Source organism: Nocardioides marmoraquaticus, from assembly GCF_054777915.1.
On sequence record NZ_BAAHAA010000013.1, the window covers coordinates 1 to 55678 of the forward strand.

The 55678-nt window shown below is 73.6% G+C and carries 55 protein-coding genes (1 of these 55 cut by a window edge); 31 read left to right on the forward strand and 24 right to left on the reverse strand.

The annotated features are described in order from the left end of the window. The 7 genes from ACYU8I_RS11115 to ACYU8I_RS11145 all read right to left on the reverse strand — a co-directional run. Positions 1–973, reverse strand: a 973-nt coding sequence (locus tag ACYU8I_RS11115; protein WP_460840641.1) for an AAA family ATPase, incomplete at its 3' end; no start/stop codon positions are given. Next, positions 973–2157, reverse strand: a complete 1185-nt coding sequence (locus ACYU8I_RS11120; protein WP_460840644.1) for an exonuclease SbcCD subunit D — start codon at positions 2155–2157, stop codon at positions 973–975. The genes ACYU8I_RS11120 and ACYU8I_RS11115, both read right to left, overlap by 1 nt. A 55-nt stretch (positions 2158–2212) precedes the next feature. After that, positions 2213–3043: a formate dehydrogenase accessory sulfurtransferase FdhD gene (locus ACYU8I_RS11125; RefSeq protein WP_460840646.1), complete on the reverse strand. Its 831-nt coding sequence runs from the start codon at positions 3041–3043 to the stop codon at positions 2213–2215. A 34-nt stretch (positions 3044–3077) separates the two neighbouring features. Further along, on the reverse strand, positions 3078–3767 hold the full coding sequence (locus ACYU8I_RS11130; protein ID WP_460840648.1) for an NADPH-dependent F420 reductase: 690 nt from the start codon (positions 3765–3767) through the stop codon (positions 3078–3080). Between the two features lie 99 nt (positions 3768–3866). Beyond that, on the reverse strand, positions 3867–4880 hold the full coding sequence (locus ACYU8I_RS11135; RefSeq protein ID WP_460840652.1) for an aldo/keto reductase family protein: 1014 nt from the start codon (positions 4878–4880) through the stop codon (positions 3867–3869). A 30-nt stretch (positions 4881–4910) separates the two neighbouring features. Then, positions 4911–5636, reverse strand: a complete 726-nt coding sequence (locus ACYU8I_RS11140) for a peptidylprolyl isomerase (RefSeq protein ID WP_460840655.1) — start codon at positions 5634–5636, stop codon at positions 4911–4913. A gap of 31 nt (positions 5637–5667) precedes the next feature. Next, positions 5668–6504, reverse strand: a complete 837-nt coding sequence (locus ACYU8I_RS11145; RefSeq protein ID WP_460840657.1) for an SDR family oxidoreductase — start codon at positions 6502–6504, stop codon at positions 5668–5670. Between the two features lie 308 nt (positions 6505–6812). Between ACYU8I_RS11145 and ACYU8I_RS11150 the strand changes: the two genes are divergently transcribed. After that, positions 6813–7457: an ANTAR domain-containing protein gene (locus ACYU8I_RS11150; RefSeq protein WP_460840660.1), complete on the forward strand. Its 645-nt coding sequence runs from the start codon at positions 6813–6815 to the stop codon at positions 7455–7457. Between the two features lie 9 nt (positions 7458–7466). Here the strand turns inward: ACYU8I_RS11150 and ACYU8I_RS11155 are convergent, their stop codons facing one another. Beyond that, the gene (locus tag ACYU8I_RS11155; protein ID WP_460840662.1) at positions 7467–7967 is read right to left on the reverse strand and encodes an MOSC domain-containing protein; all 501 of its coding nucleotides are present in this window, start codon (positions 7965–7967) and stop codon (positions 7467–7469) included. Here ACYU8I_RS11155 and ACYU8I_RS11160 point away from each other — a divergent pair, their 5' ends adjacent. Genes ACYU8I_RS11160 through ACYU8I_RS11170 form a run of 3 tightly spaced genes read left to right on the forward strand, consistent with a single transcriptional unit; the run spans position 7968 to position 9891 of the window. After that, the gene (locus ACYU8I_RS11160) at positions 7968–8519 is read left to right on the forward strand and encodes an isochorismatase family protein (RefSeq protein ID WP_460840663.1); all 552 of its coding nucleotides are present in this window, start codon (positions 7968–7970) and stop codon (positions 8517–8519) included. Positions 8520–8548: 29 nt separating this feature from the next. Then, a complete protein-coding gene (gene rraA, locus ACYU8I_RS11165) occupies positions 8549–9037 on the forward strand; it encodes a ribonuclease E activity regulator RraA (protein ID WP_460840665.1) in 489 nt (162 codons plus the stop codon). Positions 9038–9069: 32 nt separating this feature from the next. Beyond that, positions 9070–9891 (forward strand): methyltransferase domain-containing protein, encoded by an 822-nt coding sequence (locus tag ACYU8I_RS11170; protein WP_460840667.1) that lies wholly within the window; start codon positions 9070–9072, stop codon positions 9889–9891. A 7-nt stretch (positions 9892–9898) separates the two neighbouring features. Here ACYU8I_RS11170 and ACYU8I_RS11175 read toward each other — a convergent pair whose 3' ends face one another. Next, the gene (locus tag ACYU8I_RS11175; protein WP_460840668.1) at positions 9899–10636 is read right to left on the reverse strand and encodes an SGNH/GDSL hydrolase family protein; all 738 of its coding nucleotides are present in this window, start codon (positions 10634–10636) and stop codon (positions 9899–9901) included. A gap of 97 nt (positions 10637–10733) precedes the next feature. Between ACYU8I_RS11175 and ACYU8I_RS11180 the strand changes: the two genes are divergently transcribed. The 8 genes from ACYU8I_RS11180 (at position 10734) to ACYU8I_RS11215 (ending at position 19838) form a co-directional block, all read left to right on the forward strand. Further along, complete coding sequence (locus tag ACYU8I_RS11180) at positions 10734–11432, forward strand: hypothetical protein (protein ID WP_460840671.1); 699 nt, start codon at positions 10734–10736, stop codon at positions 11430–11432. Beyond that, the gene (locus tag ACYU8I_RS11185; RefSeq protein WP_460840674.1) at positions 11429–12997 is read left to right on the forward strand and encodes a DNA polymerase Y family protein; all 1569 of its coding nucleotides are present in this window, start codon (positions 11429–11431) and stop codon (positions 12995–12997) included. Before ACYU8I_RS11180 ends, ACYU8I_RS11185 begins: the two co-directional genes overlap by 4 nt. Positions 12998–13007: 10 nt before the next feature. Beyond that, a complete protein-coding gene (locus ACYU8I_RS11190) occupies positions 13008–16415 on the forward strand; it encodes an error-prone DNA polymerase (RefSeq protein WP_460840678.1) in 3408 nt (1135 codons plus the stop codon). Between the two features lie 22 nt (positions 16416–16437). Further along, complete coding sequence (locus tag ACYU8I_RS11195; RefSeq protein ID WP_460840680.1) at positions 16438–17340, forward strand: DMT family transporter; 903 nt, start codon at positions 16438–16440, stop codon at positions 17338–17340. After that, the gene (locus ACYU8I_RS11200; RefSeq protein ID WP_460840682.1) at positions 17321–17992 is read left to right on the forward strand and encodes a GntR family transcriptional regulator; all 672 of its coding nucleotides are present in this window, start codon (positions 17321–17323) and stop codon (positions 17990–17992) included. The genes ACYU8I_RS11195 and ACYU8I_RS11200 overlap by 20 nt, the downstream gene beginning before the upstream one ends. Beyond that, entirely contained in the window at positions 17989–18357 is a 369-nt protein-coding gene (locus tag ACYU8I_RS11205; protein WP_460840684.1) for a hypothetical protein, read from the forward strand. The genes ACYU8I_RS11200 and ACYU8I_RS11205 overlap by 4 nt, the downstream gene beginning before the upstream one ends. Then, positions 18350–18568, forward strand: a complete 219-nt coding sequence (locus ACYU8I_RS11210) for a hypothetical protein (RefSeq protein WP_460840687.1) — start codon at positions 18350–18352, stop codon at positions 18566–18568. The genes ACYU8I_RS11205 and ACYU8I_RS11210 overlap by 8 nt, the downstream gene beginning before the upstream one ends. Positions 18569–18869: 301 nt before the next feature. Next, positions 18870–19838 carry a CAP domain-containing protein gene (locus ACYU8I_RS11215; RefSeq protein WP_460840690.1) on the forward strand — a complete coding sequence of 323 codons (969 nt, stop codon included), beginning with the start codon at positions 18870–18872 and terminating at the stop codon, positions 19836–19838. Here ACYU8I_RS11215 and ACYU8I_RS11220 read toward each other — a convergent pair. From ACYU8I_RS11220 to ACYU8I_RS11230, 3 genes are read right to left on the reverse strand one after another with little or no spacing between them, the layout of a single operon-like run. After that, positions 19808–20710 carry an alpha/beta fold hydrolase gene (locus tag ACYU8I_RS11220; protein ID WP_460840692.1) on the reverse strand — a complete coding sequence of 301 codons (903 nt, stop codon included), beginning with the start codon at positions 20708–20710 and terminating at the stop codon, positions 19808–19810. The two genes, ACYU8I_RS11215 and ACYU8I_RS11220, sit on opposite strands and share 31 nt — an antisense overlap. Further along, the gene (locus ACYU8I_RS11225; protein WP_460840693.1) at positions 20707–23112 is read right to left on the reverse strand and encodes an ATP-binding cassette domain-containing protein; all 2406 of its coding nucleotides are present in this window, start codon (positions 23110–23112) and stop codon (positions 20707–20709) included. The genes ACYU8I_RS11220 and ACYU8I_RS11225 overlap by 4 nt, the downstream gene beginning before the upstream one ends. Before the next feature lie 40 nt (positions 23113–23152). Next, positions 23153–23977 carry an alpha/beta fold hydrolase gene (locus ACYU8I_RS11230; RefSeq protein WP_460840696.1) on the reverse strand — a complete coding sequence of 275 codons (825 nt, stop codon included), beginning with the start codon at positions 23975–23977 and terminating at the stop codon, positions 23153–23155. A gap of 53 nt (positions 23978–24030) precedes the next feature. On the opposite strand from ACYU8I_RS11230, the gene ACYU8I_RS11235 reads away from it, so the two are divergent. The 4 genes from ACYU8I_RS11235 to ACYU8I_RS11250 all read left to right on the forward strand — a co-directional run bounded on the left by ACYU8I_RS11235 (position 24031) and on the right by ACYU8I_RS11250 (position 26754). Next, positions 24031–24504, forward strand: coding sequence for a PaaI family thioesterase (locus tag ACYU8I_RS11235; RefSeq protein WP_460840698.1), 474 nt, complete (start codon positions 24031–24033; stop codon positions 24502–24504). Between the two features lie 233 nt (positions 24505–24737). Then, positions 24738–25817, forward strand: a complete 1080-nt coding sequence (locus tag ACYU8I_RS11240; protein WP_460840700.1) for an alpha/beta fold hydrolase — start codon at positions 24738–24740, stop codon at positions 25815–25817. 59 nt (positions 25818–25876) lie between these two features. Further along, a complete protein-coding gene (locus ACYU8I_RS11245) occupies positions 25877–26206 on the forward strand; it encodes a hypothetical protein (RefSeq protein WP_460840701.1) in 330 nt (109 codons plus the stop codon). Next, on the forward strand, positions 26203–26754 hold the full coding sequence (locus ACYU8I_RS11250) for a hypothetical protein (protein ID WP_460840703.1): 552 nt from the start codon (positions 26203–26205) through the stop codon (positions 26752–26754). The genes ACYU8I_RS11245 and ACYU8I_RS11250 overlap by 4 nt, the downstream gene beginning before the upstream one ends. A gap of 4 nt (positions 26755–26758) precedes the next feature. Here ACYU8I_RS11250 and ACYU8I_RS11255 read toward each other — a convergent pair whose 3' ends face one another. The 3 genes from ACYU8I_RS11255 to ACYU8I_RS11265 form a co-directional block, all read right to left on the reverse strand. Beyond that, on the reverse strand, positions 26759–27640 hold the full coding sequence (locus ACYU8I_RS11255) for an aldo/keto reductase (protein ID WP_460840705.1): 882 nt from the start codon (positions 27638–27640) through the stop codon (positions 26759–26761). 15 nt (positions 27641–27655) lie between these two features. Then, complete coding sequence (locus tag ACYU8I_RS11260) at positions 27656–27955, reverse strand: YiaA/YiaB family inner membrane protein (RefSeq protein ID WP_460840707.1); 300 nt, start codon at positions 27953–27955, stop codon at positions 27656–27658. A gap of 71 nt (positions 27956–28026) precedes the next feature. Continuing rightward, positions 28027–28422, reverse strand: coding sequence for a DUF5709 domain-containing protein (locus ACYU8I_RS11265; RefSeq protein WP_460840709.1), 396 nt, complete (start codon positions 28420–28422; stop codon positions 28027–28029). Between the two features lie 44 nt (positions 28423–28466). Between ACYU8I_RS11265 and ACYU8I_RS11270 the strand changes: the two genes are divergently transcribed. After that, positions 28467–28973: a GNAT family N-acetyltransferase gene (locus ACYU8I_RS11270; protein WP_460840711.1), complete on the forward strand. Its 507-nt coding sequence runs from the start codon at positions 28467–28469 to the stop codon at positions 28971–28973. On the opposite strand, the gene ACYU8I_RS11275 is transcribed toward ACYU8I_RS11270, so the two are convergent. The 3 genes from ACYU8I_RS11275 to ACYU8I_RS11285 all read right to left on the reverse strand — a co-directional run bounded on the left by ACYU8I_RS11275 (position 28960) and on the right by ACYU8I_RS11285 (position 33152). After that, positions 28960–30726: an alkaline phosphatase D family protein gene (locus ACYU8I_RS11275; RefSeq protein ID WP_460840713.1), complete on the reverse strand. Its 1767-nt coding sequence runs from the start codon at positions 30724–30726 to the stop codon at positions 28960–28962. The two genes, ACYU8I_RS11270 and ACYU8I_RS11275, sit on opposite strands and share 14 nt — an antisense overlap. A gap of 91 nt (positions 30727–30817) precedes the next feature. Beyond that, entirely contained in the window at positions 30818–31873 is a 1056-nt protein-coding gene (locus ACYU8I_RS11280; protein ID WP_460840714.1) for a TerC family protein, read from the reverse strand. Between the two features lie 262 nt (positions 31874–32135). Further along, positions 32136–33152, reverse strand: a complete 1017-nt coding sequence (locus ACYU8I_RS11285) for a zinc-binding dehydrogenase (protein WP_460840716.1) — start codon at positions 33150–33152, stop codon at positions 32136–32138. Positions 33153–33207: 55 nt separating this feature from the next. Here ACYU8I_RS11285 and ACYU8I_RS11290 point away from each other — a divergent pair, with 55 nt between their 5' ends. The 6 genes from ACYU8I_RS11290 (at position 33208) to ACYU8I_RS11315 (ending at position 39048) form a co-directional block, all read left to right on the forward strand. Continuing rightward, positions 33208–34734 (forward strand): helix-turn-helix domain-containing protein, encoded by a 1527-nt coding sequence (locus ACYU8I_RS11290; RefSeq protein WP_460840718.1) that lies wholly within the window; start codon positions 33208–33210, stop codon positions 34732–34734. A 31-nt stretch (positions 34735–34765) separates the two neighbouring features. Then, a complete protein-coding gene (locus tag ACYU8I_RS11295; RefSeq protein WP_460840720.1) occupies positions 34766–35263 on the forward strand; it encodes a thioesterase family protein in 498 nt (165 codons plus the stop codon). Between the two features lie 19 nt (positions 35264–35282). Beyond that, positions 35283–36098 (forward strand): hypothetical protein, encoded by an 816-nt coding sequence (locus ACYU8I_RS11300; RefSeq protein WP_460840721.1) that lies wholly within the window; start codon positions 35283–35285, stop codon positions 36096–36098. A gap of 44 nt (positions 36099–36142) precedes the next feature. Next, a complete protein-coding gene (locus ACYU8I_RS11305; RefSeq protein WP_460840723.1) occupies positions 36143–37048 on the forward strand; it encodes a glycerophosphodiester phosphodiesterase family protein in 906 nt (301 codons plus the stop codon). Beyond that, complete coding sequence (locus ACYU8I_RS11310) at positions 37045–38427, forward strand: MFS transporter (protein WP_460840725.1); 1383 nt, start codon at positions 37045–37047, stop codon at positions 38425–38427. The genes ACYU8I_RS11305 and ACYU8I_RS11310 overlap by 4 nt, the downstream gene beginning before the upstream one ends. A 234-nt stretch (positions 38428–38661) precedes the next feature. Continuing rightward, entirely contained in the window at positions 38662–39048 is a 387-nt protein-coding gene (locus ACYU8I_RS11315; RefSeq protein ID WP_460840727.1) for an RNA polymerase-binding protein RbpA, read from the forward strand. Between the two features lie 72 nt (positions 39049–39120). On the opposite strand, the gene ACYU8I_RS11320 is transcribed toward ACYU8I_RS11315, so the two are convergent. Both ACYU8I_RS11320 and ACYU8I_RS11325 read right to left on the reverse strand, forming a co-directional pair. Then, positions 39121–39678 carry an FxsA family protein gene (locus ACYU8I_RS11320; protein WP_460840730.1) on the reverse strand — a complete coding sequence of 186 codons (558 nt, stop codon included), beginning with the start codon at positions 39676–39678 and terminating at the stop codon, positions 39121–39123. Between the two features lie 6 nt (positions 39679–39684). Then, positions 39685–40500: a polyprenol monophosphomannose synthase gene (locus ACYU8I_RS11325; protein ID WP_460840733.1), complete on the reverse strand. Its 816-nt coding sequence runs from the start codon at positions 40498–40500 to the stop codon at positions 39685–39687. A 799-nt stretch (positions 40501–41299) separates the two neighbouring features. Here ACYU8I_RS11325 and ACYU8I_RS11330 point away from each other — a divergent pair. The 3 genes from ACYU8I_RS11330 to ACYU8I_RS11340 all read left to right on the forward strand — a co-directional run bounded on the left by ACYU8I_RS11330 (position 41300) and on the right by ACYU8I_RS11340 (position 44678). Next, positions 41300–42703 (forward strand): KamA family radical SAM protein, encoded by a 1404-nt coding sequence (locus ACYU8I_RS11330; protein WP_460840734.1) that lies wholly within the window; start codon positions 41300–41302, stop codon positions 42701–42703. A gap of 38 nt (positions 42704–42741) precedes the next feature. Further along, on the forward strand, positions 42742–43776 hold the full coding sequence (locus ACYU8I_RS11335; protein WP_460840737.1) for a DNA topoisomerase IB: 1035 nt from the start codon (positions 42742–42744) through the stop codon (positions 43774–43776). A 170-nt stretch (positions 43777–43946) separates the two neighbouring features. Further along, a complete protein-coding gene (locus ACYU8I_RS11340; protein ID WP_460840739.1) occupies positions 43947–44678 on the forward strand; it encodes a CDP-alcohol phosphatidyltransferase family protein in 732 nt (243 codons plus the stop codon). 200 nt (positions 44679–44878) lie between these two features. Here the strand turns inward: ACYU8I_RS11340 and ACYU8I_RS11345 are convergent, their stop codons facing one another. After that, positions 44879–46732, reverse strand: a complete 1854-nt coding sequence (locus ACYU8I_RS11345; protein ID WP_460840742.1) for a flavin-containing monooxygenase — start codon at positions 46730–46732, stop codon at positions 44879–44881. Positions 46733–46846: 114 nt separating this feature from the next. Here ACYU8I_RS11345 and ACYU8I_RS11350 point away from each other — a divergent pair, with 114 nt between their 5' ends. From ACYU8I_RS11350 to ACYU8I_RS11360, 3 genes are read left to right on the forward strand one after another with little or no spacing between them, the layout of a single operon-like run. Continuing rightward, positions 46847–48097, forward strand: a complete 1251-nt coding sequence (locus tag ACYU8I_RS11350; protein WP_460840744.1) for a GAF domain-containing protein — start codon at positions 46847–46849, stop codon at positions 48095–48097. A gap of 22 nt (positions 48098–48119) precedes the next feature. After that, entirely contained in the window at positions 48120–48569 is a 450-nt protein-coding gene (locus ACYU8I_RS11355; protein ID WP_460840746.1) for a VOC family protein, read from the forward strand. Between the two features lie 16 nt (positions 48570–48585). Then, the gene (locus ACYU8I_RS11360) at positions 48586–49761 is read left to right on the forward strand and encodes an SPL family radical SAM protein (protein ID WP_460840749.1); all 1176 of its coding nucleotides are present in this window, start codon (positions 48586–48588) and stop codon (positions 49759–49761) included. A 4-nt stretch (positions 49762–49765) separates the two neighbouring features. On the opposite strand, the gene ACYU8I_RS11365 is transcribed toward ACYU8I_RS11360, so the two are convergent. Further along, positions 49766–50203 carry an Lrp/AsnC family transcriptional regulator gene (locus ACYU8I_RS11365; protein WP_460840751.1) on the reverse strand — a complete coding sequence of 146 codons (438 nt, stop codon included), beginning with the start codon at positions 50201–50203 and terminating at the stop codon, positions 49766–49768. 35 nt (positions 50204–50238) lie between these two features. On the opposite strand from ACYU8I_RS11365, the gene ACYU8I_RS11370 reads away from it, so the two are divergent. Next, the gene (locus tag ACYU8I_RS11370; protein WP_460840754.1) at positions 50239–51174 is read left to right on the forward strand and encodes a 5'-3' exonuclease; all 936 of its coding nucleotides are present in this window, start codon (positions 50239–50241) and stop codon (positions 51172–51174) included. An 87-nt stretch (positions 51175–51261) separates the two neighbouring features. Here the strand turns inward: ACYU8I_RS11370 and ACYU8I_RS11375 are convergent, their stop codons facing one another. After that, positions 51262–51843: a helix-turn-helix domain-containing protein gene (locus ACYU8I_RS11375; RefSeq protein WP_460840756.1), complete on the reverse strand. Its 582-nt coding sequence runs from the start codon at positions 51841–51843 to the stop codon at positions 51262–51264. A gap of 89 nt (positions 51844–51932) precedes the next feature. On the opposite strand from ACYU8I_RS11375, the gene ACYU8I_RS11380 reads away from it, so the two are divergent. Continuing rightward, positions 51933–52865, forward strand: a complete 933-nt coding sequence (locus ACYU8I_RS11380; protein ID WP_460840757.1) for an NAD(P)/FAD-dependent oxidoreductase — start codon at positions 51933–51935, stop codon at positions 52863–52865. Between the two features lie 222 nt (positions 52866–53087). On the opposite strand, the gene ACYU8I_RS11385 is transcribed toward ACYU8I_RS11380, so the two are convergent. After that, positions 53088–55678, reverse strand: partial view of a DEAD/DEAH box helicase gene (locus tag ACYU8I_RS11385; RefSeq protein ID WP_460840759.1) — the 3' portion only. 211 nt of this gene lie beyond the right edge of the window; the window shows 2591 of its 2802 coding nt (coding positions 212–2802); its start codon lies off the right edge, out of view; its stop codon occupies positions 53088–53090.

A 55678-nucleotide genomic window follows, 5' to 3' on the forward strand; every position in this document is an offset into this window, starting at 1 on the left:
GGCCCCGGGCCAGGTCGGCGTCGTCGGCCGTCGCGTCGAGCTCGGCGAGCCGGCGCCGAGCCTGCGCGCCGTGCTGCTGCCGGCGCTGGAGCGTCTCCTCGTGCTCCAGGCGCGCGCGCAGCCCGGCCGTGACCTCGGCCGCCTCGGTCTCGCGGGCACGGGCGTCGCGCACGTCGCGGACGACCTGGGCCGCGCGATCCTCGACCCATTGGGCGAGCTCACCGGGGGCGAGGTCCTGCAGGACCTCGGTCGAGACGGCATCCCCGTGGGCGGCACCCTCGACGTCGGGTCGGGTGGGCAGGTCGACCCCGGTGGCCTCGCCCAGCCGGTCGAGGAGTGCCGCGCAGCGACCCAGCCGGTCGGAGGCCGCACGCTGCGCCTCGCGGCGTCGCTCGGCCAGCCACCGCTCGACGTCGTCGTAGCGGCGGGTGCGGAAGAGCCGCTTGAGCACGTCGTGCCGCTCGGCCGAGCTCGCGCGCAGGAACGTCTGGAACCGGCCCTGCGGCAGCATCGCCACCTGGGTGAACTGGCTGCCCGTCATGCCGAGCAGGTCGCCGACGAGCTGGCCGGTCTCGTCGAGCCGGGTGCTCACGGCCTGCCAGGCGCCGTCGCGGTGCTCCTCGGCGACCACGGCGGCCTGGATGCGCCGTGTGCCGGAGCCGCGGCGCTTGGGACGGTCCCACGCGGGGGAGCGCGACAGCCGCAGCCGCCGGTCGCCGACGCTGAAGGTGAGCACCACGCGCGGCTCGGCGTCGGGTGCGGCGTGGTCGCTGCGCAAGTGCCGGGCGCCACCGCGGTCGCCGGGGACCTCGCCGTACAGCGCGAAGCAGACGGCGTCGAGGACGCTGCTCTTGCCGGCCCCGGTGTCACCGGTGAGCAGGAACAGCCCGGCCGCGCCGAGGTCGTCGAAGTCGACACCGACCGTGCCGGCGAACGGGCCGAACGCGGTGATCTCGAGGTGGTGCAGCCGCATCAGCCGACCCCGTCCAGGGTCTGCGCGGTGTCGAGGTCACGCTCGACGGCGAGGTCGCGGTCGTCGGGACAGCACTCGAGGGCGCGACGCAGCAGCGCTGCCTCGTCGTCGGTGGCGCGGGAGCGCACGTGCTCGACGAAGTCGAGGGCGACCAGCTCGGCGGGCCGTCCGGTCGCCGACGGTCGGGCCGCGCGCTCGGAGTCGCCGCCGACGGGCTCGAAGCGCAGCGCGAGGGTGTGGGGGAAGCGGGTGCGGAGCCGGGCCATGGGCTCGGCGGGACGCTCGGCGTCGGTCAGGGTGACCTGCACCCAGGCCTGCTCGTGGGCGGCGTGGGCGGGGTCGACCAGCAGCTCCTCGAGCGTGCCGCGCAGCAGCGCGAGCTCGCGGGGCCGTGGCGCGGGGACGAGCTCGACGTCGCGGAGGCCCTCGGGGCCGAGGTCGACCAGCCAGGACCCCTTGGTGTGCCCGGCCTCGGAGAAGGAGTAGGCGACGGGGGAGCCGGAGTAGCGCACGGACTCAGAGAGGCGGGCCGGGGTGTGCAGGTGGCCGAGGGCGACGTAGTCGATGCCGTCGAAGGCCGACAGCGGGACGGCGCTCACCCCGCCCACGGCGATGTCGCGCTCGCTGTCGGAGGCCTGCCCGCCGGTGACGAAGGCGTGTGCCAGCACGACCGACCGCGTGCCCGGCCGGCTCGCGAGGTCGGTCCGGACCCGGCGCATGGCCTCGCCGAGGGCCGTCGCGTGACTGCGCGCCGGCAGCGCCCACGCGCTGCGCGCGACGTCGGGGTCGAGGTAGGGCAGGGCGTGGACGGCCACCGGGCCGTGCTCGTCGGCGAGGAGCACGGGCTCACCGACCCGCGTGAGGTCGGCTCGCACGTGAACACCTGCGACGTCGAGCAGGCGGCTGCCGAAGCCCAGGCGCCGGGCCGAGTCGTGGTTGCCGCTGGAGACCACGACGCGGGCGCCGGTCGCGGCCAGGGCGTGCAGGCCGCGGTCGGCCAGGGCGACGGCGTCGACGGGCGGCAGCGCCCGGTCGTAGACGTCGCCGGCGACGAGCACCGCGTCGACCTCGCGCTCGACCACCACCTCGACGAGGTGGTCGAGGAACGCCTGCTGCGCGGCCAGGAGGTCCTGGCCGTGGAACGACCGGCCGAGGTGCCAGTCGGAGGTGTGCAGCAGGCGCATGCCAGGAGGCTAGGAGCGACCTCCGACAGTTCTGCCCAGCACACGCCGCGACGGGTCAGGAGCGCAGCCGCTCCGCGCCGGCGTACGCCACGCAGCGTCCGGCCCGGGTGAACCCGACCAGCAGGAGTCCGGCCTCCTCGGCGAGCGACGCCGCCAGGGAGGTGGGCGCCCCCACGGCGACGACCGCGCTGATGCCGGAGACCACCGCCTTCTGCACCAGCTCGAAGCCGATCCGGCCGCTCAGGACCAGCACCGGCGGCACCGCGCCGCCGGTGAGCAGTCGTGACCCGACGACCTTGTCGACCGCGTTGTGGCGGCCGACGTCCTCGCGGACGACGACGGGCGCGCCGTCGGCCTCGAAGAGCCCCGCGGCGTGGATGCCGCCGGTGCGCTCGAAGCCCGGCTGCTGCTCGCGCAGCCGGTCGGGCAGCGCCAGCACGGTCGCGACGTCGAGCTCCACCGGCCGGGGAGGAGCGGTGCGGCCGAGCACGTCCTGCACGGTGTCGCTGCCGCAGACGCCGCAGGCGGAGCTCACCAGGCGCACCGCCGGCAGCGACAGCGCGGGGCGGGCGAGGTCGACGGTGACGACGTTGAACTCCTCGAGGTCGCCCAGGTCGCGGTCGGTGCAGTAGCGCACGCCGCGCAGGGAGGTCGGCTCCGTGACGCCCTCGTGCACCAGCCAGCCCGCCGCGAGCTCGAAGTCGTGGCCCGGGGTGCGCATGGTGAGGCCGACCCGCTGCGCGGGCGACCCGGGCCAGCCGACCCTGATCTCGAGCGGCTCCTCGGTGACGACACGGTCCTCGTGCTCGAGGCGCTGGCCGTCGCGCAGCTCGACGACGCGGGTGCGGACGCTGGGGCCGGGTCGGCGGGACCGGGTGCTCGTCACGCCCCGAACGTACCCACGACCCGCGCGGCTGCGCTCAGAGGTCGCGGTAGCGCCGTGCCCGGCCGAGGGCCTCGGACAGCTCGTCGCGGCCGACCACGCGCGGGTGGGCGAAGTCGCCGTCGGCGGCGTAGATGCCGGCGTACGCCGGGAGGTCGCGCTGGAAGCGCCACCCCTCGGCGAGCGGGCCCGCGTCGAGGGCGTCGTACCCGAGCCGGTCGATCAGCTCGACGGCCTCGACCTTGGCTGCGTCGTCGTCGCCCGCGATCGGCAGGGTCGTGCGCTCGGCGTCACCGGAGACCCGGGACAGCGAGCGCAGGTGCTCGAAGTAGATGTTGTTGAAGGCCTTGACGACGCGGGCCCCGTCGAGGTGGCGCTGCACCAGCTCCGAGGTCGTCGTCGACTCGTCGTCGAGCTCGACGACGTGTCCGTCGCGGTCGGGGTAGTAGTTGACGGTGTCGAGCACGACCTTCCCGGCGAAGGGCTCGGTCGCGAGGTCGCCGACCGCCCTCAGCGGGATGGTCACGACGACGGCGTCACCGGCCGCTGCCGCCTCGGCGGCGGTGGCTGCCCGCGCCCGCGGCCCCAGCTCGTCGACGAGGTCGGCGAGGGTCTCCGGTCCGCGGCTGTTGGCGAGGACGACGTCGAGGCCGGCACCGACCGCGAGGCGGGCCAGGGTGCTGCCGATGTTGCCGGAACCGACGAGGGCGAGGGTGGCGATGGTCATGGCGACGCAACGCGCACCGGCCGTCCCGTGTTCCGCGCCGCGAGGTGCGGTGGGCGGTTCCGGGACGGCCGGTGGCGTGCGTCGGGCCGGCGCCTCGTCTCAGACGGGTCGGGCCTGCGGCGCGCCCTCGGCCGTCTTGCCCGGGTCGCTCACGACGATGTCGCCCAGGGCGTCGTCGATGCGACGCATCACCTCGGTGTCGAGCCGGACGCCGGCGGCCTTGACGTTGTCGCTGACCTGCTCGGGTCGGGAGGCGCCGACGAGCGCCGCGGCGACGTTGTCGTTCTGCAGCACCCAGGCGACGGCCAGCTGAGCCATCGACAGGCCGAGGTCGTCGGCGATCGGCTCGAGGTCCTGCACCCGGCGCAGCGTCTCGTCGTTCATGAAGCGCGAGATCATCTGGGCACCACCGCCCTTCTCGTCGGTCGCGCGCGAGCCGGCGGGCAGCTCCTCGCCGGGCTTGTACTTGCCGGTGAGCACGCCCTGGGCGATCGGTGACCAGACGATCTGGGAGACGCCGAGCTCCTGGCAGGTGGGCACGACCTCGCCCTCGATGACGCGCCACAGCATGGAGTACTGCGGCTGCGAGGAGATCAGCTGGATGCCGAGCTGCTGGGCGAGCTCGTGGCCCGCGCGGATCTGCTCGGCGGTCCACTCGCTGACGCCGATGTAGAGCGCCTTGCCCTGCCGCACGACGTCGGCGAACGCCTGCATCGTCTCCTCGAGCGGGGTCTCGGTGTCGAAGCGGTGGGCCTGGTAGAGGTCGACGTAGTCGGTCCGCAGCCGGCCGAGCGAGCCGTTGATCGACTCCATGATGTGCTTGCGCGAGAGGCCGACGTCGTTCTTGCCCTTGGGACCGGTGGGCCAGTAGACCTTGGTGAAGATCTCGAGCGACTCGCGCCGCTCGCCCTGCAGTGCCTCGCCCAGCACCGTCTCGGCGGCGGTGTTGGCGTAGACGTCGGCGGTGTCGAAGGTGCTGATGCCCTCGTCGAGCGCGGCACGCACGCACTGCGTGGCGACGTCGTTCTCGACCTGCGAGCCGTGGGTGAGCCAGTTGCCGTAGGTGATCTCGGAGATCTTGAGGCCAGAGTTGCCGAGGTAGCGGAATTCCATGTCCTCGACCCTACGACCGGGCCGGTGCGGCTAGCCCGGGGTGGTGACGTCGGTGATGCGCACCGACGTGGCCGGGGCGACGCCGTCGGGTGCGGTGCCGGCCGCGGCCACGTCGCGCACGACCTGCAGGCCGGCGGCGCTCATCCGGCCGAAGACGGTGTAGGCGTTGCCCAGCACGCTGTCCTCGTGGACGAGGAAGAACTGCGAGCCGTTGCTGTCGGGCCCGGCATTGGCCATCGCGAGGGTGCCGGCGGGGTAGGTGCAGGCCTGCTTGCCGGTCGCGGGGTCGACCTGGTCGAGGCCGCAGTCGAGGCGGGGGTCGTCGGTGGTCAGCTCGTCGGCGAAGGAGTAGCCGGGCCCGCCGGTGCCCTCGCCGGTGGGGTCGCCGCACTGCAGCACGCTCAGCCCGCCACCACCGGTGAGCCGGTGGCACGGGGTGTCGTCGAAGTAGCCCTGGTCGGCCAGCGACAGGAAGCTGTCGACGGCGCACGGCGCAGCGTCGGGCTCGAGGCTGATCGGCACGTCACCCCGGTCGGTGACGATGGTCGCGCGGGTGGGCGCGTCGGGGTCCGGGTCGGGGTCCGGCTGATCGACCTCGCGGGCTGCGGGGCCGTCCGCGACGTAGCGACACTCGCCCGGCGGCTGGGTGCTGGGGGTCGCGGACGTCTCGTCGTCACCGCACCCGGTAAGGCCGAGCAGGGCGACGAGGGCGAGGAGGACGACGGGTCGACGCAGGGCGCGGCGCAGGGAGGACATCGGTCCGGATCGTAACGGCGGTGGAGGTCGCTCAGCGTCGACGGGGCGGTCGGGCGACGTCGAAGCGCCGGGCCAGCACGCGTTCCACCACCCGCTCCGGCAGCACGCGGCGCAGCGTCGTCGTGACCGGGGCCCCGCTGCCGACGGCGTACTCGGCGGCGGGCGGGTCGGCCTCGACCGCCTCGAGCACGGTGCGGGCGACGCGCTCCGGCGACACCCCCGTGCGCTCCGCGGCGTCGAGGCGGGCCAGCATCCGGCGCAGCGGCTGCTCGTACGGCGACCCGGGCGCGACGTGGACCGTGCGGCGGGCGCTGATGCCGGTCGCGGTGGACCCCGGCTCGACCGTCGTCAGCCACACGCCGTGCGGCGCCAGCTCCAGTCGCGCAGCGGTCGCGAAGCCCTTCAGCGCCGCCTTGCTCGCGACGTACGACGAGCGGTAGGCGAGCGGGAAGGTCGCGAGCAGCGAGCCCACCATGACGACGCGGCCGCGACCGCGGGCCCGCATGCCCGGCAGCAGGTGCTGCGTCAGCTGGACCGGTCCGACGACGTTGACGTCGAGCACGCGGCGCAGCGCGCCGAGGGGCAGCTCCTCCAGCGGCCCGCTCTGCGACTCGCCGGCGTTGTTGACCAGCACGTCGACGCCCAGGCCCTCGGCCGCCAGCGACGCGCAGAACCCGGGCACCGAACCCACGTCGGCGAGGTCGAGCGCACGCAGCGGCACGTCGTCGAGGCGTCGCTCGGCCGGGACGGCGTCGGGCCGTCGGCAGGTGCCGACGACGGCGTAGCCGCGGTCACGCAGCAGGGCGGCGGTCGCGAGGCCGATGCCGGAGGAGGCGCCGGTGACGAGGGCGAGGGGAGCGGGGGCCATGCCACGAGGCTAGGCAGGTGCCGGCGCGGATCCCTGCCCGCTGCGGCCCCGGAACGCCTAGAGTCGTCGTCGGTGGACCGGTCACGGCGACCGGCCGGAGGGAGCGTGGGTCGTGGTTCGCATCATCGTCATCGTGCTGGTGGTCCTGGTCGTCCTGTTCCTCGTCCGGGCACTGATGCGGCGCCGCTGACCCGCACCCGGGGCGTGCACCGGCTGGACTCGTGGGCCATGATGGGCGCGTGGCCGGCTCGCCGGGCACCGGTCCGGCAGCGAGGCCACTGCTGCCTCGCCGTACCCGAAGGGATGCCGTGACCCCATCGCACGACCGCGCCGACACGCCGAACTTCGCGCGCTGGCGCTACCTCTACGACCAGGAGCGCTGGGAGTTCTCGCCCGAGCTGCTCGTCCTGACCGACGTCGCGACCGAGGCCCCGACCGGCCTCGACGTCTTCTTCGCCGCGATGCCGATCGAGGAGGAGCGTGAGGCGCTGCGCGAGACCATGGACAGCGCGGTGCGCGAGCACACCAGCTTCGCCGCCCAGATCCGCCTCACCACGCGGTCCCGCGGGGAGGCCGTGTTCGCCCTGGTGGCCGACACCGTCTTCGACGCAGAGGGCCGCGCGGTCGAGCTGCGTGGCTTCACCACCGACGTGACCGAGGAGGTGCGGGTCGCCACCCGTGCTGCGGTCGACGCGGCCACCCGCCACCGTCGTGCGATCGAGCAGGTCAAGGGCGCCCTCATGGTCACCTACCGCATCGACGAAGTCACCGCCTTCGCCCTCCTGCGCCAGCAGTCCAACGCGCACAACATCAAGCTCAACCTGCTGGCCGAGCACGTCAGCCGCGCCATGGGTTCGGGCCTGCGCAGCGGCCAGGTGCCGATGATGGAGCTGCTCGAGGGCGTGGCACGTCGCCTCAGCACGGGCGCCGAGCCCACCCAGCTGACCAGCTGAGGCCGGCACCTAGCAGGCGTCGGCGGGCTCGACCAGCTCCACCCGGTCGCCCAGTCGGAGCGCACCGCCGGTGAGCACCCGCACCACCGAGCCGCCGCGTCGGCGCAGTGCCTCGTGGGCGCCCGGCCCGACGGTGTCCTCCATGATCCGGCAGGGGGCGGCGACCCGGACGACCTCCACCTCCAGCTCGCCGAGGCGCAGGCGCGTGCCCGGTCGCGTCGGCACCGCGCCGTGGCTGAGGGTGACGTTGCGCCGGGTGCTGCCCGGCTCGATGGTGCTGCCCCACGCCGCTCCCGCCGCCCGGAGGTCGGAGAGCGACTGCACCGTCAGGTGGCGGTGCCGGGCGTCCTCGTAGCGGTCGCCGGTGAAGCCGTGCCCGGACGCGGCGTACGCCTCCTCGACGGCCCGGGTGGGGAGCCGCCGGGCCTTGGCGAGGTGGATGGCCACCACCGTCGGAGGGACCGTCGGCGGGTCTTCCGGACTGTCGGGGGTCGGTGGCACCGTGCTCACATGACCACTCTGACCGACCGCCCCCAGACCGCGCTGCTCGTGGTCGACGTCCAGACCGGAGTCGTCGCGGGTGCCCCGCGTCGCGACGAGGTCGTCGCGACCATCGCCGGGCTCGTCGAGCGCGCCCGTGCCGGTTCCGTCCCGGTGGTGTGGGTGCAGCACTCCGCCGACGACCTGCCGCAGGGCTCCGAGCCCTGGGCGATCGTGCCGGAGCTGTCGCCGCGTGACGACGAGGCCGTGGTGCACAAGATCCACGGCGACTCCTTCGAGGCCACCGACCTCGAGGACGTGCTGGCCGAGCACCACGTGGGGCGGCTCGTCGTGGCCGGGGCGCAGAGCGACGCGTGCATCCGCTCCACCATCCACGGAGGCTTCGTCCGTGGCTACGACGTCACCCTGGTGGGCGACGCCCACACCACCGAGGACCTCACCGAGTGGGGGGCGCCGCCGCCGGAGCAGGTGATCGCGCACACCAACCTCTACTGGGGGTTCCAGTCCGGTCCCGGGCGCACGGCCGAGACGGTGTCCGCCGACGAGGTGAGCTTCGCCTGAGGGCCGCGGCGTGCGCCATGCTCTGGTGCATGAGCCAGATCCCCGCGACCGCCGACCTCGTCGACCAGCACGGCGACGCACTCCAGTCCTGCGACCTGCAGCTGCGCCAGTACGGTGCCCGGGCCACGTTCGGTGGCCGCATCGCCACCGTCCGCTGCCACCGTGACAACGCGCTCGTCAAGGCCGCGCTGGCCGAGCCGGGCCAGGGCCGCGTCCTGGTGGTCGACGGCGACGGGGCGCTCGAGTCGGCGCTGATGGGTGACCTCATCGCCGCGTCCGCGGTCGAGCACGGCTGGTCGGGCGTGGTGGTGCACGGGGCGGTGCGCGACGTGGCCGTGCTGCGGACCCTCGACCTGGGCGTCAAGGCCCTGGGCTCCAACCCTCGCAAGAGCGCGAAGGACGGCGCCGGCGAGCGCGAGGTGACGGTGTCGTTCGGCAGCGTCGACTTCGTCCCCGGGCGGTGGCTGGTGAGCGACGAGGACGGTGTGGTGGTGCTGCCCGACGGTGTCGGGCCGTGAGCCGGAGCGTGAGTCCGGGCGTGGGTCCGGGCGTGGGTCCGGGCCTGGGTCCGGGCGACCGCTACACCCACGGCCACGAGCAGGCCACCCTCGCCTCGCACGGCACCCGGTCTGCCGCGACCTCGGCGGCCTACCTCCTGCCCGAGCTGCGCCCCGGCGACCGGCTCCTCGACGTCGGCTGCGGTCCGGGCACCGTGACCCTCGACCTCGCGGACGCGGTCGCCCCGGGAGGGCAGGTCGTCGGGGTGGAGCCCGTCGAGGCGCCCCTGCAGGCCGCCCGGGCGGAGGCACGGCGCCGGGGCGACGTCACGACCCGCTTCGAGCGCGGTGACGTGATGGCGCTGCCGCACGACGACGGCAGCGTCGACGTCGTGCACGCCCACCAGGTGCTGCAGCACCTGAGCGATCCCATCGGTGCGCTGCGTGAGATGGCCCGCGTGTGCCGACCGGGCGGACTGGTGGCCGTCCGCGACGCCGACTACGCCGCCATGTCGTGGCACCCGCAGCCGGAGGGGCTGGACGAGTGGCGGCGCACCTACCGCGCCGTGGCCCGGGCCAACGGTGCCGAGCCCGACGCCGCGCGCCACCTGCGCGGGTGGGCGGCGGCGGCCGGCCTGAGCGACGTGAGGTTCTCGACGTCGACCTGGTTGTACGCCGACCCGGCCTCGTGCCGGTGGTGGGGCGAGAGCCAGGCCGAGCGCTACAGCGGGGAGGTCTTCGTCGGCCAGGCGCGCGAGCACGGCCTCGACGACGGAGGCCAGCGCATCGCTGCTGCGTGGCGGGAGTGGGGCGCGCACCCGGAGGCGTGGTTCGTCGTCGTGCACGGCGAGCTGCTCGCCCGGGTCCAGCCCTGATGCCCGGCTAGGTCTGCTGCTCCAGCTCGCGCAGCACGTCGACCAGCACCGGCTCGAAGGCGTCGGCCATGGCGGCGTACCCGGCGTCGTTGGGGTGGAAGAAGTCGGCGGCGAGACGACCGCGCCAGCTGTCGGGCCCGGAGGTCCGCAGGTCGACCGTGCGCAGCCGCCCCTCGGCCACGGCGGCGTCGATCGCCGCGTTGGCCAGGCGGGCGGGCTCCGGGGGCTGGGGGAGCGTGGCGACGACGGCGCCGGAGGGCAGCCGGGAGACCAGCCGGCCCATGGCGTCCGGGAGCGCCCTGCTGCGGGCGCGGCCACCGAACAGGTCGTTGGACCCGACCAGCACCGTCACCAGGTCGGGGGCGACGACGGCCGGGGGAAGACGCTCCAGGACGGGCAGCTGCTGGTCGAGGACGTCGGCCACCCGGGCGCCGGTGGCGGAGAGGTTGACGACGGCGAGCGGGTGGCCCCGGGCGGACAGCCGTTCGTGCAGCACGCCCACCAGGCCGGCGTCGGGGCCCGACGCCCCGACGCCCTGGGAGAGGGAGTCTCCCAGCACGACCCATCGACGCGTGGTCTGGGCGCCGGCGAGCAGCGCGAGGTTGCGGCGGTGCCAGGACGCGGCGTAGGGCTCGGCCTGGGCACGCACCCGCGCGACGCCCGGCAGCACCCGGCCGAGCGCCCGCACGAACCGCCCGGTCGGACGACCGGTGCGGTTGTCGTAGCCCTGCAGGGGGTCGTGCACGTCGCGCATACTGTCAGTGACCGGCGACAGCATGGTCGTGCGGGCAGGGTGTGGGAACCACTTGACGGCGATCGAACATGTGTTCGATCATCTCGGGGTGAGTCCCCGCCCCGGCGTCGCCGTCCCCGACCTGCAGCAGCTGCGGGACCGGGTGCGGACGCTGGAGCGGCCCACCCCGGGCGTCGAGCTGGCCCGTGGTCGCAGCGTCGCGGCGCTGCCCGTGCTGCGCGGCGGCAGCAGCGTCGAGGTCTCCGACCTGGGCCTCGCGATGGCCCTGCTCGGCGGTCCGACGTCGGCCGGCAGCTGGTGCGCCGTCGTCGGCGTGCCCGACTTCGGCGCCGAGGCCGCAGCCGGTCTCGGCGTCGACCTGGCGCGCGTCGTGCTCGTCCCCCGACCGGCGGAGCAGTGGCTGGAGGTGGTCGCGGCGCTCGTCGACGTGGTGTCGCTCGTGCTGCTGCGACCGCCGGAGCGGGTCTCCGACGGCACGGCGGCCAGGTTGTCCGCCCGGCTGCGGCGTCGCGACGCGGTCCTGCTGGTGCAGGGGGAGTCCGGTGCGTGGCCGCGCTGCGAGCTGCGCCTGCGCACCACCCGCACCGCGTGGTCGGGCGTGGGGGAGGGGCACGGGCGGCTGCGCGTGCGCGACCTCGAGGTGCAGGTGCGCGAGGGTGCGCGGCCGCCGCGTCTCGTCCCGGTGCGGCTCGGCCCGGCCGGGCCACTCGTGACGGGCTCCCGTGACGCCGTCGACACCACCGCGGCACGGGGTCCCGGCCACGACCAGGTGTGGGAGGCGGGGTGACGTCGACGCAGGCGCTCGGCCCAGCCGACCAGCGCGTCCTCGTGGTGTGGTGTCCCGACTGGCCCGTGACCGCGGCCTCCGTCGAGTCGGGCGTCCCCGAGAGAGCGCCCGCCGCGGTGGTGCACGCCAACGTGGTGCAGTCGTGCAACGCGCCCGCGCGGGCCGACGGGGTGCGTCGGGGCATGCGGCGACGCGATGCGCAGGCGCGTTGCCCCGACCTCGCGGTGCTGCCGGCGTCCTCCGACCGTGACGAGCGCGCCTTCGAGGAGGTACTGAGCGCCATCGAGGAGGTCGGCCCCGGCGTCGCCCCGCTGCGGCCGGGACTCGTGGCGCTGCGCGCCCCGGGGCGCTACTACGGGGGCGAGGAGCAGGCGGCGGCGGTGCTGGCCGAGCGGTTGGTGGGTCGCGGTGTGTGGGACAACCGCTCCGGCATCGCCGACGAGCTGTTCACCGCCGAGCACGCCGCGCGCCGCTCCGCGGTGCAGGAGAGCACGGTGATCCCTCGGGGCGGCTCGGTGCCCTTCCTTCGCACGCTGCCAGTCGAGGTGCTCGACGACCCGGAGACCGTGAGCCTGCTGCGCCGTCTGGGGCTGCGCTCGCTGGGAGACCTCGCCAGCCTCCGACGCCACGAGGTGCGCGACCGGTTCGGGGCGCACGCCGCCTGGGTGCACCAGGTGGTCGGTGGCGAGGGCTCGGTGCACCTGGGGGCACGCACCCCACCGCCCGACCTGGCCCGTCACGTCGACTTCGAGCCGCCGCTCGACTCCGCCGAGACCATCGTCTTCAGCCTCCGGCGCACGGCCGAGGCCTTCGTGGCCGCGGTGGCCGCCCACGGCCTGGTGTGCACCGAGCTGCTCGTCGAGGCACGGTGCGAGGGCCAGCACCCCGACGACGAGCCGGCGTCGTCACGTGCGTGGCTGCACCCGCGGTTCTTCACCGCCGCCGACGTCATCGACCGGGTGCGTTGGCAGCTGCAGGGCGACTTCCGCTCCGGCGAGCTCGGCGCCCCCGTCGACAGGGTCCGGCTGGTGCCGCTCACCGTCGTCCCCGACGCCGCGCACGCCGACGCCCTGTGGGGCGGCACCGACGAGCAGGTCGCCCACGGGCTCGCCCGGGTGCAGGGCATGGTCGGTCACGACGGCGTCGTCGTCCCGGTTCTGCAGGGAGGCCGCAGCCCCGCCGACCGGCAGGCCTGGGTGCCCTGGGGCGAGCGACCCCGCGACCTGCGTCCGCCCGAGCTCCCGTGGCCCGGGTCGCTCCCGGCCCCCGCGCCCACCCGTGTGCTGCGCCCGCCCCAGTCCTGCCAGGTGGTCGACGGCACGCAGCGTCTGCTGGCCCTCGACGACCGCGGTGTGCTGTCGGGTCAGCCCGCCAGGTTCCGACCCCTGGTCGGCGAGGCGTGGCAGCCTGTCGCCGCCTGGGCCGGCCCCTGGCCGGTCGAGGAGCTCTGGTGGGAGGAGGCCCCCCGCCGGGTGGCCCGGTTCCAGGTGGTCGGCGTCGACGGACGCGCTTGGCTGCTGGTCCTCGACGACGGCACCTGGTGGACCGAGGCGGCGTACGACTGATGGACCGCTGATGGGGTGGCACAACCCCGACGAGATGTCGTGGCGCGAGCTCGAGGCACGGTTGTCGGGCCGCGTCCGCGAGATCACGATGCTGGAGCACGAGGCGCCGATCTCGCGGCGCCGCGCGCGCACCGAGCCGGGCCCGGTCGCGGGCCCCGGTGGGCCGGTCGTGCCGTACGCCGAGCTGCACTGCCACAGCAGCTTCAGCTTCCTCGACGGCGCCAGCGGCCCCGACGCCCTGGTGCGCGAGGCGGTGCGCCTGGGGCTCGACGCGCTCGCGGTGACCGACCACGACGGGCTCTACGCCGCCCCGCTGCTGGCCGAGAGCGCGACCACCCACGGCCTGGCCACCGTGTTCGGCGCCGAGCTGTCCCTGGGCCTGCGCTCGCCGCAGCTGGGGATGCCCGACCCCGAGGGCAGCCACCTGCTCGTGCTGGCCCGGGGGGTCGAGGGCTACCACCGCCTGGCCGGCGCCATCACCCACGCGCAGCTGCGCGGCGACCAGAAGGGCCGGCCGGTCTACGACCTCGACGAGCTGGCGGAGCAGGGCCGGGACCACTGGGTCGTGCTGACGGGGTGCCGCAAGGGCGCGGTCCGTCAGGCGCTCGTCACACGTGGTCCGCAGGCGGCCGCCGAGGCGGTCGACGGCCTCGTACGTCGCTTCGGCCGCGACCACGTGGTGGTCGAGCTCACCGACCACGGGCTCCCGCTCGACACCGAGCACGACGACCTGCTGGCCCGGATCGCCGCCGAGCGAGGTCTTCCCGTGGTCGCGACCAACAACGTGCACCACGCCCGGCCCGAGGGCCACCGCCTGGCCTCGGCCATGGCGGCTGTGCGGGCCCGTCGCAGCCTCCCCGAGATGGACGGCTGGCTGCGTCCCTCGGGGGCGGCGTGCCTGCGCTCGGGCGAGGAGATGGCCGCCCGGTTCGCCCGGCACCCCGACGCGGTGCCGCGCTCGGTGGTGCTCGCCCGCGAGCTGGCCTTCGACCTGCGGGCGGCCACCCCCCGGCTCCCCAAGGACGGCATCCCCGAGGGCCACACCGCGACGACCTGGCTGCGCGAGCTCACCGAGCAGGGCTTCGCGCAGCGCTACGCCGGAACGCCGCAGGAGTCCGACGCGCGCGAGAAGGTCGAGCACGAGCTCGACGTGATCGCCCGCAAGGACTTCGCGGGCTACTTCGTCATCGTGCACGACATCGTCGCCTTCGCCCGCTCCCGCGGCATCCTGTGCCAGGGGCGGGGCAGCGCCGCGGCCTCCGCCGTCTGCTTCGCCCTCGGCATCACCGCCATCGACCCGGTCTTCTACCGGCTGCCCTTCGAGCGGTTCCTCTCCGAGCACCGCGACGAGGAGCCCGACATCGACGTCGACTTCGACTCCGACCGTCGCGAGGAGGTGATCCAGTGGGTCTACGACCGCTACGGCCGGCGCAACGCCGCCCAGGTCGCCAACGTCATCGCCTACCGGCCCAAGATGGCGGTGCGTGACGCGGCCAAGGCGCTGGGCCACGCCCCCGGGCAGCAGGACGCCTGGTCCAAGCAGGTCACCTCCTGGACCGAGGTCCGGGGCGAGACCACCGAGGGCTCCGTGCCCGAGCCCGTCCTGGCGCTGGCCGAGCAGCTGCTCGGCCAGCCCCGACACCTCGGCATCCACTCCGGCGGCATGGTGCTGACCGAGCGCCCCATCGGCGAGGTCTGCCCGATCGAGCGGGCCCGGATGGACAAGCGCACGGTGCTGCAGTGGGACAAGGACGCCTGCGAGTCGATGGGCCTGGTGAAGTTCGACCTGCTCGGCCTCGGCATGCTCAGCGCGCTCGACCACATGTGTCACATCGCCGCCGAGCACCTGGGGGAGCGGTGGGAGCTGGCCACCATCCCCAAGGAGGAGCCCGCCGTCTTCGACATGCTGTGCCGTGGCGACTCCGTCGGGGTCTTCCAGGTCGAGAGCCGGGCCCAGATCGGCACCCTGCCCCGGCTGCAGCCGCGCTCCTTCTACGACCTCGCGATCGAGATCGCCCTGATCCGTCCCGGCCCGATCCAGGGCGGGGCGGTGCACCCCTACATCCGGCGGGCCACGGGTCGTGAGGAGGTGACCTACCCCCACCCCGACCTCGAGCCGGTGCTGGCGCGGACACTCGGGGTCCCGCTCTTCCAGGAGCAGCTGATGGACATGGCCCGGGCGATAGGCGACTGCACCGCCGACGAGTCAGACCTGCTGCGCCGCGCCATGGGGTCCAAGCGCGGGGTCGAGCGCATCGAGAGCATCAAGGACAAGCTCTTCGCCGGCATGCGTCGTCGCGGCATCGTCGGCGCCGACGCCGAGTCGATCTACACCAAGATCCTGTCCTTCGCGAACTTCGGCTTCGCCGAGAGCCACTCGTTGTCCTTCGCCAAGCTCGTCTACGCCAGCTCGTGGTTCAAGCTGCACCACCCCGGAGCGTTCCTCGCCGCCCTGCTGCGCGCCCAACCGATGGGGTTCTACTCGGCACAGTCGCTCGTGGGCGACGCCCGCAGGCACGACGTGACGGTCCTCGGGCCCGACCTGGCCGCCTCGCGCGCCCGGGCCGACCTCGAGGCCCTGCCCGGAGTCACGCCTCGCGCGGGCGGTCTCGCGGCCTGCCTCGACGACCACACGGAGCGCACCCGCTTCGTCCAGGGCACCCCCGACCCCACCCCGGCGCACCGGCGCGACGCGGCGTACGCCGTGCGGCTGGGTCTCGACTCGGTGCGCGGCATCGGCGCCGAGGTCGCCCAGCGCATCGTCACGGCCCGGGAGGAGCGACCGTTCAGCGACACCGCCGACCTGTCGCGCCGTGCCGCGCTCGACGTGCGACAGCTCGAGGCGCTGGCCACGGCGGGGGTCTTCGCCAGCGCGGGGCTCTCGCGGCGACGGGCGCTGTGGGCCGCGGGGTGGACCGAGCGCGACGACCAGATCGAGGGCCTGCAGCTGGGCGGAGCACCCCCCGAGCTGCCCGAGATGGACGCCGTCGAGGAGACGCTCGCCGACCTGTGGGCGACCGGCACCACGCCCGGCGGCCACCCGTTCCAGCACCTGCGCGAGCAGCTGCGCGTAGCCGGCGTGCTCAGCGTGGCCGACCTCGCCACCCACGAGTCGGGGCGACGGGTCAGCGTCGCCGGCCTCGTGACCCACCGCCAGCGGCCCGGCACCGCCGGCGGCACCACCTTCCTTAACCTCGAGGACGAGACCGGCATGCTCAACGTCGTCTGCAGCGTGGGGGTGTGGCGTCGGCACCGCAGCGTCGCGGCGTCGGCCGCCGGGCTCGTCGTGCGCGGCATCCTCGAGCGGGAGGACGGTGTCATCAACCTCGTCGCCGACCGCCTCGGCCCGCTCGAGCAGCACCACCCCGAGGCCGCCCGAGCCCTCAAGGCGCGGCACCGGTCGCGCGACTTCCGGTGACAGATTGTGTAACAATCACAGGGTGCGTGCCGTCGTCGCCGTCCTGCTGGCGGCCCTGTGCTTCGCGAGCACCGGCACCGCGCAGGCGCTCGCCGACGCCGACGCCTCGCCCTACGCCGTCGGTCTGGCACGGGTGCTCCTGGGCGGGGCGCTGCTCGCGCTGTGGGTCCGGCGGGCGGCCGGTGGGCCGGAGCGGCGTACGACGGGAGCGCTGGCGCGGGTGCCTCGGGTGGTGCTGGTCGGGGTGGGGGCCCTGGGCGTGCTGGCCTACCAACCCACCTTCTTCGCCGGCACGGCGGCCAACGGCGTGGCCGTCGGCACCGTCGTGGCGCTCGGCTCCGCCCCCGTGGTGACGGGTCTCGGCGACGCGCTGCTGCGCCGTCGGGTGCCGTCGCCGCAGTGGGTGGTGGCCACCCTGCTCGCCCTCGTCGGGGTGGCGCTGGTCGGGGGAGTGGTGGGTGGTCCTCAGGTCGTGGCCGGGCCGGAGGTGCTGTGGTCGGTGGCTGCGGGGGCCTCCTACGCGGTCTACGCGTTGACGGGCAAGGAGCTGCTCGACCGGGGCTGGAGCTCGGGGCGCACGATGGGCTCGATGTTCGGCGCCGCGGCCGTCGTGGCGCTGCCGCTGCTGCTCCTGACCGGGCCGACGTGGGTCCTCGAGGCGCGCGGGCTGGCGCTGGTGCTGTGGCTGGGCGTGGTCACCACGACGGTGGCCTACCTGCTCTTCGGGTGGGGCCTGGCCCGGCTGCCTGCCACGACGGTCGCGACGCTCACCCTGGCCGAGCCGCTGTGCGCGACGCTGCTCGGCGTGGGCGTGCTGGGGGAGCGGCTCGCGCTGCTGCCCGCGGTGGGCCTGCTCGTGCTCGCGGCGGGCCTGGTGGTCCTGACGGTTCCCGGACGGAGGGCCCGTGTCGCCGTCGCGGCCTAGCGGGGCGCCGCGGACCACCGCAGCCGACCGCCTGACGGACGAGCTGCGTCGGGGCGTGCTGACCGGGGCGCTGTCGCCGGGGGAGCCGCTGCGCGAGGAGGACCTGGCCGCAGCGACGGGTCACTCCCGACACACCGTGCGCACCGCCCTGGCGCGCCTGGTCGCGGAGCGCCTCTCGGTGGCGGCGGCGTACCGCGGGGTGCGGGTGACCAGCTTCGACGACGACGCCGTGGTCGCGCTGCAGCAGCTGCGGGGCGCCCTGGAGTCCGAGGCGGTCCGGCTCCTGGGGGAGCGCCACGGCACGACGTGGCCCGACGAGGTGCTCGCGCCGGTCCGGGTCGCCATCGGCTCGATGGCGGCCTGTGCCGCCGACGACTGGCCGGCGGTCGCCGCAGCCCACGCCGAGGTGCACCGGCGCCTGGTCGCCGCCGCGGGGAGCGCACGCATCACCGAGGCGCACGCGCGGCTCGACTCCGAGATGCTCCTGCTGCTGGTGCACGTCAGGCCGGCGTACTCGCTCGACTCGCTCGTGGACGAGCACGTCGACCACCTCCGCCGGGTGCAGCGCGACGGTCCCGCCGCCGTACGCCGCCACCTCGACCACGCGACCCGGGCCATCCTGGACGCTCGCCCTCGAGAGGACGCGTCGTGAGCGGGAAGATCGACCTGGAGCGGGCGCTCGACGGTGACCGGGCGCGTCGGGGGGAGCTGCGGCAGCTCGACCTGCCGCCGGCGCGCTACCTCGCCGTCGACGGGGCGGGCGACCCCACCACCTCGCCGGCGTTCGCGGCGGCTCTGCACTCGCTCTACCCGGCGGCGACGCTGCACGTCGGGTCGTTCGACGAGGAGGCGCCGGTGCTGGCGCGGGTCCACGACGAGTACGGTCCTGAGCACGACCTGCGGCTGACGGGACGCCACCACGAGATCCACCTGAGCGACCGGCGCCGTACGCCGCCCGAGCGGCGACGCACGATCGTGCGGCAACCGGTGCGACCGAGGGAGGACGACCGTGGGTGAGGCGAACGGCTTCGAGTACGACGTCGTCGGCGACACCGTCGTGGTCACGCACCACGGTCGACGCGCGACGGTGCTGCGCGGCAGGCGGGCGCAGCAGTTCTTGGCGGACGTCGAGGACGACGATCCTCAGGAGCTGATGGCGCGCTTGACCGGCAACTACAAGCGCGGCAACGAGCGAGTGGCCCGCCAGCACCCGCGCAACCGGGGCTGACGGGCGTCAGCACGTCGCTGTACTGGATGACATAATGTCGCTTATCGGCGTGTTGGTCAGGCGTTCACGAGCGGAGCTGAGGGGTCAGGTCGCGGGATCCTGCTGGGCAGCGCGCCCCGACGACCCCGATCATCGCCAGACCGTCCGCAGCGTCTGGCACGACGTGGGCGGGCGGCGCGACGAGGTCGACGCCCGCGAGCCCATGACGCAGCCCGGGCTGCCAGCCGACCACCTCCGAGGTCAGCCGCTCGGAAATCTCGTTCTGTGTCCGATTTGTCCGCGATCGTGGGACCCTTGGCAGGTGTCTTCGCACCTCCGCCGCGGAGCCCGACCCCTTGCGGTCGCGCTCGTCCTGATCACCACCCTGCTGACCGGCGTCACGCTGGTCGGCCCCGCCGAGGCCCGCGCCAAGAGCCGCACCGCCGTCGCCGGATGGACCACCAGTCCCCTGACCGTCGCCCAGGGCGAGGAGCGGATCCTGCGGGTGCAGCTGCGCGGTGCCGTCCGCGCCGGGCGCGCGGTCCTGCTGCAGACCAGCCCCGACCGCACGGGCTGGACGACCGTCGCCCGCGCCGCGAGCTCGCGCCGCGGCGTCGCCGTGCTCGACCTCCCGACCACGGCGCCGTACGACGGCCAGCTGCGGGTCTCGGTGCTGCCCACCCGTCGCGCCCGCGGGGTCGTGACCCCGGGCCGCCCGCTGTCGGTCCAGCGGACGGCGCCCGCGGACACCCCAGACAAGCCGACTCCCACGCCGACGCCCACGCCGGCCCCCTCGCCGGCCCCCTCGCCGGCCCCCTCGCCGGCCCCCTCGCCGGCCCCCTCGCCCTCACCCACCACCCCGCCCGCCGGCACCATGACCGCCGACGAGGCCGAGGTGCTGCGGCTGGTCAACCAGGCGCGCTCGGTGGGCCGTTCCTGCGGCGGCACCTCCTACCCGGCCGTCGGCCCCCTGCGGGGCGAGCCGCGCCTGACCGTCGCCAGCCGCGACCACGCGCGCGACATGGGCGAGAAGGACTACTTCAGCCACACCTCGGCCGACGGCCGCTCGCCCTGGGACCGCGCCAGGGCGGCCGGCTACACCTCCGCCAGCGGGGAGAACATCGCCGCCGGCTACGGCTCCCCCGCCGACGTCGTGCGTGGCTGGCTGGAGTCGTCCGGGCACTGCAGCAACATCATGTCGTCGGGCGCCCGCGACCTCGGCGTCGGCTTGGCGCGCGTCTCCGGCAGCCGGTACGGCACCTACTGGGTGCAGATGTTCGGCCGCGGCTGACCAGTCGGCCCTCGGCCGACGGCTGCGGCGACCGCCGCAGCCCCGCGCTCGGACAGCACGACGGTGTAGTGGTTGACGTCCTCGATGAGACGCGGTTCGAGCGCAGGGAACCGACCCGCCAGGTCCCGCACCGTCGACCCGGCGTAGAGGCCCGGCGGGTCGTCGACGAAGCCCCGCGGCGCGTGCAGGAACGGTACGCCGCCCACTCGCGACGCCAGCGCCTCGAGCGCGGCCGGCAGGTCGTCCCCGTCGAGGATGTCGGCCTGGTCGGCCAGCACGCCGGCGAGGTCGGCCGCCGCGCCCACGCCACCCTCGCGCACCGTGGCGTCGTACGACGCGTAGGTCTCGGCGGCGGGTGACCAGTCGTGGGCGAAGGCGGGGTGCGCACGGAAGAGGTCGACGTACGCCGCCTCGTCGGCGAAGCGGGTCTCGAGCCGCGTCCGGATGGTCGTCAGCGCGGCACGCGTGGCCTCGAGCTCGGCCGGGGCGAACGGGAGGCCGCCGTCGACGAGCACGAGCCGGTCGACGAGGTGCGGGTGGCGGTGGGCGAGCACGATGGCGACGAACCCGCCCATCGAGTGGCCCACGACGACGGCCGGACCGGCGTCGAGCGCCTCCAGGACGGCTGCGGCGTCGTCGGCGTGCCGTGCGATGCCCCAGGGACCGTCGGGCACGACGGAGCGACCGCGGCCCCGCAGGTCGGGTGCGAGCATCCGCCGGTCGGGCAGGGCGTCGGCGACGAGGTCCCAGCCTCGGTGGTGGGCGGTGATGCCGTGCAGGAGCAGCACGGGGCTGCCCGCGGAGCCGGTCCACTCCCCCACGACCAGCGTGCCGCCGACGACGTCGACCTCGTGGGTGCGGTACCGCCTCATCGCGCCGGGCCGCCGCCCACGTAGGCCGCGAGGTGCCGGCCGGTCAGCGTGGAGGCGTCGGCCACCAGGTCGGCCGGGGTGCCCTCGAAGACGACGCGGCCACCGTCGTGCCCGGCGCCGGGACCGAGGTCGACGATCCAGTCGGCGTGCGCCATGACCGCCTGGTGGTGCTCGATCACGATCACGGAGGTGCCGCCGTCGACCAGCCGGTCGAGCAGGCCGAGCAGCTGCTCGACGTCGGCGAGGTGCAGGCCGGTGGTGGGCTCGTCGAGCACGTAGACGTCGGCCTTGCCGCCCATCTCGTTGGCCAGCTTCAGGCGCTGCCGCTCGCCGCCCGAGAGGGTGGTCAGCGGCTGGCCCAGGGTGAGGTAGCCGAGGCCGACGTCGACCATGCGGTCGAGGATCTTCCGGGCGGTCGGGACCGACGCGGGGCCGGGGCCCAGGAAGTCGCGGGCGTCGGCCACCGGCATCTCGAGCAGCTCGGCGATGTTGCGGGCGTCGTCGCCCTCGCCGAGCCGGTAGTCGAGCACGGCCGCCTGGAAGCGGCGACCCTCGCACTCCTCGCAGGGCGACTCGACGGTGTCCATGATCCCGAGGTCGGTGAAGATGACGCCGGCCCCCTTGCAGGCCGGGCACGCCCCCTCGGAGTTGGCGCTGAAGAGCGCGGGCTTGACCCCGTTGGCCTTGGCGAAGGCCTTGCGCACCGGCTCGAGCACTCCCGTGTACGTCGCCGGGTTGCTGCGGCGCGAGCCCTTGATGGCGCCCTGGTCGACGGCCACCACGCCGTCGCGCCCGACCACCGAGCCGCTGACCAGCGAGCTCTTGCCCGACCCCGCGACACCGGTGAGCGCCACCAGCACGCCGAGCGGGAGGTCGACGTCGACGTCGCGCAGGTTGTTGTCGGCGGCACCGCGCACCTCGAGCACCCCGGTCGGCGTGCGCACCGACTCCTTGAGCCGCGCCCGGTCGTCGAGGTGGCGCCCGGTCAGGGTGTCGCTGGCTCGCAGCCCGTCGAGGTCGCCCTCGAAGACCACCTCGCCGCCGTCGCGCCCGGCCCCTGGCCCCAGGTCGACGACGTGGTCGGCGATGGCGATGGTCTCCGGCTTGTGCTCCACGACCAGCACCGTGTTGCCCTTGTCGCGCAGCTGGAGCAGCAGCTGGTTCATCCGCTCGATGTCGTGCGGGTGCAGCCCGATGGTGGGCTCGTCGAAGACGTAGGTGACGTCGGTGAGCGAGGAGCCGAGGTGGCGGATCATCTTGGTGCGCTGCGACTCCCCGCCCGACAGCGTGCCGGCCGGCCGCTCGAGGGAGAGGTAGCCCAGGCCGATCTCGACGAAGCTGTCGAGCAGGTGGCGCAGGCCGGCCAGCAGCGGCGCGGCCGACGGCTCGTCGAGGTCGCGCAGCCAGGCCGCGAGGTCGCTGATCTGCATGGCGCACAGGTCGGCGATGTTCTTGCCGCCGACCGTCGACGACAGCGCCTGCGCGTTGAGCCGGGTGCCGTCGCAGTCGGGGCAGGTCGTGAACGTGACCGCCCGCTCGACGAAGCGGCGCACGTGCGGCTGCATCGCCTCGACGTCCTTCGACAGCATCGACTTCTGCATCTTCGGGATGATCCCGTCGAAGGTGAGGTTGATGCCCTCGACCTTGATCTTGGTCGGGGGCGAGTAGAGCATGGTGTCGAGCTGCTTGGCGGTGAACTCCGCGATCGGGGTGTCCATCGGCAGGCCGACGCCCTCGAAGAGCCGCCCGTACCACCCGTCCATGGAGTAGCCGGGCACCGTCAGCGCGCCCTCGCGCAACGTCTTGGTGTCGTCGTACAGCGCGGTCAGGTCGATGTCGCTGACGTTGCCCATGCCCTCGCACCGCGGGCACATCCCGCCCTGGTAGACGGCGTCCTTGACGATCGACTTCTCCTCGCGACCGCCCTTGTCGGTGCGCATCACCCCGCTCGCGACGCGGGTGGGGATGTTGAAGGAGTACGCCGTCGGCGGCCCGACGTGGGGCGTCCCGAGCCGGCTGAACAGGATGCGCAGCATGGCGTTGGCGTCGGTCGCGGTGCCGACCGTGGAGCGCGGGTTGGCACCCATGCGCTCCTGGTCGACGATGATCGCGGTGGTCAGCCCCTCGAGCCGGTCGACCTCGGGGCGCGCGGTCGACGGCATGAAGCCCTGCACGAACGCGCTGTAGGTCTCGTTGATCAGGCGCTGCGACTCGGCGGCGACGGTGCCGAAGACCAGCGAGCTCTTGCCGGAGCCGGAGACGCCGGTGAACACGGTCAGCCGCCGCTTGGGCAGCTCGAGGCTGACGTCCTTGAGGTTGTTCTCGCGGGCGCCGAGCACCCGGATGAGGTCGTGGGCGTCGGCGGGGTGGCCGTGGTCGCGGCCGGCGTCGTGGTCAGGCATGGGGGTCACAGTAGGGAGAGACCCGCCGGGGCCGCACGACTCAGCGGTCCTCGGCCGTCAGGAACACCCGCAGTGCGGAGGTGAACGCCTCCGGCCGCTCGGAGTGCACCCAGTGGCCGGCGCCCTTGATGGTCACCGCGGTGGTGCGCGGGAACAGCCCGCGCATGGTCGCGACGTGCTCGGGGCGCACGTAGTCGGACTCGCCGCCCGTGACCCAGAGCACCGGGTGGTCGAAGACCGCCTCGCCCAGCTCGTCGGGGCCGGGGAACCCGCCGATCGCCGGCAGCTCGCGCCGCAGCATCGCGAGGTCGGCCTGCCACCGGAAGCCGCCGCCGTCGGCGCGGAGGTTCTGCAGCAGGAACCCGCGCACGGCGTCGCTCGGGACGGGCTCGCGCAGCTGCGCGTCGGCGTCGGCACGGCGGTCGAGGCCGGCGAGGTCGACGCGCGTCAGGCTGTCGAGCAGGTGCTCGAACTGCCCGACCCCCTGGCTGACCGACGGCGCGATGTCGACCACGACCAGGCGGTCGAGGAGCCCCGGGTGACGCAGCGCCAGGACCATCGCCACCTTGCCGCCCATGGAGTGCCCGACCAGGTGCACCGGCTCGTCGGCGGCCGGTCCGGCGCGCAGCCAGTCGGCGACGGCGTCGGCGGTGGCCACGTAGTCGGCGGTGCCCGTCCACGGCGAACGACCGTGGTTGGGCAGGTCGGCGAGCACCGAGCGCAGGTCGGGCACGAGCGCCTTCGCGACACCGGTGAAGTTGCGGCCCTGGCCGAAGAGACCGTGCAGGAACACGACGGTCTCGCCCGTGTCGCCCACGACGGTGCTGTGGAGCGGCAGCGGCTGCTCGGGGGGCGCCTCGGTCACGACAGGACAGCCTAGTTTGCGCGGTGCGGTGACGACGCGGGACGCTCCCCCACGTGAGCGACTCCCAGCACGAGGCCCGCCTCGACCCCGCGGCCATGACCGGTCTGCAGCAGCTCCAGGCGATGGTCGACGGGCTGCTGCCGCCGCCCCCGATCTCGCAGACCCTCGGCATGGTCGACTTCGCGGTGCTCCGCGAGGGGTCCGTCGAGGTGGCCCTCGTGCCGGAGCAACGGCACTACAACCCGCTCGGCGTCGTCCACGGCGGCGTGCACTCCACGCTGCTCGACACGGCAGCGGCGTGCTCGGTGCACACCACCCTGGCGGTCGGCGAGGGCTACACCTCGCTCGACCTCACGGTGAAGTTCCTCAAGCCCGTCACCGTCGCGACCGGCCGCGTGCGGGCCGTCGGCTCCGTCCTGCAGCGAGGGCGGCGTACGGCGCTCGCGCAGGCGCAGCTGCTCGACGACGCGGGCACCCTGCTCGCCCACGCCACCTCCAGCTGCCTGGTCTTCGCGGCGCAGGGCTGAGCCCGACCGCGGCTCGGGGCGCGACCTGCACGTCGACCACGAGCGCGGAGCCGTCGAGCAGCCGGGCGTCCAGGCCGAGCGCGCTGCGCAGGTCGGGCAGCAGCCGCGTCGCCCGCTCTCCCACCGGGTCGCTCGCCGCACCGGACGGACCCGGACCGACGTCGCAGCCGGTCCCCTCGTCACCGCTCGCGGCTACCGTGGCACACCTCACACCCGACCGCAGGAGGCTCCCCGTGCCGCTCGAGAACCCCTTCTACACGCCCGAGCAGCAGGGCGACTACGAGCTGGTCCCGCTCGGCCGGTTCGAGCTCGAGGAGGGCGGGGTGATCGAGGACCTCCAGCTCGCGGTGGCGACGTACGGCACCCTGAGCGAGGCGAAGGACAACGTGGTCCTGGTGCCGACGTGGTTCTCCGGCACCCACGCCACCTGGTGGCAGGTCTACCTCGGCGAGGGGCGGGCGCTCGACCCGTCGCGGTACTTCATCGTCGTGGTCAACCAGATCGGCAACGGACTGTCGACCTCCCCGCACACGACCGACGACCCAGCCATCGCGATGTCTCGCTTCCCCCGCGTGCGCATCGGCGACGACGTCCGGGCGCAGGAGCAGCTGCTGCGCGAGCACTTCGGCGTCGAGACGCTCGCCCTGGTCGTCGGCGGGTCGATGGGCGCGCAGCAGACGTGGGAGTGGGCGGTGCGCTACCCCGACAAGGTGCGTCGGGCGGCGCCCATCGCGGGTACGGCGCAGAACACCCCGCACGATTTCCTGTTCACCCGGACGCTGATGGACGCCATCACCAGCGACCCGGGCTTCGCCGGGGGCGAGTACGCCGCCCACACCGACGTCGCCGACGGCCTCGCGCGCCACGCCGACCTCTGGGCCGTGATGGGCCTGACCACCGACTTCTGGAAGTCGGGCTTCTGGCGCGACATCCCTCCGGTGGTCGAGGGCCTGGGATGGACCACCTTCGAGGAGTTCCAGCAGAACTTCACCCGGTTGCTGTTCGCGATGATGGACCCCAACGCCCTGCTGACGATGGGCTGGAAGTGGCAGCGCGGCGACGTGGCCCGTCACGCCGACGGCGACCTCGCGGCGGCGCTCGGCCGCATCACCGCCAAGGTCTTCGTGATGCCCATCGAGCAGGACATGTTCTTCCCGCCCCGCGACTGCGTGCCGGAGGCCGAGCTCACCCCGGGGGCCGAGGTGCGGATGCTGCACAGCATCGCCGGACACTTTGGGCTGTTCGGCTTCGAGCCGTCCTACCTCGACGAGGTCGACGCCCACCTGAAGGAGCTGCTCGCCGCCGAGGTGTGACGGCGACGCGTGTCAACCTCTGGTTGACACGACAGTCCTCGGTCGTCGACGGTGGGGGCATGTCCCCTCGCCTGCTGCCGAACCTCGGCGTCGCCGCCGTGATGACCGTCGTCATCGCCGTCCTCGAAGGCGGCGGGTGGTCTGCCTGGGTGGTCGGTGCCGTCTTCGCCCTCGTGCTCGCGCTCGGGGTCTGGTTCGCCAGTGCGCCCTCGAGGCAGGACTGGACCCTGCCTCCCCGCACCTACGGGGCCTGCGCCGCGGTGGCCCTCCTCGTCGGTGGGATCGCCTGGTGGCTGACCGGGGGCGACAACGGGGCCTTCTGGGGCGTGGGCGTCGTGGCCGGCATCAGCGTGTCGGTCTCGGCGGCGGCCCTGCGGAACGAGGCGTGAGTGACCACCTCGACGACGTGGTCGAGGCGGCCACCCGCCTCGACGCGGCGCGCGAGGAGCTGCAGCGCGCCGTCGACGCCGCCCGCGGGACGGGGGCGTCGTGGGCCGACGTCGGCGCGGCCCTGGGCACCAGCCGCCAGGCGGCGTTCAAGCGCTTCGGACGACCACGAGACCCTCGCACCGGAGGTGCCATGACCACCCGCAGCATCGACCACGTGCCTGCCCTGACCGAGCAGGTCTTCCGCGAGATCGACGCCGGTGACTACGCCGCCGTGCGCGGCCGGATGCCGGACGAGGTCGCGAGCGTGCTCACCGAGGACGCCGTCCTCGGCACCTGGGCCCGCGTCGTCGGCGAGGTGGGCAACCTCGACGGCTTCGAGGGCACCCGGGTCGAGCCGGCGGGCGGTCCGGCGCTCGGCGTCGTCGTCGGCGACACCACGCTGCGGTGCGAGGCCGGTGAGCTCCGGGGTCGCGTGGCGGTCGACGACCAGGACCGCGTCGTCGGCATCCTCGTGGTGCCGACCGACGCCGTCGACCTGCCCTTCTAGGACGTCATGAGGCGTCGAGCGCCGCCAGCTCGTCGTCGTCGAGGTGCAGCGACGCCGCAGCGGCGGAGTCGGTGACCGACTGCGGTCGCTTCGCCCCGGGGATCGGGATCACGCAGGACGACTGCGCGAGCTCCCACGCCAGGGCGACCTGCTGCGGGCTCACGCCGCGCCGCTGCGCGACCTCGGCGAAGGCCGGGTGCTTCTCGGCCAGCTGCTTGGCGTCACCGAGGCCGCCGAGCGGGCTCCACGGCAGGAAGGCGAGGCCGAGCTCGTCACACACCTCGATCTCGGGGGCGCTGGAGCGGAAGGCGGGCGAGAACTGGTTCTGCACGCTCACGAGGGCGTCACCGAGCACGTCGTGCGCCTGCCGGATCTGGTCGGGGTCGGCGTTGGACAGGCCCACCATGCGCACCTTGCCGGCGTCGTGCACCTCCTTCAGCGTGCCGAGGACCTCGGCGTACGGCACCTGCGGGTCGGGTCGGTGGTGCTGCCACAGGTCGAGCCGCTCGACGCCGAGCCGCTCGAGGCTGCCGTCGACGGCGGCCCGGAGGTGCTCGGCGGAGCCGTCGAGGTCCCACGAACCCCCCTCGCCGCGGGTGTGCCCGGCCTTGGTGGCGAGGAAGACCTCGTCGCGCAGGCCCAGCTCGGCGACCAGCGAGGCTACGAGACGCTCGTTGTTGCCCATGGCCTCGGCGCCGAGGTCGCCGAAGCCGTAGGCGTCGGCCGTGTCGAGCAGCGTGACGCCGGCGTCGACCGCGGCCCGCACCGTGGCGAGCAGCTGGTCACGCGGCTTCTCGCCGTCCTGGTCGAAGGTCATGCACCCCAGGCCGATGGCGCCCACGCGCACGCGGCCGACGGTGTCGTTGCCGATCTCTCGTGTCTGCACCCCGGCCCTGTGCCCTCAGGACAGCGCCTTGAACGGGTCGTGCTCGGCGAGGATGCGCTCGACCCGCGCGGCGTCGACCCGGGCCACCACGGTCGACTGCTCCTGGGCATCACGCACGCACTTGGCGAGCGTGAAGCTGGACGTCACGAGGAAGAGCGCCCCCAGGGCCAGGAAGCCACGCTCCCAGGCACCGACCTCGAGGTTCCAGACCCCGATGGTCAGTGCCAGGAGCGCGACGGCGAAGGAGACGCCCGACATCACGAAGAAGGCGGTGGTGTTGGCGCTGCGGCTGGAGGGGGTGTCGTCCTGGCTCATGCCACCAGGCTGTCCGCAGGTGCTGTCGTGGTGGATCCGTTCGGCTACTCAGTCGCGGTGCGCGCCGTCACTCAGTCCTCGATGGTGTGCATGGCGGCCTCCTCGGCGGAGGCGCCGGCGCCGTCGATGCCCTCGTCGGTGCCGACGAGGTCCTTCTCGGTGTCGGTCGTCGTGCCCTCGTCGGGGGCGATCAGGCGGCCGGTGCGCTCCTCGCCGACCTCACCGCCCACGTCACCGTCTCGGATGTCGTCGGGGCCGTCCTGACGGGCCTCCTCGGCCTGCTCCCAGACCTCCGGCTCCTCGTCGTCGAGGCGCTCCTCGAGCGTCTCACCGCCCTCGGGGTGCTTGAGGTGGTCGGTCTCGCGCTCCGGGGGCGAGTAGCCCTCGTCGAGCACGTCCTCGACACCACGGTCCTCGAGGGTGTCCTCGGGCTGCAGCTGGTCGGGCGTCATCCCACTCTGGCTCATGACGGCCGTGTACCCAGGCGCCTGCGGCAGTAGCGTCGTACGACGTGACGACCGACGCGACTCCCCTGGTCCGCCCACTGGGGTCGCAGACCGAGACCGAGGCGTGCCGGCGCATCTACGCCCACTACGTCGCGACCACCGCGGTCAGCCTCGAGACCGAGGCGCCCGACCTCGACGAGATGGGCCGGCGGGTCGCGTCGTCGCACGCGTGGCTCGTGGCGCTGGAGGAGGAGCAGGTGCTCGGTTACGCGTACGCCGCCCCGCACCGGCCGCGGGCGGGCTACCGGTTCACTGCGGAGGTCTCGGTGTACCTCGACCCGGCGCACCGGGGCCGCGGACTGGGCCGCGCGCTCTACGCTCCCCTGCTCGCCGACCTGGCCGACCGGGGCTTCCACCTCGCGCTGGCTGGTGTCACGCTGCCCAACCCCGCCAGCGCACGGCTGCACGAGTCCTTCGGCTTCGAGCGGGTCGCCACCTTCCCCGAGGTCGGGCACAAGCTGGGACGCTGGCACGACACCGGCTGGTGGGCGCTGCGCCTCAGCGCGTCCTGACCGTCGCCGCTCCCTGGTGGGCCGGCGCGTCGATGACGACGTCGCAGACCCGCCGCAGCGCGGGGTTCCCCTCGTCGTCCTCGACCTTGCCGGTGGCCCACCACAGGGCGAGGCCGTCGTCGGTGACCTCGGCGGTGGCGAGGTTGTTGTCGAACCACGGGCCGCGCACGCGACGCCAGCGCCACGGCGGCGAGTGCACGTGGGCCGACCGGCTCACCGCGCGCCCCAGCGGGCCGGCGACGCCGTACGACAGGGCGGCGGTGACGAAGCGCATCCGGCGCTGCAGCGGGTTGCGGATGGGTGAGCACACCAGCTGCAGCACGCGACTCTGCAGCTGGCGGTCGTCGTGGCGGTGCAGTCGCTTCACCTCGGAGACGTAGCTGTGGTGCACGTCGCCGGAGAGGAACGTGACGGTGCGCGGGGCCGTGCCCCGCTGGCCCGTGGCGACCTGCGTGACCATCTCGGCCACCGCCCGGAAGCTCTCCTGGAACGCGCCCCAGTGCTCCAGGTCGACGGTCTGGCGGGCCCACTCCCCGACGCGGGAGCCGCGGCGGCCCCAGGCGCCGTCCGACAGCGCCTCGCTGAAGGCCTCGAGGTACTGCAGCCCGGGCGGCAGCAGGAAGGGCAGCGAGGTGCCGACGAAGAGGTGCTCGACGTCACCGGTCAGCTGCTCGTCGAGCCACGCCAGCTCGGTGTCGTCGAGCATCGCGCGACGGTCGGCCTCCAGGACACGCGCGGCGCGCGAGTCGATGACGACGAGCCGGCTGCCGCCGATCTGCCGGGCGTGGCTCCAGCGATAGGTCTCGGGCCGCTGGTCGACCCGGTCGGCGAAGGCGTCGAGCACCGAGGTGAGGTCGAGCTCGTCGGGCCCCTCGTGGGCGACGACGTGCTGCCAGACCTCGTCGGCGGCCCGCTCGCGCGGCGAGAGGTTGCCGAGGTGCTGGTAGACCCAGTACGACGCCAGCGCCGCGACGATGCGGCCGTGCCACCAGCTCGTGCGCTCCATCTCCTCGCGCCAGGCGTGCGAGGTGTTCCAGTCGTCGCGCACGTCGTGGTCGTCGAAGATCATGTCGCTCGGCAGCGTGGACAGCAGCCACCGGTTGGCCGGGTCGCTCCACGCGAGCTCGTAGAGGTGTGCGTACTCCTCGAAGTCCTGCAGCTCGGTCCACGGTGGCTCCTCCAACGAGCGCCGCGAGGCGATGAACCGCCGCATCGCCTCGGTGGTCTCGTCTGCGTAGACCTGGTCACCCAGCAGCACGAGCAGGTCGGGCCAGGCCATCCTCTCGCCGGCCGGCACCTCGAGGGTGCTCCGGGCCATCTCGAGCGCGTAGGCGCGCATCGCGTCGACGCCGTGGGTCGCGTTGCCGGCCGCGTCGTGCGACACCGAGGTGCGGCACGAGCCGAAGGCCAGCCGCGGCCGCTTGCCGACCCGGGGCGTGCTGATCACGGGGGGTGGGAGCCGCTGGCCCGAGACGTCGTCGACGTGGTCGGCCGGGGGCCAGGCGACGGCGGGCTCCCCGCCGGGCGGGGCCAGCCGCACGTCGTACGGCGTGACGGTGGCGGGCGGGAGGCCGTCGAGCTCGACCAGGGCGAAGTGGTGGCCGTGGACGGCGAAGGTGCGGGCCGCGGCGACCACGTCGCCGGCGCACACCTCCACGACGGAGTCGGCGTCGACCTCCACCCACACCGCGGCGGTGTCGTGGTCGGTGTGGCGGAGCAGCGGACCGAGCACGAGCGAGGGAGCGGTGGGCACGACTCCTGCGTACCCCACCTGCCCTGCCGACGTCACGCGCCCCGCGACCGACGGGTGTCGGTCGCGGGGCGCGCGGGTGGTCGGTCGGGTCTCAGCTGGCGCCGGCCGCCTCCGACTCGCTGGGCGTGGAGGAGTCGGTGTCGTCGCCCTTCCCGTGAGCCCGCTTGTTCGCGATGAGGCTGGTGATGGTGACCAGCACCAGGATGCCGACGACCACGAGCAGCGAGACCAGGGTCGGGATCTCGGGGACGGACGGCCAGGTGAGGTGGCCCCAGTGCAGGACGAGCTTGACGCCGATGAACAGCAAGATGGCCGAGAGGCCGTAGCTGAGGTGGACGAGCTTCGACAGCGCGCCCTCGAGCACGAAGTAGAGCGCACGCAGGCCCAGCAGCGCGAAGGCGTTGGTGGCGAAGACCAGGAACGGGTCGCCGGTGATGCCGTAGACGGCGGGGACCGAGTCGATCGCGAAGACGATGTCGACGCCGAAGACGGCGACCACGACCAGGGCGAGGGGGGTCAGGGCGCGCTTGCCGTCGACCTTGCCGAACAGCTTCGGGCCCTCGTAGTCCTCGGTGACGGGGAAGAAGCGCTTGATGAACTTGACGCTCTTGACCTCGTTGACGTCCATCGTCTCCTCCTCGCCCTTGACGGCGTCCTTGAGGAGCTTCACGCCGGTGAGGAGCAGGATGGCGCCGAAGACGAGGAAGACGGCGTCGAAGTAGCTCAGCGCCGCGGCACCGAGCGCGATGAAGATGCTGCGCAGCACGAGCGCGCCGATGATGCCGTAGAGCAGCACCCGCTGCTGCAACTCGGACGGGACGGCGAAGGCCGTCAGCAGGAGCATGAAGACGAAGAGGTTGTCGACCGAGAGCGACTTCTCGACCAGGTAGCCGGTGTAGTACTCCAGGCCGATCTGGCCGCCGAACTGCTGCCAGATGTAGACGCCGAAGGCGAGCGGCAGGGCGACGTAGAAGATCGACCAGCCGGTCGCCTCCTTCATCGACACCGCGTGCGGCTTGCGGGTGAGCACGAAGTCGAGGGCCAGCAGCCCGACGACGGCGGCGATGGTGACGGTCCACAGGATCGGCGATCCGACGGACTCGATGGCACCGCCGGACGACGAGGCAGCGAGGGGCAGGGCTGTCATGGGCGTGAGGTACCTCCTGGGCAGGACTGCATGCGCAGTCGTGGCCAGGTCTCCCTCACCCGCGCGTCAGGCGGGCCCACGACCGAGGCGCCGAGGGGCGCCGTACTGACCGGACGTGGTGGACGAGGTACTCCCCCGAAGACCTCCAGGCTAGCGGAGCCGTCCGCGAGGACGAAATCGACGCGGCGGCCGGCCAGCAGGTCGGGCCGGCAGGTCGGGCCGGCACGTCGGGGCGGTCGGGGCGTGTCGTCGGAGGAACGGGTCAGGGGCGCAGCAGCACTTTGATCGCACGCCGCTCGTCCATCGCCCGGTAGGCCTCGGCGACCTCGTCGAGCGGCAGCTCGAGGTCGAAGACGGGTGACGGGTCGACGGCCCCGCTGGTGACGAGCTCGGTGAGCTCGGGCAGGTAGGCGCGGACGGGTGCGATGCCCCCGCGGAGGCCGACGTTCTTGCGGAACATCGTGCTCACGGGCACCTCCACCCCGTGGGGCACGCCGACGAACCCGACGGTCGAGCCGGGCCGGGCCGCCCCGAAGGCCTGCAGCACGGACTCCCCCGTGCCGACGCACTCGAGCACGGCGTCGGCCCCGACGCCGTTGGTGAGCTCCTTGACGGCCGCGACACCCTCCTTGCCACGCTCCTCGATGACGTCGGTGGCGCCGAGCCGGCGGGCCACCTCCTGGCGCGCGGGGTTGCGCGACATGACCGCCACCCGCTCGGCGCCGAGCTGGGCCGCGGCGAGCACCGCGCACAGCCCGACCGCGCCGTCGCCGACCACCACGACGGTGTCGCCCCGCTGCACGCCGGCCGAGACCGCGCAGTGCCAGCCGGTCGGGAAGACGTCGGAGAGCGTCAGCAGGCCCGGCAGCAGCGCGTCGTCAGGGCGCTCGTCGAGCTTCCACAGCGACCCCTCGGCCTGCGTGACCCGGGCGACCTCGCCCTGTCCCCCGGTGGTGACCGACATGTTGACGCAGCCGGAGGTCATGCCGGCGCGGCAGTGCGCGCAGGTGCCGTCGCTGTGGCAGAAGGGCACGATCACGAAGTCGCCCGGGGCGAAGCCCGTGACCTCGGCGCCCACCTCGGTCACCGTGCCGATGCACTCGTGGCCGATCGTCTGCCCGGGCGTGATGTCGTTCTCGCCCCGGTAGGGCCACAGGTCCGAGCCGCAGACGCAGGCGGCGGCCACCTCGACGAGGGCGTCGGTCGGGGCCTCGATGGTGGGCGCGGGCCGGTCCTCGAGGCGGATGTCGCGGGTGGCGTGCAGCGTGGTGACCTTCACGACACGCACTCTCGCAGATGCGGTCATATCTCATATCTGAGATAGCGTCCCTGGGGTGACCCAGGACCACCTCGCCCGCATCGGCACGCTCATCCGTGACGCCCGCAAGCACCGCGGGTGGACCCAGACCCAGCTCGCGACCGAGCTCGGCACCAGCCAGAGCGCGGTCAACCGCATCGAGCGCGGCCACCAGAACCTCTCCCTCGACATGCTCGCCCGCATCGGCGAGGCGCTCGACTCGCCGCTGATGAACCTCGGCACCGGACCCGTGCACCTGCGCGTCACCGGCCCCACCACGCTGCGGGGCTCGATCGAGGTCAAGACCTCCAAGAACGCCGGCGTCGCCCTGCTGTGCGCCGCGCTGCTCAACCGCGGTCGCACCACGCTGCGCCGCGTCGCCCGGATCGAGGAGGTGCACCGGCTCCTCGAGGTGCTCGACTCGATCGGCGTGCGCACCCGCTGGCTCGGCAACGCGGGCGACCTCGAGATAATCCCGCCGGCCGAGCTCGACCTGGCTGCCATCGACGAGACCGCCGCCCGGCGCACCCGCTCGATCATCATGTTCCTCGGCCCCCTGCTGCACCGCCACGACGAGTTCCAGCTGCCGTACGCCGGGGGCTGCTCGCTCGGCACCCGCACCGTCGAGCCCCACATGACCGCGCTGCGCCCGTTCGGCCTCGAGGTCAAGGCGACCGAGGGCAGCTACCACGCCCACGTCAGCCCCGACGTCGCGCCCGAGCGCGCCATCGTCCTCACCGAGCGCGGCGACACCGTCACCGAGAACGCCCTGATGGCGGCGGCGCTGTGCGACCGCACGACCGTGATCCGCAACGCCAGCTCCAACTACATGGTCCAGGACCTCTGCTTCTTCCTGCAGAGGCTCGGCGTCGAGGTCCAGGGCGTCGGCACCACCACGCTGCGGGTCACCGGTCGGCGCGAGATCGACGTCGACGTCGACTACGCCCCCAGCGAGGACCCCATCGAGGCGATGTCGCTCCTCGCGGCCGCGATCGTCACCGACTCCGAGATCACGGTGCGCCGCGTCCCGATCGAGTTCCTCGAGATCGAGCTCGCCGTGCTGGAGGAGATGGGGCTGCGCTACACCCTGTCCGAGGAGTACGTCGCCGCCAACGGCCGCACCCGGCTGGCCGACCTCACCACCCACCACTCCGTGCTGCACGCGCCACTCGACAAGATCCACCCGATGCCGTTCCCGGGCCTCAACATCGACAACCTGCCGTTCTTCGCCGTCATCGCGGCCACCGCCACGGGCCAGACGCTGCTGCACGACTGGGTCTACGAGAACCGCGCGATCTACCTCACCGAGCTCAACAAGCTCGGCGGCAAGGTCACCCTGATGGACCCGCACCGCGTGATGATCGAGGGCCCGACCCGCTGGTCGGGCACCGAGGTGGTCTGCCCGCCGGCGCTGCGTCCGGCCGTCGTCGTCCTCCTGGCCATGCTCGCCTCGAAGGGCACCTCGGTGCTGCGCTCGACCTACGTCATCCACCGCGGCTACGAGGACCTCGCCGAGCGGCTCAACGAGCTCGGCGCGCAGATCGAGGTCTTCAGCGATCTCTGATCCGGGCCGAGTCGCGGTAGCGTCACCGCCCGTGACCTCCACCCACCCGACCTACGAGCAGCTGGTGAGCCTGCCGGCGTACACCCAGCAGCCGGTGCCGGTCCCCTTCGAGGACGCCAACGGCCACCTCAACGTCCGGCACTACACCGGCATCGCCAGCGAGGGGCTCGACGAGGCGCTGGCCGAGATCGGCATCCCGCCGAACTGGCCGGCCAAGGGCCACGCCTGCTTCAGCGCCGAGCACCACCTGACCTACCTCGCCGAGCTGCGCACCGGGGTGCGGCTGTCGTCGCGGGTGCGGCTGGTCGGCCGCTCCGAGCGGGCCGCGCACACGCTGGTCTACCTCCTCGACGACACCCACGAGCGGCTGAGCTTCGTGATGGAGGAGGTCTTCCTCCACATCGACATGGGCACGCGCCGCACGGCGCCGTGGCCCGACGACGTCGCCACCGCGCTCGACGCCGAGATCGCCGCCCACGCGAAGCTCCCGTGGGAGCCCGACCTGTCCGGCTCGCTGCACCTGCGGTGACCCGGCCCGGGGTGCTGCCGTGATCCTGCGGCCCGCCGTCCTCGCCGACATCGAGGCCGGCCGGGTCGACCTGGCCTTCCGCCGCTGGGACCGCCCGCGGGTCAGGGTCGGCACCCGGCTGCGCACCGGCGTGGGCGTCGTCGAGGTGACCTCGCTCGAGGAGGTCGACGTCGACGCCCTGTCCGACGCCGATGCCCGTCGCGCTGGTGCGAGCTCGCTGGACGGGCTCCGGGAGGCGCTGGCAGACCGTGCCGACCGTCCCGCCTGGAGGGTCGGGCTGCGGCACGCCGGGCCCGACCCCCGAGAGGCGCTGCGCGAGCAGGTGCCCGACGCGGCGGAGCTCGCCGCGCTGCGCTCGCGCCTCGACCGGCTCGACCGTTCCTCGACCGAGGGGCCCTGGACCGCGGCGACCCTCGGTCTGGTCGACGACCACCCCGGCCGGCGCGCACCGGAGCTCGCCGCCGAGGTGGGGCGCGAGACCGCCCCCTTCAAGCGCGACGTGCGCAAGCTCAAGGAGCTCGGCCTGACCGAGTCGCTCGACATCGGCTACCGGCTCTCGCCGCGCGGCCGCGCCGCCGTCGACGCGGTGCGTCGCGACGCCGGGCTGCCGCCGCGCCGCCGTCCTCCTGCCCCCTCCGGTACGCCGCTCCCCCGCGGCATCGGCGCGCCGGCCACCCGGGCGCTGCGGGCCGCGGGCCTCGACACGCTCCAGCAGGTCGCCACCCGCCCCCGCGCGGAGGTCGCCGACCTGCACGGGGTCGGACCGGTCGCCCTCGAGCGGCTCGACGCCCTCCTCGCCGGGGCCGACCTCGGCTGGGCGCTCCCGGCTGAGTAGCCGCGCGGATGTGCGTGCGGCGGTGCGCCGACGACGATGGGGGCATGCCGCTCCATACTGCCGGGATGACCCCGAGCGCCCGGCCGGCTCCCAGCCGAGCACCGCGCACGGGGTTCCCCTACCTCGACGCGGTGCTCGAGACGACGGCGCCGACGCGACCCGGCGTGCTGGCGATGGCGCACCGCGGCGGGGCCCGGCACCCCGAGCTGCTCGGGGCCGAGAACACGTTGCACGCGTTCCGCCACGCTGTCGCGCTCGGCTTCACCTACCTCGAGACCGACGTCCACGCCACCAGCGACGGGGCCCTGCTGGCCTTCCACGACGCCGTCCTCGACCGGGTCACCGACGGCACCGGCCGGCTGGCCCGGTTGCGCGCCGACGAGGTGGCCCGGTTCCGCGTCGCCGGCGAGCACGCCGTCCCGACCCTCGCCGAGCTGCTCGAGGAGCTGCCCGAGGCGCGGTTCAACATCGACCTGAAGGCCCCGGGGGCCGCCGCGCCGCTGGCCGCGCTGGTCGACCGCACGGCCAGCCACGACCGGGTCTGCGTCGGCTCCTTCTCCCAGCGTCGCCTCGACGTCTTCCGTCGCGCGAGCCGCGGCCGGGTGGCCACCTCGGCGTCTCCCGCCGAGGTGGCCCTGTTCGCTGCCTGCCCGTCGGGGCGCGCGGCGCGGCTGCTCACCCGCGGCCGGGTCGCGGCGCTCCAGGTGCCCCACCGGCGCGGGCCGGTGCCCGTCGTGACCCGCGACCTCGTGCGTCGCGCCCACGCCGCCCGCGCCCACGTGCACGTGTGGACCGTCGACGAGCCCGACCAGATGCACCAGCTGCTCGACCTCGGGGTCGACGGGCTCATCACCGACCGCACCGACCTGCTCGCCGACGTGCTCCGCGCGCGCGGCCAGTGGCCCCAGGCCGACCCTCGCCCTGCCCCCCGCCCGGAGGAGCCCCGATGACCACCGACGTGCCCGGCCGTGCGGCCGAGCTGACCGCAGCCGAGCGGCGTACCCAGCAGCGGGCGTGGAACTGGTACGACTGGGCCAACTCCGCCTTCTACACCACCGTGCTCTCGGTCCTCTTCGGGCCGTACATGATCACCGTCGCCGGGCGGGCGGCCGGGTGCGGGCCCGACGTCGAGGTCTGCAACCGCACGGTCGGCGTGCTCGGCCTGCAGCTGTCCGCCGGGTCCCTGCCGAGCTACCTGACGACGTTCGCGACCATCGCGGGCGCCCTCGTGCTCCCGGTCGTCGGGGCGTGGGTCGACCGCTCGGCGCGCAAGAAGGTGCACATGGCCGCGTTCGCGTGGAGCGGGGCGGCGTTCGCGTCGCTGCTGTTCTTCATGCGCGACGACGACTGGCAGCTGGGCGCCGTCGCGGTCGTGGCCAGCAGCATCCTCGCCGGCTGCGCGATGGTCAGCTACTACGCGATCCTCAACGACATCGCGACCGAGGACGAGCGCGACGCGGTGTCGTCACGCGGCTGGGCGTTCGGCTACCTCGGCGGCGGGGTGCTGCTGCTGCTCAACCTCGTGCTCGTGCTCGCGCCGGGCTTCTTCGGCCTCGACCGTGAGCTCGCGGTCCGGCTCTCGATGCTGTCCGCCGCCCTGTGGTGGGCCGGCTTCACGATCATCCCCTTCGTGCGGCTGCGCGACGTCGCTCCGAGGGCCGTCGTGGAGGTCGAGGGCGGTGCGCTGCGCCGCAGCTTCGGCCAGCTCGCCGAGACCTTCCGCGAGATCCGGTCCTACCCGATGACCCTGACCTTCCTGCTGGCCTTCGTCTTCTACAACGACGGCATACAGACGGTCATCACCGCGGCCTCGATCTACGGCCAGGTGCAGCTGGGCTTCGCGCCGTCGGTGCTGATCGCCACGATCCTGCTGATCCAGTTCGTGGCTTTCGGGGGGGCGCTGCTCTTCGGCCGGCTCGCGGCCCGCCACGGCGCCTACCGCTGCATCCTCGTCGGCACCTTCGCCTGGATGCTCATCGTCCTCGCCGCGCTGGCACTGCCCCGCGGCAACGTCGCGCTCTTCATGCTCGTGGCCGTCGCCATCGGCATCGTCATGGGCGGCACCCAGGCGCTCTCGCGCTCCCTCTACAGCCTGCTCATCCCCCGGGGCCGCGAGGGCGCCTACTTCAGCTTCTACAACGCTGCCGAGCGGGGCACGTCGTGGCTGGGCACGCTGCTGTTCGGCGTGGTCTTCCAGCTCACCGGGTCCTACCGGCCGTCGATCCTGGCCCTGCTGGTGTTCTTCGCCCTCGGGGCGTTCTTCCTGCTCCGCCTCGACGTGCGCCGTGGCATCACCGAGGCCGGCAACCAGGTGCCGGCGGTGGTCTGACACCGGTCTCGACACCGGTCCCGACACCGGTCCCGGCGACAGGTGTAGTCCGGGTCCGTGCCGGGAATGCTCAGGTTCGGTCGCTCGTTGGGTGGGATGAGACGCTGGACCCACACCCAGCAGCACCGCCCACGACGCACGAGCCCATCGGCTCGGTCGCGCCACTTGTCGAGCTAAGGCATCCGAGCCGGCGGAACCACCTCCCCGACGGCTCACCACCTGGAGGTACCAACCATGGCAGAGCGCACCTTGCGAGGAGCCCGTCTCGGCGGGCAGAGCTTCGAGGACGAGCGAGGCATCGAGTTCGCCGCCCGTCAGCAGGTCGGGTACGCCTGCGCGCAGGGCCACGACTTCGAGATCACGATGTCGGTGGAGGCCGAGGTCCCTGCCCTCTGGGAGTGCCCGCGCTGCGGCGCCGAGGCGCGCGCCACGTCCGGGATCGAGCCCGAGGTGAAGGCCGAGAAGCCCGCCCGCACCCACTGGGACATGCTGCTCGAGCGGCGCTCCGAGAAGGAGCTCGAGGAGATCCTCGCCGAGCGCCTCGAGCTGCTGCGCGGCGGCGAGATCGGCCCGGCCCACCTGCACCGCGCGAGCGGCCGCAAGCGCAAGGCGTCCGTCTGAGACACCGAGACGCCGCTCGCCGAAGGCCCGCCCCGGACACCGGGGCGGGCCTTCGTGCGTGCTGGCGGCGACCTAGGGGTCGACGACCTCGCCCTGCACCACGTCGTCGCGACCCGCACGAGACCCGCGCTGCGGAACGCCGAACTGGGCCCCGAACTGCGGGGGCACGGCGTCGTACGCCGCGTCGAGACGCCGGGCCACCGCCCGGGCCAGCAGCGGGCGCGCGAGCGGACGGGTGAACGGCAGCACGAGCAGCAGCCCGACGACGTCGGAGACGAAGCCCGGCAGCAGCATCATCGCGCCACCGAGGAGCACCAGGATGCCGTCGGCGACCTCCTGGTGGGGCGGCCGACCCTCGCGGACCGCCTCGCGCAGCGAGCGCCAGGTGCGTGCCCCCTCGCGTCGTACCAGCCACGCCCCCAGGGCCCCGGTGCCGAGCAGCAGGAGCAGCGTCCACCAGGGGCCGACGACCTGACCCACCTGCACGATCGACCAGATCTCGACGAAGGGCACCGCGACGAAGGCCAGCGCGACCGCCCACAGCGGCACCCGGCGGCGACGCGCCGTCGGCGTCGGACCTGGGCGGGGAGGCTGGTGAGGCGGGGGGCCGTGCAGGTGCGGGCTGCTCATGACTCGTCAACGACCGACGGGCGTGTGCTGTTCCGGTCGGGAACGGCGGCGCTCGCGAGCCGCGCGCAGCTGACGGGCGCGCTCGCTCAGGCCCCAGCGGGTGATCCGGCGCAGTGACTCCCAGGCGACCGACCCGCTCATCTTCGACTCGCCGCGCACGCGCTCGACGAACTCGATCGGCACCTCGACCACCCGCAGTCCCGCCCTCACGGTGCGGTGGGCGAGGTCTGCCTGGAACACGTAGCCCGTGCTGATCACCTGGTCGAGGTCGATGGCCTCGAGCGTGGTGCGTCGGAACAGCCGGTAGCCGGCAGTGGCGTCGCGCACGGGCATGCCCAGCAGTGCGCGGGTGTAGAGGTTGCCGCCGCGGGAGAGCAGCTCGCGTCGTCGCGGCCAGTTGACGATGGACCCACCCGGGACCCAGCGGGACCCGATCACCAGGTCGGCCCCGTCGAGGGCCCGCAGGAGCGCGGCCAGCTGCTCGGGCTGGTGCGACCCGTCGGCGTCCATCTCGCCGATGACGTCGTAGCCGCGCTCGAGGGCGACGCGGAAGCCGTGGAGGTACGCCGCGCCCAGGCCCTGCTTGGTCGTGCGGTGCACGACCTCGACGCGCGGGTCGCGAGCAGCGGCCTCGTCGGCGATCGAGCCGGTGCCGTCGGGCGACCCGTCGTCGACGACGAGCACGTGGACGTCGGGCTGGGCGGCGTGCAGCCGCTCCAGCAGCGGGCCCAGGTTGTCTGCCTCGTTGTACGTGGGCACCACCATCACCACCCCGCCGCGAGCGGTGGCGGGACGGGCCTCGAGCGGGTAGGGGTGCGCCATGTCCTGCAACGTAGCGTCTCCTCAACCGGCAGTCGCTCGACCGCGTCGTGCTCGTGCTGTGCGTCGCCCTGACGCCTCCGAGGAGGGGGCGACGGCAGGATGAACGACTGGTCCCCGCCCCGCGGGTCCGGTCGGCGGTGGGGTCAGGTGGCCGGGTCAGACGCCCCGGCTGTCTCTGCGCCGGGAGGGCAGGACGGGGGGAACGACGAGGACCTTCGGACCGCCCACCCACTGACCGGATGCCAGCCTGCGGACGTTGTCTACTGGTCGCCTCGCTCCCCCCGCGTCCTCCCGCCCCTTCCGCGTCGGCCGACCCGCCAAGTGCGAGGGCCGATGACCACCTTGGCGAGATGGCTCGGTCACGCAACAGTCGGTCGCCGGGTCGGGACGTGCTGCCCGGAGAAACTTCGCCGACCCTGTCCGGCGCGGATCGCGAAGTCAAGCCCGTCCCTGACCAGCGACGACGTGACGAAACCGCAGGTCAGTGAGATGGACGACACATGAGGGTGACGTGTCGAAAATTCACGTCAGTCGGCGTGTCGCGCTGGACACGCCGACTGGTCTACGGCGCGACCGATGCATGGAGCTCCGCGACGACCGTTTCCGTCGCCATCGCCGTCGCCGACCCCCCTCGACGACCGGCGGAACGAGACCGCGCGCGTCGGCGAACCCCCGGTCGTGCGGCTCGCGGAGCCGACCCGCTCCAGAGACAGGAGACCTTCTCGTCGATCGTGCTTGTTGCGGCAAGTCTTCCGGCGTGTGGATTGAAGGACCGTAGGGAGTGTGTTCCCATGAGGTCGTGAGCATCCAGACGTCGATCGCCGCTCTCGTCGAGCAGGAGACCGGGCAGCCCTACGCCTACCGCCGGGTCGAGCTCATCGAGCCCGACTGGCGTCGCTTCCCCGGCTGGCGGGACGTGACCGAGGAGCAGTGGCGCAGCGCGCAGTGGCAGCGCGCCCACTGCGTCAAGAACCTCGCGCAGCTGCGTGAGGTGTGGGGCGACCTGGTCGACGAGGGGTTCTACGACGACCTCGCTCGCGACCAGGTCGAGCGCGCCACCATGTCGATGCTGGTGCCGCCGCAGATGCTCAACACGATGGCCCCGCAGACGGAGCCGGTCGGCCCGGGCTCGCTCACCGAGGCGATGTACGCCGACCCGGTGCGCCACTACATGATCCCGGTCCTCTCCGACCGGCGCACCGACTGGCCCTCGCACCCGCACGCGAGCCGTGACTCGTTGCACGAGCACGACATGTGGGCCGTGGAGGGCCTGACGCACCGCTACCCCACCAAGGTGCTCGCCGAGCTGCTGCCCACCTGCCCGCAGTACTGCGGGCACTGCACCCGCATGGACCTCGTCGGCAACAGCACGCCGCAGGTCGACAAGCTGAAGTTCTTCGTCAAGCCCGTCGACCGCCACGAGCAGATGCTCGACTACCTGCGCCGTACCCCGTCGGTGCGCGACGTGGTGGTCTCGGGCGGCGACGTCGCCAACATGCCCTGGGCGCGGCTCGAGGCGTTCCTCGACCAGGTGCTCGAGGTCGACAACATCCGCGACGTCCGACTCGCGACCAAAGCGCTGATGGGGCTCCCGCAGCACTGGCTGCAGGACGACGTGCGCGCCGGGATGGAGCGCGTGGCCACCAAGGCCCGTGCGCGGGGCGTCTCGCTCGCGATCCACACCCATGTGAACCACGCCAACTCGGTCACTCCGTTGGTCGCGGAGGCGTCGCGCGCGATGCTCGAGGCCGGCGTGCGCGACGTGCGCAACCAGGGGGTGCTCCTCGACGGCGTCAACGCCGACGCCCATGCCCTGCTCAACCTGTGCTTCCGGCTGCTCGACGGCGCCGGGATCCTGCCCTACTACCTCTACATGTGCGACATGATCCCCGCCGCCGAGCACTGGCGGGTCTCGGTCAAGGACGCCCAGCGGCTGCAGCACCACCTCATGGGCTACCTGCCGGGCTTCGCCACGCCGCGCATCGTGTGCGACGTGCCGTTCGTCGGCAAGCGCTGGGTGCACCAGGTGGCGGCGTACGACGAGGTGCGCGGCATCTCGTCGTGGACCAAGAACTACCGCACCTCGATCGAGGCCTCCGACCCCGACGCCCTGACCCGCACCTACGACTACTTCGACCCGATCCACACCCTGCCCGCCGAGGGCCAGGAGTGGTGGGCCCGGCAGGCCGCCGGGTCGCGCTAGCCCCCGGCTGCGCCGGTCGCCCACGTCGTCGTCCCCGCATGGCCGTGGCGCGCGGCGGGCACTGGCGCGGCATGGTCCGCCTGCGCACCTCCTCCCCCGACGGCCGGGGCTGGACCCGGCGCCGCGCCGGGACCGGCTGGTCGTTCCTCGACGAGCGCGGCAACCGGATCGCCGACCCCGACGAGGTCCAGCGGGTCAAGTCACTGGCCATCCCGCCTGCGTGGCGCGAGGTGTGGATCTGCCCCTGGCCCAACGGGCACATCCAGGCGGTGGGCACCGACGACGCCGGGCGGCGCCAGTACCTCTACCACCCCGAGTGGCGCATCAAGCGCGACAAGCTGAAGTTCGACCGGGTGCTGCGCGCGGCCGAGCGGATGCCCGAGGCCCGCGAGGCGGTCCGCCGCGACCTGGGTCTGGAGAAGATGCCGCTCGAGCGCGCCAACGCCGTCGCGGTGCGGTTGCTCGACCTCGGCTACTTCCGCATCGGCAGCGACGTCTACGCCGACACCAACGGCTCGTTCGGCCTCACGACGCTGCGCAAGAGCCACGTGCGACGGCAGGGGCAGGTGCTGCGCTTCCGTTTCGTCGGCAAGTCGGGTGTCGAGCACAGCATCGACATCGACGACGTCGAGGTCCTCGAGGCGCTCGACACGATGCGTCGCCGACGCGGGGGCTCCGAGCGGCTGCTCGCCTACCAGCTGCGACGCACCTGGCACGACCTCGACGGCTCGACCGTCAACGAGTACCTCGGCAGCTTCTTCGACGACCTCACCGCGAAGGACTTCCGCACCTGGCACGCGACCGTGATCGCCGCCGCGTCGCTCGCCGCCAGCGACGAGCCGGGCGACACGAAGCGGTCCCGGCAGAAGGCCGTCAAGGCCGCGGTCACCGAGGTCTCGGACTACCTCGGCAACACCCCGACCATGGCCAAGAGCTCCTACGTCGACCCGCGCGTCATCGACCTCTACGAGTCGGGCACCACCATCGACCGCGAGCTGGTGCTCGCCGAGCACAACTCCCCCGGCGAGAAGCAACGGGCCCTCGAGCAGGCCGTCCTCGAGCTGCTGCGCTGACGGACCGTGGACCGGGCGCGCGCCGACACTCCGGTCCAGCACGACAACAGGGCCCCTCGTCCCGCATGCTTGGACGCGACGACGACGGGGGATGCTGCACCACAGCGGTGGTCCGGCCGTCACGAAGTGGCGTTCCAACCCCGGACGCCGACGAGAGGGTGCACCCAGACATGACCGCGCTTCCGCTGGCCGATGCCGCCGAGGTCCCCACGCAACGACAGCGTGCGGCAGGGTGGGCGCTGCACACCTACACCGCCAGCGGCACCGCCCTGGCCTTCCTCACGCTCGTGGCCACCGTGCAGGGCGACGAGGTCGCGGCGCTGTGGCTGCTCCTGGCGGCCCTGGTCATCGACGGCACCGACGGCATGCTCGCGCGCCGGCTGCGGGTCAAGCAGGTCATCCCCACCTTCGACGGCGCCCGGCTCGACGACATCGTCGACTACATCACCTACTGCTTCGTGCCGGTCTTCATGCTCTGGAACGGCAGCTACCTGCCGGAGGGCACCACCGGCGCCGCGCTGGCCGTGCTGCCGCTGCTCGCGTCGAGCTACCAGTTCTGCCGGGTCGACGCGAAGACCGACGACCACTGCTTCCTGGGCTTCCCGAGCTACTGGAACGTCCTGGCGTTCTACGTGATCGTGCTCGACCTGTCCCCGGCGGTCACCGCCGCCCTGCTCCTCACCTGCGCGGTGCTCGTCTTCGTGCCGGTGAAGTACATCTACCCCTCGCGCACCAGGGTCGCCCGCAGCCTCAACCTCACCCTCGCGGGCCTGTGGCTCGTCTCGTACGCCGTGCTCCTGCTGCAGCTGCCCGACCCCAGCCTCCTGCTCGCCGGCCTCTCCCTCGGCTACGTCGCCTACTACGTCGTCGCCAGCGTCCTGCTCACCCTGCGCCGCGCCTGACCCGGTCTCGAGGCCCTCGCCCGGGGGCTCGGGCACCTCGACCACCCCTGCCGGCCTGGGCTGGTCGAGGTGCGAGGAGCGCCAGCGACGAGCCTCGAGACCCGGCGAGGTGCGCGCCGCCGTCGACGGCCGCTCGACCAGCGGCACGACGGCCGGCCCCCGCGAGGGGACCGGCCGTCGGCGTCCGGGGCCGGGTCGGGTCAGCCGGTGTGGTGGACCTCGGCCTTGCCGTGCACGGGGGTGGGGATGCCCTCGTGGCGCGCCTTGAGCTGCAGCGCGAGGTAGAGCGAGTAGTGGCGTGACTGGTGGAGGTTGCCGCCGTGCATCCACAGGTTGTCGACCTGGGTCGGCTTCCACATGTTGCGCTGCTCGCCCTCCCACGGGCCGGGGTCCTTCGGGGTGTCGGAGCCGAGGCCCCAGACCTTGCCCAGCCGGTCGGCGGTGTCCTCGTCGACGAGGTCGGCGACCCAGCCGTTCATCGAGTTGTAGCCGGTGGCGAAGACGACGACGTCGGCCGGGAGCTCGGTGCCGTCGTCGAGCACGACGGCGTCCTCGGTGAGCCGCACGACCTGGCCGTGGGCGAGCCTGACGTCGCCGTCGGCCACGAGGTCGGCAGCGCCGACGTCGATGTAGTAGCCGGAGCCGCGGCGCAGGTACTTCATGAACAGCCCGGACCCGTCGGCTCCCCAGTCGTGCCAGAACCCGGCCTTCTCGAGACGGTCGTAGAAGTCCCTGTCCTCCTCGGCCATCTTCTCGTAGGCCGGGATCTGGAAGGTGTGCAGGATCCGGTACGGCAGCGAGGCGAAGATGAGGTCGGCCTTCTCGGTCGTCACCCCCGCCGCCAGCGCCCGCTCGGAGTAGAGGTCACCGAGACCGTGCTCCATCAGGCTGTGGCTCTTGACGATGTGGGTCGACGAGCGCTGCACCATCGTCACGTCGACGTCGTTCTCCCACAGCGCCCCGCAGATGTCGAAGGAGGAGTTGTTGCTCCCGATCACGACGGCCCTCTTGCCGCGGTAGGCGTCCGGCCCGGGGTGGGCCGAGGAGTGGTGCACGTCGCCGCGGAAGACGTCCGTGCCCTCGACCTCGGGCATCCGGGGCTTGCCCGACATGCCGGTGGCGAAGACGAGCTGCTTCGGCCGCAGCGTCACGGGCGTGCCCTCCCGCTCCACCTCCACCACCCACTCCTGGCGCTCCTCGGACCACTCGGCGCTGGTCGCGGCGGTGCTCGACCAGTAGGGCACCTCCATGACCCTGGTGTACGACTCGAGCCAGTCGCCGATCTTGTCCTTGGGTGCGAAGACCGGCCAGTTGTCGGGGAACTTCAGGTACGGCAGGTGGTCGTACCAGACCGGGTCGTGCAGGCACAGGCTCTTGTAGCGGCCGCGCCACTGGTCGCCCGGTCGCGGGTGCTTGTCGATGACCAAGGACGGGACGCCGAGCTGGCGCAGCCGGGCGCCGAGGGCGATGCCGCCCTGGCCGCCGCCGATGACCAGCACGTAGGGCTGGGTGGTGCTGCCCAGGCTCTCGGCCTCCTCCTGGCGCTGCTCCTTCCAGGTCTTGCGCTCCTTGTTGGCGCCGTGCTCGGCACCCATGGGTCGGTGGGTGCCTCGCGGCTCCTCGTGGCCCTTGAGCTCGTACATCGCCGTGAGCAGGGTCCAGGCCCGGTCCTCGCCGTCCTCCTCCACGAGGCGCACGAGGCCGTTGCCCCGGCCCACGGCGGTCTCGAACCGGATCCACGCGGTCACCACGCCGTCGGCCTCGTCGGCGGGCTCGGTCGTGGCGAAGCCCGACGGGTCGACGCCGTCGAGCACCTCGTCGAGCATGCCGGCGACGTCGTCACGACCCTCGCTGGTGTGGATGTTCCAGGTGAAGGCGATCAGGTCGCGCCAGTAGCACTCGGTGGCGAACAGCCCGGCGGCCCGGCCGGTGTCGCGCTCGCGCAACGCCGCCTCGAACGCGGCCAACCAGCGCTCGGCGCGCTGCTGGGCTCCGGTGGCGGCGTCGTCGGGCGCGGCGGCCTCGGTCTGCTCGCGCTCGGGGGCCTGGGTCATCGGGGTCTCCTTCGCCTAGGGTGGATGTGACCGAGCACACACCGCGAGCGCCTGTCCGGCCAGGGTTGCACGACGTTGCATCCCGGCCGTGCCGGATTCGGAGGGAGTCCCGCCGTGGGAACCGACCGCGACCTGGCCCGCACCCGTGACGACGTCCTCGCCGACGCCTCCAGGCCGGGGGCCTCAGGGTCACCGGGGTCACCGGGGTCCCCCCGGGGCCCGGTCGCCGCGTCCTGGCGGCGGGCGGCCGCCTGCGGCCTCGAGCCCGGGTCGGCCCCCGAGGTCCCGCCGCTGGTGACCGCCGAGCTCGAGCGCCGTCGCGCTGCGAGCGGGCTGGCCGACCACGTGCCCCGGCTGGTGCAGCAGCTGCGCCCCGTCACCGAGGCCGGGCAGATGGTCGTGGTCGCCGACACCGAGGGTCGCGTGCTGTGGCGGGCCGGGGCGAGCGGCGTACGACGCGCAGCCGACGGGCTCGGCTTCGTCAGCGGCTCGGCGTGGACCGAGGGCAACGTCGGCACCAACGCCATCGGGACGGCGCTCGTGCTGGGCGAGGGCGTCCACATCGCCGGGCCGGAGCACTTCTGCGACTCCCACACCCGATGGGGCTGTGCCGCCGCGCCCCTGCGCGACCCGTGGACCGGGCGCACGATGGGGGTGCTCGACGTGAGCGGCCCCAGCCGCGAGGTGCACCCGGCCGAGCTGGCGCTCGTCGAGATGGCAGCGCAGCTGACCACGATGCACGTCGTCGAAGAGCACCGCCGCGACCTCGACCGGCTCCGCGCCGTCGCGGCGCCCGTGCTGGCGCGGCTCGATGGCGACGTCCTCGCCGTCGACCGGTTCGGCCACCTCGCCGCCGCCGTCGGCTCCCGCACCCCCGAGCGCGTGACCCTGCCCGACGAGCTCGTGGGTGGCCCACTGTGGCTGCCGACGCTGGGCGACGCGGTCGCCGAGCCGCTGGCCGGCGGGTGGCTGCTCCGGCTGGGCCGCGCGCGAGCCGGGGTCACCTCGGTCGAGCTCGACCTGACCGGCGAGCCGGTCTGCCGCGTCGGCTCCGACGGCGGGCAGTGGTCGCGCACGCTGAGCCCCCGTCACGCCGAGATCCTGCTGGCGCTGGTGCGGGCGGGCGCGACCGGTCGTAGCGCTGCCGACCTGGCCGAGGAGCTGTTCGCCGACCGCACCCGCGTCGTCACCGTCCGTGCCGAGCTGTCCCGGCTGCGGCGACTGCTCGGCGCGGTGCTGCTGTCGTCTCCGTACCGCGTCTCCCCCGGCGTCGTGACCAGCCTCCGGCTGCCCGACGACCGCTCGGCGCTGCTGCCCGGGTCGAGCGCCCCGGTGGTGCGCCGGCTGATCGCCGATGAGTCCTGAGGGCGATCGGGGTCGGAGAAGCATGGACACCATCACCCCCACCCTCTGGATCAACGGTCACGACCTCGAGGAGGTCGCGGCCTACTACTGCTCGGTCTTCGACGACGCCGAGGTGACCGGACGCTCGCCGTGGACGGTGGAGCTGCGGCTGCACGGGCAGCCCTTCACCCTGCTCCAAGGCGGTGAGACCACCTTCGTCGCCAACGAGTCGGTGTCGTTCGCGCTGTCGCTCGACGACCAGGCCGAGGTCGACCGGTTCTGGGCCCACTTCGCCGACGGCGGGCAGCCCGGGCCGTGTGGCTGGATCCGCGACCGCTGGGGCTTCAGCTGGCAGGTCGTGCCACGGCGGATGCTCGAGCTGCTGGGCAGCGACGATCCCGCGGCCGTCCAGCGCGTGACCGAGTGCTTCATGGCGGTCGACGGGCGCGCCTTCGACATCGCCGAGCTCGAGGCGGCGTACGCCGGCGCGTAGCGGGCATCCGGAGGGAGTGCGCGACCCCGACACGATCGACCTCGACGAGCCGCTCGCCCCCGACCAGCCGCTCCCCCACAGCGCCAGCGGCGAGGCGGTGGCCGAGGAGGGTGACGTGCCGGCCGGCGGCCCGACGCGCCGCTGGACCCCGAAGCGGGTGGTCGTCACGCCGGCCGCCCTCGACGAGCCGCACGGTCGTCGCATCGTCGAGCGGGTCGAGTCGCTCGGCATCGAGGTCGAGCGGCTCCGCGCCAACCGGCTCACCGGGGTGCGCGGCGACACCGACCGGCAGACCTACGCCCGCGCCAAGTCGACGATGGCTGTGGTCGTCAGCCCGCCCAGCCGGCGCCGGCTGCAGCCGATCGCCCCGAGCGCCGACTGGCGGGTCGACCTGGCGGAGGGCTGCCCGGCGCACTGCCAGTACTGCTACCTCGCCGGGTCGCTGACCGGCCCGCCCGTCACGCGCGTCTACGCCGACCTCGACGCTATCCTCGACGGGTTGGCGCCGTACGTCGGCACGGGTGCGGTCACGAGCCGCTCGCGGCACCGCAGCGACGAGGGCACCACCTTCGAGGCGTCGTGCTACAGCGACCCGCTGGCGCTCGACCACCTCACCGGCAGCTGGCAGCGCGCCGTCGAGCACTTCGCCGGCTGGGAAGCGCCGGTGCAGCTGCGGTGGACCACCAAGTTCGACGACGTCGACCGCTTCCTCGACCTCGACCACCGCGGTCGCACGCGGGTCCGCCTGAGCGTCAACTGCCTGCCGGTGACCCGGCGCTGGGAGGGCGGCACCAGCCCGCTGGAGGGACGGCTGCGGGCGCTGCGGCGCCTGGCGCTCGCGGGCTACCCCGTCGGCCTGACGATCGCGCCGATCATGGCGCTCGACGGCTGGCGCGAGCACTACGACCACCTGCTCGGCCTGGTCGAGGACGCCGTCGCCGGCGTGCCCGACCTCGACCTGACCGCCGAGCTGATCACGCACCGCTTCACCGCCGGCAGCAAGGAGGTGCTGCTCGGCTGGTACCCCCGCACCACGCTCGAGATGGACGAGGAGCGGCGTGCGGTCAAGCGCGGCAAGTTCGGCAGCAGCAAGCACGTCTACCCGCGCGAGGTCATGGCCGAGCTGCGGGGATGGTTCCACGACGAGCTCGCCCGGCGGCTGCCCGGCTGCCGGGTCCTGTACTGGACCTAGGGGCTCAGTGCACCGCGCGGTTCTCGAACGGCGTCGACAGCACGATGGTGGTGCGGGTGCTGACGTGGGCCACGGCCCGGACCCGGCCGAGCAGGTCCTCGAGCTCGGCGGGGGTGCCGACGCGCACCTTGAGGATGTAGGACTCCTCGCCCGCGACCGACCAGCACGACTCGATCTCGGGCACGTCGGCGAGCCGCTGCGGGTAGTCGTCGGGCCGCGACACGTCGATGGGGGTGATCGAGACGAAGGCGGTCAGCGGCTTGCCCGCCGCCTCGTGGTCGATCGTGGCGCCGTACCCCAGGATCAGGCCGCGCTCCTCGAGCCGCTTGACCCGCTGGTGCACCGCGCTCGTGGACAGCCCCGTCACCTTGCCGAGCTGGGTGTAGCTCATCCGGCCGTCGTCGGCGAGCAGGCGCAGGATCTGGCGGTCGATCGTCTCCACGACGACCCACCCTAGGGCGCGCCTAGACTCCGGCGGTGGCCACACGACCCGAGCGGCTGATGCTGCTGGACACCGCGTCCCTCTACTTCCGCGCGTTCTTCGGCGTGCCCGACTCCGTCACGGCCCCCGACGGCACGCCGGTCAACGCCGTGCGGGGGCTGCTCGACTTCATCAGCCGGCTGGTGGGCGAGTACGAGCCCACCCACCTGGTCTGCTGCTGGGACGACGACTGGCGACCGCAGTGGCGCGTCGACCTGCTGCCGTCGTACAAGGCGCACCGCGTCGTCGACGAGCGCGACAGCGACCCCGACGTGGAGGAGGTGCCCGACCCGCTGCAGGTGCAGGTGCCGGTCATCCGCGAGGTGCTCGCCGCCCTCGGGATCGCCGTGGTCGGCCACGCCGAGATGGAGGCCGACGACGTGATCGGCACGCTCGCGACCGGCGCCGGCATGCCCGTCGACATCGTCACGGGCGACCGCGACCTCTTCCAGCTCGTCGACGACGACGCCGAGGTGCGCGTGCTCTACGTCGCCCGTGGCGTCAGCAAGCACGAGCGGGTGACCGACGCGGTGGTGCGCGAGAAGTACGGCGTCGGCGCACACCAGTACGCCGCCCTGGCGACGCTGCGCGGCGACGCCTCCGACGGCCTGCCCGGCGTGGCCGGTGTCGGTGACAAGACCGCCGCCACCCTGCTCGGCCGCTTCGACGACCTCGACACGATCGTCGCCGCGGCCCACGACCCCGACTCCGACATGGGCCCCGGCCCGCGCGGCAAGATCAAGGCCGCGGCCGACTACCTCGCCGTCGCCCCCCAGGTCGTCGCCGTGGTGCGCGACCTCGACCTCGGCTCCCCCGACCTCGTCCTCCCCGCCGAGCCCGCCGACGCCGACGCCCTGGCGTCCCTGACCGAGCGGTGGGGCCTCGACTCCCCCGTCACCCGCCTCCGCGACACCTTCGCCGCCCTCCCCTGAGGATGGGTCGTGGGGGCGGGTCTCGTCGCCCCGAGTCACTGGTTCACCAGTGACTCCGGAGCACCAGCGCAGGCCCAGCCGAGACGCCTACCCCTGCTTCGGGGTCGACCGCGCGCGGACGTGCATCCGCTCGCCCTCGCGGCCGAAGATCGACAGGAACTCGACGCGGCGCTCGTCGGCGCCGCCGAACCAGTGCGGGAGGCGGGTGTCGAACTCGACGACCTCGCCGGACTCGAGGACGAGGTCGTGCTCGCCCAGCACCATGCGCAGCCGGCCGTCGAGGACGTAGAGCCACTCGTAGCCCTCGTGCACCTGCGGGTCGGGCTGGCGACGGCGCTTGCCCGGCGCGATGGTGAGCTTGTAGGCCTGCAGCCCGCCGGGTCGCCGCGAGAGCGGCACCATCGTCATGCCGCCGCGCGTGACCGCCCGCTGGGGCACCCGTGGGTCCTCGACGGCGTGCGCCAGCAGGTCGTCCAGGCTCAGGCCGTAGGCACCGGCCACCTGGAGCAGCAGCTCGAGCGTGGGGCGGCGCCCGCCCGACTCGAGCCGCGAGAGCGTGCTGACCGAGATGCCGGTACGCCCGGAGAGCTCGGCGAGGGTGAGCTCGGCCTCCTGCCGCAGCGCCCGCAGCCGGGGCCCGACGGTCTCCAGCACGGCGTCGACGTCCATGAGCGCAATCTTGCCACAACGGCAAGGAATGTTGTCGTTTCGGCAGCGGTCGCCGCACGCTGTGACCACCCCAGCGAAAGGACCCCACCATGAACACCCCTCTGCTCGACGTCGTCGTGGTCGGCGGCGGCGCCGCCGGCCTGTCCGGCGCCAAGGCGCTGTTGCGCTCGCGACGCTCGGTGCTGGTCGTCGACGCGGGCGAGCCGCGCAACGCCCCGGCGGCCGGCGTGCACAACCTGCTCGGCCTGGAGGACGTCCCGCCCGCCGAGCTGCTGGAGCGAGGCCGCGCCGAGGTGGCGTCGTACGGCGGCACGGTACGGCGCGCACGAGCGGTCACCGCCCGTCGCGACGACGACCGCTTCGTCGTCGGGCTCGACGACGGGGAGGAGGTGCACGCGCGGCGGCTGCTCGTCACCACCGGCCTGGTCGACGAGCTCCCCGACGTCGACGGACTCGCCGAGCGGTGGGGCCACAGCGTGCTGCACTGCCCCTTCTGCCACGGCTACGAGGTGCGCGACCAGCGCATCGGCGTGCTCGCCACCGGCGCCAACGCCACGCACCAGGCGCTGCTGTTCGCAGCCCTGAGCGACGACGTCGTGCTCCTGACGCACGAAGCCCCGCCCGGCGACGCCGACCGTGCGCAGCTCGCCGCCGCGGGCGTGCCCGTCGTCGAGCACCGCGTCGTCGGTCTGGAGGGAGAGCCGCTCACCGGGGCCCGTCTCGACGACGGCTCGGTGCTGCCGCTCGACGCCCTGGTGGTGGCTCCCTGGATGCGGGCCGCGTCACCCGTCCTCGACGCCCTGGGCCTGGCGGCCGAGCCGCACCCGGCCGGGATGGGTGAGCAGTACCCCAGCCAGCCGATGGGGGCCACGGCCGTGCCGGGCCTCCGGCTCGCGGGCAACGTCACCGACGTCGCCGCCCAGGTCGCGGCGGCGTCGGCGGCGGGCCTGCTGGCCGGGGCGGCGCTGCACGGTGAGCTCGTCCAGGAGGACCTGCTCGCGCGAGCGGACCTCGCCTCCTGACCTGGACCAGCAGCCGACACCGCGGTTGAAAGGGCGACGATCGTTGTGCCCCGACCCGGCCGAGGCCATGATGAGCCCACTGTCTCCCCGATCCTGCAGACGGGGGTGACCGACCCGGCCGGGCGGCCGTTCCCTCAGTGGCGGCCGCCCGGCCGGCATCCATTCCGGGCCGGGCCGACCACATGCCGCCCACAGGCCGACCACCGGCCGACCACCGGCGTGTCAGTCGGTCTCGGCCACCGAGCTGTAGGCCACGACGCCGCGGCGCACCAGCCGGCCGCACTCCCGCGCCGCCTCGCGCAGGGGCCCCGGTCCGGCGGCGTCGGCGACCTGGTCGGCGAGGTCGAGCAGCTGCTTGCACCACCGCACGAAGTCGCCGGCCGACAGGTCGGTGCCGCGCAGCACCTCGTCGAGGTCGTCGCCGAGGGCCCAGCGCCAGACCGGCCAGCACAACCCGAGGTCGGGGCGCCGGAGCTGGTCGAGCTTGTGGTCGCGCTCCAGCACGTCGAGGTCGGCCCAGATGCGCACCATCGCGTCGGTCGCACGGCGCACGCCGCCGCTGGGCAGCCGCGGCGCGGGGGCGTCCTCCGGACGGCGCGACTCGTAGGCGACGGCGGCGAGCACGCACGCGAGCTCGGCGGCGTCGAGGTCGTCCCAGAGCCCGGCACGCAACGACTCGGCCGTCAGCAGGTCCATCTCGTGGTAGATCCGCATCAGGGTGCGGCCCCGGTCGGTGACCTCCAGGGTGTCGGCCTCGCCGCTGAGGTAGTCGAGCGCCCGGAGCACGTCGCAGACGCGGTCGAACTGCCGGGCGATGGTGTTCGTGCGCTGCTCGATGCGCCGCCGCAGGGTGCGCGTGTCGCGGTCGAGCTTGTGCCAGCGCTCGGCCCACCTGGCGTGGTCCTCGCGGTCAGGGCAGTCGTGGCACGGGTGCTCGCGGATCTCGCGGCGCAGCCGCTCGACCCGGGCGTCGGTGCCGCCGGCTCCGCCGCTCGCCCCGGAGCCGCTGCGCCGGGTCACCGGGGGCGGGACCGCCCCGTGGGTGCGGTCGCGCAGCGACGCCGCGAGGTTGCGTCGCGCCTGCGGGTCGCGGGCGTTGAAGCTCTTCGGCACGCGCATCCGGGTGAGCGCCGAGACGGGGGTCGGGAAGTCGCCCATCGCGAGCCGCCGGGCGTGCCGGTCGACGGTGAGGACCAGCGGTCGCGGGCCGTCGCGGTCACCGGCGGCGCCCGGGTCGATCACGACGGCCAGACCGGCGAAACGGCCCGCCGGCACCTCGATGACGTCACCGGGGCGCAGCGTCTCGAGCGACTCGAGCACCTCCTGGCGCCGGTCGGCCCGGCGCGCACGCACGAGGTCCTTCTCGGTGTCGGACAGGGCCTGGCGCAGCGCGGCGTACTCCATGAAGTCGCCGCGGTCGCAGGTCGCCGCCTCGCGGTAGCCGTCGAGCGCCTCGTCGGCCTTGCGCACCTGCTGCGCGAGCCCGACGACCGCCTTGTCGGCCTGGAACTGGGCGAAGGACGACTCGAGCAGCTCGCGCGCGGTCTCCCGGCCGTAGCGGTGCACGAGGTTGACGGCCATGTTGTAGGACGGCCGGAAGCTGCTGCGCAGAGGGTAGGTACGCCGCGAGGCGAGGCCGGCGACCGACGACGGGTCGAGCCCCGGCTGCCACAGCACCACGCCGTGGCCCTCGACGTCGATGCCTCGGCGACCGGCGCGCCCCGTCAGCTGGGTGTACTCCCCCGGGGTGACGTCGGCGTGGGTCTCGCCGTTCCACTTCGACAGCTTCTCGATGACCACCGACCGGGCGGGCATGTTGATGCCGAGCGCGAGCGTCTCGGTGGCGAACACCGTGCGGCACAGCCCGCGCAGGAACAGCTCCTCCACGCACTCCTTGAAGGTGGGCAGCAGGCCGGCGTGGTGAGCGGCGATGCCACGGGACAGGCCGTCGAGGAACTCGTGGTAGCCCAGCACCTGGCGGTCCTCGTCGGGCAGGTCGGCGCAGCGCTGCTCCACGAACCGCACGATCTCGTCGCGCTCGGCCGGCGTGGTCAGCCGCAGGTTGGCCTCGAGGCACTGCTGCACGGCGGCGTCGCAGCCGGCACGGCTGAAGATGAACACGATGGCCGGGAGCAGACCGGCACGGTCGAGCTGCTCGACCACCTGCGAGCGTCGGGGCGTCCAGGCCCCGCGGGTGCCGCCGGGTCCCTGGTGGGGCCGGCGCTCCCCCCGCTTGAGCCGGCGGTCCTTGACCCGGCTGCGCACGAAGTCGTCGCGTGCCACGCGCAGCAGCTGAGGGTTGACCTTGGGGTCGGCGACGGGGGCGCCGGGCTCCGGGTCGCGACGCCCCTCCTCGTGGGCGAAGAGGTCGTAGAGGCGGCGCCCGACCATGACGTGCTGGTAGAGCGGCACCGGGCGGCGCTCCTCGACGATCGTGGTCGTCTCGCCCCGCACGGTGCCGAGCCACTCACCGAACTCCTCGGCGTTGCTCACCGTCGCCGACAGCGAGGCCACCGCCACCGACTCGGGCAGGTGGATGATGACCTCCTCCCACACCGCCCCGCGCGAGCGGTCGGCGAGGTAGTGCACCTCGTCCATGACCACGTAGCCGAGGTCGGCGAGCGAGCGCGAGCCGTTGTAGAGCATGTTGCGGAGCACCTCGGTGGTCATCACCACGATCGGTGCCTCGCCGTTGACGCTGTGGTCGCCGGTCAGCAGCCCGACGTTGCCCGGGCCGTAGCGGTCGCTGAGGTCGTGGAACTTCTGGTTGGACAGCGCCTTGATCGGGGTCGTGTAGAACGCCTTGCGCCCGG

Bases quoted from the DNA above. Each gene is read 5' to 3' on its own strand.
- rraA (WP_460840665.1), top strand. From the start codon at position 8,549: ATGAGCCAGATCCCCGCGACCGCCGACCTCGTCGACCAGCACGGCGAC.
- ACYU8I_RS11335 (WP_460840737.1), top strand. From the start codon at position 42,742: ATGGCCGTGGCGCGCGGCGGGCACTGGCGCGGCATGGTCCGCCTGCGC.
- ACYU8I_RS11145 (WP_460840657.1), bottom strand. From the start codon at position 6,504: ATGGCCCCCGCTCCCCTCGCCCTCGTCACCGGCGCCTCCTCCGGCATC.
- ACYU8I_RS11375 (WP_460840756.1), bottom strand. From the start codon at position 51,843: ATGGACGTCGACGCCGTGCTGGAGACCGTCGGGCCCCGGCTGCGGGCG.
- ACYU8I_RS11265 (WP_460840709.1), bottom strand. From the start codon at position 28,422: ATGAGCCAGAGTGGGATGACGCCCGACCAGCTGCAGCCCGAGGACACC.
- ACYU8I_RS11340 (WP_460840739.1), top strand. From the start codon at position 43,947: ATGACCGCGCTTCCGCTGGCCGATGCCGCCGAGGTCCCCACGCAACGA.
- ACYU8I_RS11140 (WP_460840655.1), bottom strand. From the start codon at position 5,636: ATGTCCTCCCTGCGCCGCGCCCTGCGTCGACCCGTCGTCCTCCTCGCC.
- ACYU8I_RS11120 (WP_460840644.1), bottom strand. From the start codon at position 2,157: ATGCGCCTGCTGCACACCTCCGACTGGCACCTCGGCCGGTCGTTCCAC.
- ACYU8I_RS11220 (WP_460840692.1), bottom strand. From the start codon at position 20,710: ATGAGGCGGTACCGCACCCACGAGGTCGACGTCGTCGGCGGCACGCTG.
- ACYU8I_RS11225 (WP_460840693.1), bottom strand. From the start codon at position 23,112: ATGCCTGACCACGACGCCGGCCGCGACCACGGCCACCCCGCCGACGCC.
- ACYU8I_RS11280 (WP_460840714.1), bottom strand. From the start codon at position 31,873: ATGACAGCCCTGCCCCTCGCTGCCTCGTCGTCCGGCGGTGCCATCGAG.
- ACYU8I_RS11305 (WP_460840723.1), top strand. From the start codon at position 36,143: ATGCCGCTCCATACTGCCGGGATGACCCCGAGCGCCCGGCCGGCTCCC.
- ACYU8I_RS11135 (WP_460840652.1), bottom strand. From the start codon at position 4,880: ATGGAATTCCGCTACCTCGGCAACTCTGGCCTCAAGATCTCCGAGATC.
- ACYU8I_RS11260 (WP_460840707.1), bottom strand. From the start codon at position 27,955: ATGAGCCAGGACGACACCCCCTCCAGCCGCAGCGCCAACACCACCGCC.
- ACYU8I_RS11345 (WP_460840742.1), bottom strand. From the start codon at position 46,732: ATGACCCAGGCCCCCGAGCGCGAGCAGACCGAGGCCGCCGCGCCCGAC.
- ACYU8I_RS11310 (WP_460840725.1), top strand. From the start codon at position 37,045: ATGACCACCGACGTGCCCGGCCGTGCGGCCGAGCTGACCGCAGCCGAG.
- ACYU8I_RS11315 (WP_460840727.1), top strand. From the start codon at position 38,662: ATGGCAGAGCGCACCTTGCGAGGAGCCCGTCTCGGCGGGCAGAGCTTC.
- ACYU8I_RS11130 (WP_460840648.1), bottom strand. From the start codon at position 3,767: ATGACCATCGCCACCCTCGCCCTCGTCGGTTCCGGCAACATCGGCAGC.
- ACYU8I_RS11245 (WP_460840701.1), top strand. From the start codon at position 25,877: ATGTCCCCTCGCCTGCTGCCGAACCTCGGCGTCGCCGCCGTGATGACC.
- ACYU8I_RS11380 (WP_460840757.1), top strand. From the start codon at position 51,933: ATGAACACCCCTCTGCTCGACGTCGTCGTGGTCGGCGGCGGCGCCGCC.
- ACYU8I_RS11190 (WP_460840678.1), top strand. From the start codon at position 13,008: ATGGGGTGGCACAACCCCGACGAGATGTCGTGGCGCGAGCTCGAGGCA.
- ACYU8I_RS11355 (WP_460840746.1), top strand. From the start codon at position 48,120: ATGGACACCATCACCCCCACCCTCTGGATCAACGGTCACGACCTCGAG.
- ACYU8I_RS11160 (WP_460840663.1), top strand. From the start codon at position 7,968: ATGACCACTCTGACCGACCGCCCCCAGACCGCGCTGCTCGTGGTCGAC.
- ACYU8I_RS11325 (WP_460840733.1), bottom strand. From the start codon at position 40,500: ATGGCGCACCCCTACCCGCTCGAGGCCCGTCCCGCCACCGCTCGCGGC.
- ACYU8I_RS11320 (WP_460840730.1), bottom strand. From the start codon at position 39,678: ATGAGCAGCCCGCACCTGCACGGCCCCCCGCCTCACCAGCCTCCCCGC.